Source organism: Microbulbifer maximicatervae (SeqCode) (assembly GCF_052467325.1).
The window spans coordinates 4,355,001-4,411,542 of the sequence record NZ_CP174310.1 but is presented as its reverse complement, the minus strand read 5'-3'; the positions used below and the strand labels follow the sequence as shown (position 1 = coordinate 4,411,542).

The 56,542-nt window shown below is 52.5% G+C and carries 61 protein-coding genes, 5 tRNA genes and 2 rRNA genes (2 of these 68 only partly in view); 8 read left to right on the top strand and 60 right to left on the bottom strand.

Translation table 11 applies throughout. The features are described from left to right. From ssb to ACJJIE_RS19745, 3 genes are all read right to left on the bottom strand, one after another. Positions 1–222 carry the 5' end (the start) of a single-stranded DNA-binding protein gene (gene ssb, locus ACJJIE_RS19755; protein ID WP_282934376.1) on the bottom strand. Its footprint begins 402 nt before the window's first position, so 222 of the gene's 624 nt are visible here — the first part of the coding sequence; its start codon is at positions 220–222; its stop codon lies beyond the left edge, outside the window. Positions 223–394: 172 nt separating this feature from the next. After that, a complete protein-coding gene (locus tag ACJJIE_RS19750) occupies positions 395–1,546 on the bottom strand; it encodes an MFS transporter (protein ID WP_444892723.1) in 1,152 nt (383 codons plus the stop codon). A 90-nt stretch (positions 1,547–1,636) separates the two neighbouring features. Further along, the gene (locus ACJJIE_RS19745; protein ID WP_282934378.1) at positions 1,637–3,043 is read right to left on the bottom strand and encodes a mannose-1-phosphate guanylyltransferase/mannose-6-phosphate isomerase; all 1,407 of its coding nucleotides are present in this window, start codon (positions 3,041–3,043) and stop codon (positions 1,637–1,639) included. Positions 3,044–3,202: 159 nt separating this feature from the next. On the opposite strand from ACJJIE_RS19745, the gene uvrA reads away from it, so the two are divergent. The 6 genes from uvrA to ACJJIE_RS19715 all read left to right on the top strand — a co-directional run bounded on the left by uvrA (position 3,203) and on the right by ACJJIE_RS19715 (position 11,060). Beyond that, on the top strand, positions 3,203–6,028 hold the full coding sequence (uvrA, locus tag ACJJIE_RS19740; protein WP_444892722.1) for an excinuclease ABC subunit UvrA: 2,826 nt from the start codon (positions 3,203–3,205) through the stop codon (positions 6,026–6,028). Between the two features lie 87 nt (positions 6,029–6,115). Beyond that, on the top strand, positions 6,116–6,715 hold the full coding sequence (locus tag ACJJIE_RS19735) for a hypothetical protein (protein WP_444892721.1): 600 nt from the start codon (positions 6,116–6,118) through the stop codon (positions 6,713–6,715). 65 nt (positions 6,716–6,780) lie between these two features. Continuing rightward, positions 6,781–7,530, top strand: coding sequence for a 5-oxoprolinase subunit PxpA (pxpA, locus tag ACJJIE_RS19730; RefSeq protein WP_444892720.1), 750 nt, complete (start codon positions 6,781–6,783; stop codon positions 7,528–7,530). Further along, the gene (gene pxpB, locus ACJJIE_RS19725) at positions 7,527–8,255 is read left to right on the top strand and encodes a 5-oxoprolinase subunit PxpB (protein ID WP_282934382.1); all 729 of its coding nucleotides are present in this window, start codon (positions 7,527–7,529) and stop codon (positions 8,253–8,255) included. Before pxpA ends, pxpB begins: the two co-directional genes overlap by 4 nt. Positions 8,256–8,267: 12 nt before the next feature. Beyond that, entirely contained in the window at positions 8,268–9,245 is a 978-nt protein-coding gene (locus ACJJIE_RS19720) for a 5-oxoprolinase subunit C family protein (protein WP_444892719.1), read from the top strand. A gap of 360 nt (positions 9,246–9,605) precedes the next feature. After that, positions 9,606–11,060: a pectin acetylesterase-family hydrolase gene (locus ACJJIE_RS19715; protein ID WP_413664286.1), complete on the top strand. Its 1,455-nt coding sequence runs from the start codon at positions 9,606–9,608 to the stop codon at positions 11,058–11,060. A 56-nt stretch (positions 11,061–11,116) separates the two neighbouring features. Here the strand turns inward: ACJJIE_RS19715 and ACJJIE_RS19710 are convergent, their stop codons facing one another. The 30 genes from ACJJIE_RS19710 to rpsJ form a co-directional block, all read right to left on the bottom strand. After that, positions 11,117–11,752 carry a hypothetical protein gene (locus ACJJIE_RS19710; protein WP_444892718.1) on the bottom strand — a complete coding sequence of 212 codons (636 nt, stop codon included), beginning with the start codon at positions 11,750–11,752 and terminating at the stop codon, positions 11,117–11,119. Between the two features lie 133 nt (positions 11,753–11,885). Further along, positions 11,886–12,143, bottom strand: coding sequence for a YeaC family protein (locus ACJJIE_RS19705; RefSeq protein ID WP_413664284.1), 258 nt, complete (start codon positions 12,141–12,143; stop codon positions 11,886–11,888). Positions 12,144–12,215: 72 nt separating this feature from the next. Further along, positions 12,216–12,602 carry a 50S ribosomal protein L17 gene (gene rplQ / locus ACJJIE_RS19700; RefSeq protein WP_108731671.1) on the bottom strand — a complete coding sequence of 129 codons (387 nt, stop codon included), beginning with the start codon at positions 12,600–12,602 and terminating at the stop codon, positions 12,216–12,218. 123 nt (positions 12,603–12,725) lie between these two features. Continuing rightward, a complete protein-coding gene (locus ACJJIE_RS19695; protein WP_282934387.1) occupies positions 12,726–13,730 on the bottom strand; it encodes a DNA-directed RNA polymerase subunit alpha in 1,005 nt (334 codons plus the stop codon). 44 nt (positions 13,731–13,774) lie between these two features. Continuing rightward, on the bottom strand, positions 13,775–14,395 hold the full coding sequence (gene rpsD, locus ACJJIE_RS19690) for a 30S ribosomal protein S4 (protein ID WP_108731669.1): 621 nt from the start codon (positions 14,393–14,395) through the stop codon (positions 13,775–13,777). A gap of 15 nt (positions 14,396–14,410) precedes the next feature. Continuing rightward, positions 14,411–14,800, bottom strand: a complete 390-nt coding sequence (gene rpsK / locus ACJJIE_RS19685) for a 30S ribosomal protein S11 (RefSeq protein WP_020411406.1) — start codon at positions 14,798–14,800, stop codon at positions 14,411–14,413. A gap of 89 nt (positions 14,801–14,889) precedes the next feature. After that, positions 14,890–15,246, bottom strand: coding sequence for a 30S ribosomal protein S13 (gene rpsM / locus ACJJIE_RS19680; RefSeq protein ID WP_282934388.1), 357 nt, complete (start codon positions 15,244–15,246; stop codon positions 14,890–14,892). Positions 15,247–15,590: 344 nt separating this feature from the next. Then, positions 15,591–15,707, bottom strand: a complete 117-nt coding sequence (gene rpmJ, locus ACJJIE_RS19675; protein WP_010133825.1) for a 50S ribosomal protein L36 — start codon at positions 15,705–15,707, stop codon at positions 15,591–15,593. A 41-nt stretch (positions 15,708–15,748) separates the two neighbouring features. Then, positions 15,749–17,095 (bottom strand): preprotein translocase subunit SecY, encoded by a 1,347-nt coding sequence (secY, locus tag ACJJIE_RS19670; protein WP_282934389.1) that lies wholly within the window; start codon positions 17,093–17,095, stop codon positions 15,749–15,751. 11 nt (positions 17,096–17,106) lie between these two features. Then, positions 17,107–17,541, bottom strand: coding sequence for a 50S ribosomal protein L15 (gene rplO / locus ACJJIE_RS19665; protein ID WP_282934390.1), 435 nt, complete (start codon positions 17,539–17,541; stop codon positions 17,107–17,109). Between the two features lies 1 nt (position 17,542). Next, positions 17,543–17,728: a 50S ribosomal protein L30 gene (gene rpmD / locus ACJJIE_RS19660; RefSeq protein ID WP_020411402.1), complete on the bottom strand. Its 186-nt coding sequence runs from the start codon at positions 17,726–17,728 to the stop codon at positions 17,543–17,545. A gap of 38 nt (positions 17,729–17,766) precedes the next feature. Further along, positions 17,767–18,273, bottom strand: coding sequence for a 30S ribosomal protein S5 (rpsE, locus tag ACJJIE_RS19655; protein WP_282934391.1), 507 nt, complete (start codon positions 18,271–18,273; stop codon positions 17,767–17,769). A gap of 10 nt (positions 18,274–18,283) precedes the next feature. Next, entirely contained in the window at positions 18,284–18,634 is a 351-nt protein-coding gene (rplR, locus tag ACJJIE_RS19650; protein WP_282934392.1) for a 50S ribosomal protein L18, read from the bottom strand. A 13-nt stretch (positions 18,635–18,647) separates the two neighbouring features. After that, on the bottom strand, positions 18,648–19,181 hold the full coding sequence (gene rplF, locus ACJJIE_RS19645; protein WP_282934393.1) for a 50S ribosomal protein L6: 534 nt from the start codon (positions 19,179–19,181) through the stop codon (positions 18,648–18,650). A 12-nt stretch (positions 19,182–19,193) separates the two neighbouring features. Next, entirely contained in the window at positions 19,194–19,586 is a 393-nt protein-coding gene (gene rpsH, locus ACJJIE_RS19640) for a 30S ribosomal protein S8 (RefSeq protein WP_282934394.1), read from the bottom strand. A 40-nt stretch (positions 19,587–19,626) separates the two neighbouring features. Beyond that, positions 19,627–19,932 (bottom strand): 30S ribosomal protein S14, encoded by a 306-nt coding sequence (gene rpsN / locus ACJJIE_RS19635; RefSeq protein WP_020411397.1) that lies wholly within the window; start codon positions 19,930–19,932, stop codon positions 19,627–19,629. A gap of 9 nt (positions 19,933–19,941) precedes the next feature. After that, complete coding sequence (gene rplE / locus ACJJIE_RS19630; RefSeq protein WP_020411396.1) at positions 19,942–20,481, bottom strand: 50S ribosomal protein L5; 540 nt, start codon at positions 20,479–20,481, stop codon at positions 19,942–19,944. A 31-nt stretch (positions 20,482–20,512) separates the two neighbouring features. Next, the gene (gene rplX / locus ACJJIE_RS19625; RefSeq protein WP_108731661.1) at positions 20,513–20,824 is read right to left on the bottom strand and encodes a 50S ribosomal protein L24; all 312 of its coding nucleotides are present in this window, start codon (positions 20,822–20,824) and stop codon (positions 20,513–20,515) included. A 20-nt stretch (positions 20,825–20,844) separates the two neighbouring features. Next, entirely contained in the window at positions 20,845–21,213 is a 369-nt protein-coding gene (rplN, locus tag ACJJIE_RS19620; protein WP_067151032.1) for a 50S ribosomal protein L14, read from the bottom strand. Positions 21,214–21,259: 46 nt separating this feature from the next. Then, positions 21,260–21,523: a 30S ribosomal protein S17 gene (gene rpsQ / locus ACJJIE_RS19615; RefSeq protein ID WP_108731660.1), complete on the bottom strand. Its 264-nt coding sequence runs from the start codon at positions 21,521–21,523 to the stop codon at positions 21,260–21,262. A 2-nt stretch (positions 21,524–21,525) separates the two neighbouring features. After that, on the bottom strand, positions 21,526–21,717 hold the full coding sequence (gene rpmC / locus ACJJIE_RS19610; RefSeq protein WP_020411392.1) for a 50S ribosomal protein L29: 192 nt from the start codon (positions 21,715–21,717) through the stop codon (positions 21,526–21,528). Beyond that, a complete protein-coding gene (gene rplP, locus ACJJIE_RS19605) occupies positions 21,717–22,130 on the bottom strand; it encodes a 50S ribosomal protein L16 (protein WP_282934395.1) in 414 nt (137 codons plus the stop codon). The genes rpmC and rplP overlap by 1 nt, the downstream gene beginning before the upstream one ends. 11 nt (positions 22,131–22,141) lie before the next feature. Further along, the gene (gene rpsC / locus ACJJIE_RS19600; protein WP_282934396.1) at positions 22,142–22,822 is read right to left on the bottom strand and encodes a 30S ribosomal protein S3; all 681 of its coding nucleotides are present in this window, start codon (positions 22,820–22,822) and stop codon (positions 22,142–22,144) included. 19 nt (positions 22,823–22,841) lie between these two features. Then, complete coding sequence (rplV, locus tag ACJJIE_RS19595) at positions 22,842–23,174, bottom strand: 50S ribosomal protein L22 (protein WP_282934397.1); 333 nt, start codon at positions 23,172–23,174, stop codon at positions 22,842–22,844. A gap of 15 nt (positions 23,175–23,189) precedes the next feature. Continuing rightward, on the bottom strand, positions 23,190–23,468 hold the full coding sequence (gene rpsS / locus ACJJIE_RS19590; RefSeq protein ID WP_069946924.1) for a 30S ribosomal protein S19: 279 nt from the start codon (positions 23,466–23,468) through the stop codon (positions 23,190–23,192). Between the two features lie 37 nt (positions 23,469–23,505). After that, positions 23,506–24,330: a 50S ribosomal protein L2 gene (gene rplB, locus ACJJIE_RS19585; protein ID WP_108731657.1), complete on the bottom strand. Its 825-nt coding sequence runs from the start codon at positions 24,328–24,330 to the stop codon at positions 23,506–23,508. A 14-nt stretch (positions 24,331–24,344) separates the two neighbouring features. Continuing rightward, the gene (gene rplW / locus ACJJIE_RS19580) at positions 24,345–24,641 is read right to left on the bottom strand and encodes a 50S ribosomal protein L23 (RefSeq protein ID WP_282934398.1); all 297 of its coding nucleotides are present in this window, start codon (positions 24,639–24,641) and stop codon (positions 24,345–24,347) included. Then, positions 24,638–25,252 (bottom strand): 50S ribosomal protein L4, encoded by a 615-nt coding sequence (gene rplD / locus ACJJIE_RS19575; RefSeq protein WP_020411385.1) that lies wholly within the window; start codon positions 25,250–25,252, stop codon positions 24,638–24,640. The genes rplW and rplD overlap by 4 nt, the downstream gene beginning before the upstream one ends. Positions 25,253–25,270: 18 nt before the next feature. Continuing rightward, positions 25,271–25,906, bottom strand: a complete 636-nt coding sequence (rplC, locus tag ACJJIE_RS19570) for a 50S ribosomal protein L3 (RefSeq protein WP_108731654.1) — start codon at positions 25,904–25,906, stop codon at positions 25,271–25,273. Positions 25,907–26,016: 110 nt separating this feature from the next. Next, positions 26,017–26,328, bottom strand: a complete 312-nt coding sequence (gene rpsJ / locus ACJJIE_RS19565; protein ID WP_010133849.1) for a 30S ribosomal protein S10 — start codon at positions 26,326–26,328, stop codon at positions 26,017–26,019. Between the two features lie 174 nt (positions 26,329–26,502). Between rpsJ and ACJJIE_RS19560 the strand changes: the two genes are divergently transcribed. Continuing rightward, a complete protein-coding gene (locus tag ACJJIE_RS19560; protein ID WP_282934399.1) occupies positions 26,503–26,979 on the top strand; it encodes an aminoacyl-tRNA deacylase in 477 nt (158 codons plus the stop codon). Positions 26,980–27,172: 193 nt separating this feature from the next. Here ACJJIE_RS19560 and tuf (ACJJIE_RS19555) read toward each other — a convergent pair whose 3' ends face one another. The 25 genes from tuf (ACJJIE_RS19555) to ACJJIE_RS19435 form a co-directional block, all read right to left on the bottom strand. Next, on the bottom strand, positions 27,173–28,366 hold the full coding sequence (tuf, locus tag ACJJIE_RS19555) for an elongation factor Tu (RefSeq protein ID WP_108731642.1): 1,194 nt from the start codon (positions 28,364–28,366) through the stop codon (positions 27,173–27,175). Between the two features lie 76 nt (positions 28,367–28,442). Then, positions 28,443–30,548 carry an elongation factor G gene (gene fusA, locus ACJJIE_RS19550; RefSeq protein WP_444892717.1) on the bottom strand — a complete coding sequence of 702 codons (2,106 nt, stop codon included), beginning with the start codon at positions 30,546–30,548 and terminating at the stop codon, positions 28,443–28,445. A gap of 90 nt (positions 30,549–30,638) precedes the next feature. Continuing rightward, positions 30,639–31,109, bottom strand: a complete 471-nt coding sequence (rpsG, locus tag ACJJIE_RS19545; protein ID WP_152451131.1) for a 30S ribosomal protein S7 — start codon at positions 31,107–31,109, stop codon at positions 30,639–30,641. Positions 31,110–31,219: 110 nt separating this feature from the next. Continuing rightward, the gene (rpsL, locus tag ACJJIE_RS19540) at positions 31,220–31,594 is read right to left on the bottom strand and encodes a 30S ribosomal protein S12 (RefSeq protein ID WP_108731651.1); all 375 of its coding nucleotides are present in this window, start codon (positions 31,592–31,594) and stop codon (positions 31,220–31,222) included. A gap of 250 nt (positions 31,595–31,844) precedes the next feature. After that, positions 31,845–36,074, bottom strand: coding sequence for a DNA-directed RNA polymerase subunit beta' (gene rpoC / locus ACJJIE_RS19535; protein ID WP_282934401.1), 4,230 nt, complete (start codon positions 36,072–36,074; stop codon positions 31,845–31,847). 135 nt (positions 36,075–36,209) lie between these two features. Beyond that, positions 36,210–40,283: a DNA-directed RNA polymerase subunit beta gene (gene rpoB, locus ACJJIE_RS19530; protein ID WP_444892716.1), complete on the bottom strand. Its 4,074-nt coding sequence runs from the start codon at positions 40,281–40,283 to the stop codon at positions 36,210–36,212. 298 nt (positions 40,284–40,581) lie between these two features. Then, positions 40,582–40,950 carry a 50S ribosomal protein L7/L12 gene (rplL, locus tag ACJJIE_RS19525; RefSeq protein WP_282934403.1) on the bottom strand — a complete coding sequence of 123 codons (369 nt, stop codon included), beginning with the start codon at positions 40,948–40,950 and terminating at the stop codon, positions 40,582–40,584. Between the two features lie 77 nt (positions 40,951–41,027). Continuing rightward, the gene (gene rplJ, locus ACJJIE_RS19520; RefSeq protein WP_282934404.1) at positions 41,028–41,522 is read right to left on the bottom strand and encodes a 50S ribosomal protein L10; all 495 of its coding nucleotides are present in this window, start codon (positions 41,520–41,522) and stop codon (positions 41,028–41,030) included. Between the two features lie 277 nt (positions 41,523–41,799). Continuing rightward, positions 41,800–42,495 carry a 50S ribosomal protein L1 gene (gene rplA / locus ACJJIE_RS19515; protein ID WP_108731646.1) on the bottom strand — a complete coding sequence of 232 codons (696 nt, stop codon included), beginning with the start codon at positions 42,493–42,495 and terminating at the stop codon, positions 41,800–41,802. Continuing rightward, positions 42,496–42,927 (bottom strand): 50S ribosomal protein L11, encoded by a 432-nt coding sequence (rplK, locus tag ACJJIE_RS19510; protein WP_108731645.1) that lies wholly within the window; start codon positions 42,925–42,927, stop codon positions 42,496–42,498. A 154-nt stretch (positions 42,928–43,081) separates the two neighbouring features. Continuing rightward, on the bottom strand, positions 43,082–43,615 hold the full coding sequence (gene nusG / locus ACJJIE_RS19505) for a transcription termination/antitermination protein NusG (RefSeq protein ID WP_108731644.1): 534 nt from the start codon (positions 43,613–43,615) through the stop codon (positions 43,082–43,084). Positions 43,616–43,625: 10 nt separating this feature from the next. Further along, positions 43,626–43,994 carry a preprotein translocase subunit SecE gene (gene secE / locus ACJJIE_RS19500; RefSeq protein ID WP_108731643.1) on the bottom strand — a complete coding sequence of 123 codons (369 nt, stop codon included), beginning with the start codon at positions 43,992–43,994 and terminating at the stop codon, positions 43,626–43,628. 116 nt (positions 43,995–44,110) lie between these two features. Continuing rightward, a tRNA-Trp gene (locus tag ACJJIE_RS19495) sits at positions 44,111–44,186 on the bottom strand. Positions 44,187–44,283: 97 nt separating this feature from the next. Further along, positions 44,284–45,477 carry an elongation factor Tu gene (tuf, locus tag ACJJIE_RS19490; RefSeq protein ID WP_108731642.1) on the bottom strand — a complete coding sequence of 398 codons (1,194 nt, stop codon included), beginning with the start codon at positions 45,475–45,477 and terminating at the stop codon, positions 44,284–44,286. 129 nt (positions 45,478–45,606) lie between these two features. Next, positions 45,607–45,681 (bottom strand) — tRNA-Thr (locus ACJJIE_RS19485). Positions 45,682–45,750: 69 nt separating this feature from the next. Further along, a tRNA-Gly gene (locus ACJJIE_RS19480) sits at positions 45,751–45,824 on the bottom strand. Between the two features lie 56 nt (positions 45,825–45,880). Further along, positions 45,881–45,964 (bottom strand) — tRNA-Tyr (locus ACJJIE_RS19475). 108 nt (positions 45,965–46,072) lie between these two features. Next, positions 46,073–46,148, bottom strand: a tRNA-Thr gene (locus tag ACJJIE_RS19470). A gap of 192 nt (positions 46,149–46,340) precedes the next feature. Next, positions 46,341–47,030 carry an SPOR domain-containing protein gene (locus ACJJIE_RS19465; RefSeq protein WP_444892715.1) on the bottom strand — a complete coding sequence of 230 codons (690 nt, stop codon included), beginning with the start codon at positions 47,028–47,030 and terminating at the stop codon, positions 46,341–46,343. Between the two features lie 14 nt (positions 47,031–47,044). Continuing rightward, positions 47,045–47,782 (bottom strand): type III pantothenate kinase, encoded by a 738-nt coding sequence (locus ACJJIE_RS19460; RefSeq protein ID WP_444892714.1) that lies wholly within the window; start codon positions 47,780–47,782, stop codon positions 47,045–47,047. Next, positions 47,779–48,780, bottom strand: coding sequence for a bifunctional biotin--[acetyl-CoA-carboxylase] ligase/biotin operon repressor BirA (gene birA, locus ACJJIE_RS19455; protein ID WP_444892713.1), 1,002 nt, complete (start codon positions 48,778–48,780; stop codon positions 47,779–47,781). Before birA ends, ACJJIE_RS19460 begins: the two co-directional genes overlap by 4 nt. 5 nt (positions 48,781–48,785) lie before the next feature. Next, positions 48,786–49,898: an alanine racemase gene (gene alr / locus ACJJIE_RS19450; protein WP_444892712.1), complete on the bottom strand. Its 1,113-nt coding sequence runs from the start codon at positions 49,896–49,898 to the stop codon at positions 48,786–48,788. Positions 49,899–49,925: 27 nt separating this feature from the next. Continuing rightward, positions 49,926–51,116 (bottom strand): ABC transporter permease, encoded by a 1,191-nt coding sequence (locus ACJJIE_RS19445; RefSeq protein WP_444892711.1) that lies wholly within the window; start codon positions 51,114–51,116, stop codon positions 49,926–49,928. Continuing rightward, complete coding sequence (locus tag ACJJIE_RS19440) at positions 51,113–51,850, bottom strand: ABC transporter ATP-binding protein (RefSeq protein ID WP_444892710.1); 738 nt, start codon at positions 51,848–51,850, stop codon at positions 51,113–51,115. The genes ACJJIE_RS19445 and ACJJIE_RS19440 overlap by 4 nt, the downstream gene beginning before the upstream one ends. Beyond that, positions 51,847–53,295 (bottom strand): alpha/beta fold hydrolase, encoded by a 1,449-nt coding sequence (locus tag ACJJIE_RS19435; RefSeq protein WP_413664276.1) that lies wholly within the window; start codon positions 53,293–53,295, stop codon positions 51,847–51,849. The genes ACJJIE_RS19440 and ACJJIE_RS19435 overlap by 4 nt, the downstream gene beginning before the upstream one ends. A 154-nt stretch (positions 53,296–53,449) precedes the next feature. On the opposite strand from ACJJIE_RS19435, the gene ACJJIE_RS19430 reads away from it, so the two are divergent. Beyond that, positions 53,450–54,409, top strand: a complete 960-nt coding sequence (locus ACJJIE_RS19430) for a hypothetical protein (protein WP_413664275.1) — start codon at positions 53,450–53,452, stop codon at positions 54,407–54,409. Positions 54,410–55,187: 778 nt separating this feature from the next. Here ACJJIE_RS19430 and rrf read toward each other — a convergent pair. Continuing rightward, positions 55,188–55,303, bottom strand: a 5S ribosomal RNA gene (gene rrf, locus ACJJIE_RS19425). A 207-nt stretch (positions 55,304–55,510) separates the two neighbouring features. Continuing rightward, positions 55,511–56,542: ribosomal RNA gene (locus ACJJIE_RS19420) — 23S ribosomal RNA — on the bottom strand; it runs 1,850 nt beyond the window's last position.

Genomic DNA, 56,542 nt, shown 5'->3' with positions numbered 1-56,542 from the left:
CCCCTTGCGCAGGTACTCACCGGCGATCTCAGCCAGGCGGTTAAAAAATACTACGCGATGCCACTCAGTGCGCTCCTGCTGCTGGCCAGTCTGCTTGTCTTTCCAGCTCTCACTGGTAGCCAGGCTGATGTTGGTAACAGCACCGCCACTCGGCATATATTTGGTTTCCGGGTCATTCCCCAGATTACCGATCAGAATTACTTTATTAATACCCCTGGCCATGGCCCTCTCCTCTCGTCAACCCGGGCTCCACCCGGGGCAATAAACTATTTAAACAATCAATTAATCTATCAAGTGTTATGAAATACCGTCAGTGCTACATTGCACCATCGGTAAATATTGTATTTTTATCCAGTAGGATACAATAGCGGCTCAGTGTTAGTAAGCGCTACCTTCACGCTCTCTCGCGCAAACCCCACCACAGCAACATCCATAGCAGCAGCACCGCCAAGCCCAGAGCAGCAACTGCGGAAGCGCCCCCCAGACCGAACAGCAGGCCACCCAGGCTACCGCCGACAAAGGTGCCAAAGAACTGTAAAGTCGCATAGAGCCCCGTAGCTGCACCTCTCGCTTCCGCCGGAGCCTTCCTGGTTAGCTGCGCTGGCAACAGGGCTTCAAGCAGGTTGAAACCGGTGAAGAACACTGCCAGCAAGACTACCAGCATCCAGGTGCTTACAGACAACAAGGCCGCACTGCCACCGATCAAAGCTAAACAAGCAAAATTAAGCGCAAAAGGCACCCGATCACTTTTCTCTGCCGCCCTCATCATTGGCAACATCAGCAGGAAGGTGCCGAGCATGAGTGGTCCATACAATTTCCAGTGCTCGCTCGCCGGCCAATCCAATCTATCGACTAGCACCAATGGCAGGGCGACGAACAATGCAGTGAGCAACAAGTGGGAGAAAAAGGCCCCAGAAACCAAGCGCCAAACAAGACCGCTTTTAACTACCGTACGAAAACCACTACCATAAACTGCCGGCCGCTTAGCCACCTCCGGAGTCGGCACCAAGCGCCAAACCAATAATCCACCCAGCAGTGCTAATCCAGCAGTGACCCAGAAAATTGCCGGCAAGCCGCCCACACCGGCCAGCGCCGGCCCCAGGATCACCGCCAGCATAAATGCAACGCCAATAGACGCTCCGATAATCGCCATCGCAATACCGCGCTTTTCATCGCGGGTTAAGTCGGCAACCAGCGCCATCACAGCAGCGGCAATAGCACCACAACCTTGCAGTACCCGCCCTACAATAAGGCCGTAAACCGAATCCGTCAGCGCAGCGATGACACTGCCCAGAGCAAACAGTGCAAGGCCGGTATAAATAACCGGCTTGCGCCCCCAGCGATCGGACAGGAGCCCCAGAGGAATTTGGAGTATCGCCTGACTCAGGCCATAGGCACCCATTGCCAGCCCCAGCAGCATGGGCGTGCTATCGCGATAGCCCTCGCCGTACACAGTGAGAACCGGCAAGACCATAAACAGGCCCAGCATACGAAAGACATACAGGGAAGCCAGCCCACCCAGGGCGCGGCGCTCAATGGAATTCATGCAAATCCCGGAACAGCATCAAATAGGGCGCGCATTGTACAGTGAGCCGCCTCCCGGCTGTAGGGGAAACAGCACAACTTTTATCCACAACTAGTTACGACCGTACTCATCATCGAGGCGGACAATGTCATCCTCTCCGAGATAACTGCCGGATTGCACCTCAATCAGCTCCAAGGGAATCGTACCGGGGTTCTCCAAACGGTGGACCACCCCCAGGGGGATATAAGTCGATTGGTTCTCGGTGATCAGGACCTCTTCTTCACCCCGGGTAACCTTCGCAGTTCCCTGCACCACAACCCAGTGTTCAGCGCGGTGGTGATGCATCTGCAGGGATAGCTGCTGGCCCGGCTTCACCACAATACGCTTCACCTGAAAGCGTGGACCCGCATCAATCGAGTCGTAGTAGCCCCAGGGCCTATATACCTTGCGGTGCCTTTGGGCCTCACTGCGGCCAGTGCTCTTGAGGTTACTGACCAGTTTTTTGACTTCCTGGACCCGTTGCCGGTCAGCGATCAGAAGCGCATCGTCAGTATCGACAACAACCAGGTCGGATACACCGAGAAGGCTGACCAAGCGGCTCTCACCACGCACCAGGCAGCGCTGGGAGTCTTCTAGCAACACATCACCCTGAAGCAAATTGTCATTGGCATCGCGTTTTGCTAACTCCCATAGCCCCTGCCAGGAGCCCACATCGCTCCAACCCGCATCCATAGGTACAACTGCCGCGGATTCCGTCGGCTCCATTACTGCATAATCCACAGACTCATCTGCGCAGGCTGCAAAAGCCTCTCTATCCACCCGGGTAAAATCCAGATCCCTCGCGGCACTCTTATAGGCACTGCGGCAGGCTGTGAGAATATCTGCACGGTACCGCTCCAACTCCTCCAGATAGCGGGAGGCGCGGAACAGGAACATGCCACTGTTCCAGGAGTAATCCCCGGAGGCCAGGTAAGCTTCAGCGGTTTCAGTGTCCGGCTTTTCGACGAACTCCGCCACTTTCCAAGCAGTTTCCGCCAATTTATCCCCGCGCCGAATGTAGCCGTAGCCGGTCTCCGCCCGGGTCGGCACAATACCAAAGGTGACCAGATGCCCCTGCTCAGCCAGGGCTCGGGCCGACTCTACAGACTCCTGAAAATTTGCCTCGTCGGAAACGGCGTGGTCTGCCGGTAATACCAGCAGTAAAGGGTCAGCTCCTGACTCCAGTGCTGCCAGGGCAGCCAGGGCAATAGCCGGTGCAGTATTGCGCGCGCAGGGCTCCAGTAAAATGGACTGGGCTCCGTGGCCGATTTCCTGCAATTGCTCGGCGGCGGCAAAACGATGCTCTTCGTTGCATACCAGGATCGGCGCCTGTAATGGCTCAATGCCCTCCAGGCGCCTTACGGTTGCCTGTAACATCGTTTCACCACCGATAAGGGGTAGGAACTGTTTAGGGTAGGCCTCGCGAGAGAGTGGCCACAGGCGCGAGCCGGTGCCACCACAGAGAATCACAGGAATCATCGAATGCTATCTGCCTGAATGTCGGGTATTGCGAAAGACAATTTTCGCACATCAGGTGGCGAGTTTATACTTGACTGTTTTTCCGGCACCGCAGTTGTGATCGCCCCGCGCGGAGCAAGTCCGAGGCCCGGCCCAGTATTAGCAGCATATAGGTAGAGCGTGGACACGATTTATGTAAGGGGTGCTCGCACCCACAACCTGAAGAATATCGATCTGGACATTCCCCGCGATAAACTGATCGTTATCACCGGCCTGTCCGGTTCCGGCAAATCTTCCCTGGCCTTTGACACCCTCTACGCAGAGGGGCAGCGCCGCTACGTGGAATCACTCTCCACCTACGCCCGTCAATTCCTGTCGATGATGGAAAAGCCGGATGTGGATACCGTCGAGGGGCTATCACCGGCTATTTCAATCGAGCAGAAGTCCACCTCTCACAACCCCCGCTCCACTGTGGGCACCATCACAGAGATCTATGACTACCTGCGGCTGCTGTTTGCCCGGGTTGGAGAACCCCGCTGCCCCGAGCACGACGAACCCCTGCAAGCCCAGACGATCAGCCAGATGGTGGATCAGGTACTGGCTTTACCGGAAGGCAGCAAGATTATGTTGCTGGCGCCGGTAGTTCGCGATCGAAAAGGTGAGCACCAGCACGTGTTTGAACAACTGCGCCGGGACGGGTTTGTGCGGGCACGGATCGACGGGGTTATCTGCGACCTGGACGACACCCCCAAGCTGGATAAGCGCCGCAAGCACACCATTGAGGTGGTGGTAGACCGCTTTAAGGTGCGTGAGGACCTGCAACTGCGTTTGGCGGAATCCTTCGAAACTGCCCTGAATCTCACCGACGGTATCGCCTCCATCAGTTTTATGGATGGAGACCAGGAAGATCGCCTCTTCTCCGCCCGCCACGCCTGCCCCGTCTGTGATTACTCTCTGGATGAGCTGGAACCGCGCCTGTTCTCCTTCAACAACCCCGCCGGTGCCTGCCCCAGCTGTGACGGCCTGGGCGTCAAACAGTTCTTCGATGAAGACAAGGTAATTATCGATTCGGAAAGCAGTATTTCCGAGGGCGCCATTCGCGGTTGGGACAGACGCAACATTTACTATTACCACATGCTCGACTCCCTCGCCGAGCACTACGGTTTCGATCTGGATAAGCCCTGGAAAAAATTACGCAAAGCCCACCGCAAGGTTATCCTGCAGGGCAGTGGCGACGAAGAGATAGACTTCAGCTACGTCAATGATCGCGGCGATGTCACCGTGCGCCAGCACACCTTCGAGGGCATTATCCCCAACTTCCAACGCCGCTATCGGGATACCGAGTCCCAATCGGTACGGGAGGAGTTAGCCAAGTATCTGAGTACACAAAAGTGCCCAGAGTGCCACGGTACCCGCCTGCGCCGCGAGGCCCGTCATGTCTTTGTGGATAACCGCACCCTGGCGCAAATTACTGAGCTGCCTGTAGGCGATGCGTTCGAGTATTTCGACCACGAGTTGGCTTTTAAAGGCGCCCAGAAAGAGATTGCCGATAAGATTCTCAAAGAGCTTCGCGATCGATTCCGCTTCCTCGTCGATGTCGGCCTGAATTACCTGACCCTAAACCGCAGTGCAGAAACCCTCTCCGGCGGCGAAGCGCAGCGCATTCGCCTCGCCAGCCAGATCGGCGCCGGCCTCGTGGGCGTAATGTATATTCTCGACGAGCCCTCTATCGGCCTACACCAGCGGGACAACGAGCGCCTGCTCAACACCCTTACCCACCTGCGCGATATCGGCAACACGGTTATTGTGGTGGAGCACGATGAGGATGCCATTCGCAGTGCCGACTTTATCGTCGATATTGGCCCCGGTGCCGGTGTCCATGGTGGAGAAGTCGTGGCAGCGGGTACCGCCGATAAAATTTCCAAATGCAAGAAATCCCTAACCGGTCAGTACCTCTCCGGCAAAAAGAAAATTGCCGTACCGGAAGAACGCTACGTACCCGACTCGGACTATTTGTTGCGCCTCGAAGGGGCCAGTGGAAATAATTTACAGGACGTCGATCTGGAGATCCCAGTAGGATTATTTACCTGTGTAACCGGTGTATCCGGCTCTGGTAAGTCCACCCTGATTAATACAACACTCTATCCTCTTGCCGCCACTGCACTTAACAAAGCAACAACTCTTAAGGCCTCTCCCTATAAAGAAGTACACGGTCTGGAGCACTTCGACAAATGCGTGGATATTGATCAGAGTCCTATCGGGCGCACTCCTCGCTCAAACCCGGCAACTTATACCGGTATTTTTACCCCAATTCGCGACTTGTTTGCTGGCACCCAGGAAGCCCGCTCACGGGGCTATAAACCTGGACGCTTCAGCTTTAACGTCAAGGGTGGGCGCTGTGAAGCCTGCCAGGGCGACGGGGTGATTAAGGTAGAAATGCACTTTTTGCCGGATGTCTATGTACCCTGTGATACCTGTCACGGCAAGCGCTACAACCGCGAGACCCTGGAGGTACACTACAAGGGCAAGAATATCCACGAAGTATTGGAAATGACCGTGGAAGATGCACGGGAATTCTTTGACCCTGTGCCCGCAATCGCGAAGAAGTTGCAAACCCTAATGGATGTCGGCCTCTCATATATCAAGCTGGGCCAGGCTGCCACCACTCTCTCAGGCGGTGAAGCCCAGCGGGTAAAACTCTCCCGCGAGCTATCCAAACGAGACACTGGGCAAACCCTGTACATCCTCGACGAACCGACTACCGGCCTGCACTTTGCCGATATCCAATTACTGCTGGATGTTCTGCATCGCCTGCGCGATCACGGCAATACCATCGTAGTGATCGAACACAATCTGGACGTGATCAAAACTGCAGACTGGATTGTAGACCTAGGCCCGGAGGGTGGCTCTGGTGGCGGACAAATTATTGCCACAGGGACACCTGAGGATGTTGCGGAAATGGACATTTCCCATACCGGACGTTTTCTAAAAACCATGCTGAACTGATTGAACAAGAAAGGATGCTGAACTATCAATCGGCATCCTTTCTTATCAACTCACTTGAAAATAACTATTAGATAGGTGCGACAAGATATGAAGTTATTCAATCGCGACCGCTTAAATTTAGTGATCGCGGTAAGTGCAATTATGATTTCTCTGGCATCCTTCTACGCCACCTACTTGCAAGCCAGAGCTGCCAATCAACAAGTCAAAATAATGACAATGCCGGTTATTCAGTTCAGCCATGAGAACTATGACGAGGAAAGTAATCGGAACCTAATTACCTTTAACTTCCACAATGCCGGGTCCGGACCTGCCATCCTAAAGTCCGTTAGCTTCAAATATAAAAATACAGATTACTCAAGTACCCATGCTTTTTTACAAGCCTGCTGTCAGAAAGAGTATGAAATGATGATGGGTAAATATAATAGGAACCTTAAAAATCATCACCCTCCCCTTGATGAGGGGTTTCAAATCTCATCAGAGATCAACGAAGTTATCATTCCCGCACAATCGGAGTATCCTTTCTACTCTTTAAGTCGTGGTGCTACGACTTCTGAACTGTGGAAAAAAGTTGATAAAGAGAGGTGGAACCTTTCTATTTCCGCCTGCTTCTGTTCTCCACTGGGAAATTGCTATGAATCAAATTCAAAAAAAATCTCTATGGAAGTAAACCAGTGCCCTGACAATTAACTGCCTTGCCAGGCAGGTTCTAAGCGCTTAAGTCATTTCAAAATTAAAACAGGCAGGATGCCACAGTGAACATTGATATCAACTGCGATCTGGGTGAAGGTGCTGACTTACACAGCTGTGACAGGGATGCCCAAATCATGCCGTTTATTTCCCGCTGCAATATAGCTTGCGGCGGCCACGCTGGCACTCCCGAGATCATGGGTAGATCAATCGAAAACGCCCTAAAAAATAGTTTAAAAATCGGCGCGCACCCCAGCTACCCCGACAGGGAAAATTTTGGCCGCAAATCTCTAGTTATTCCTCAAAATAAATTACTCGACTCTCTTTGCGCACAAGTAAACCAACTAGAAAATATCGCGCGCAGCCTAGGAGCAACTTTAGACCATATTAAACTACATGGCGCTCTTTACAATGATACAGAGTCAAACAGAGAACTCGCTAAAAGTATTATTACCCTACTCGACAAAGAATATCCTTCACTGAAAATTATTGGGTTAGCCAACGCTGCCATGCAGTTCGCTGCTGCCAAACAAAATAAAACATTTATTCGCGAAGGATTTATGGACAGGCAGTACCTCAGCAATAACCAACTAGCTCCACGCTCAATGGCGGGTGCTGTTATTGCTGAGACAGAACAGTGCTTAGAGCAGGCTATCTGCTTGGCAAAGGGCTTAGAATTTAACGATTATCATGGTGAAAAATTACAATTCTCTGTGGATACCATCTGCCTCCACGGCGATAATCCCCAAGCGCCCATTATCGCCAGACAACTTAATCAACACCTCAATGCAAACGGCGTGAGTATAGCTCGGTGACACACCCTGCCCCCCATATACCACTAGCTATTACCATTAACGGAGATTGTGCAGTAGATATCCGCTTTTCCGGCAAACCATGCAAAGCTCTTAGCCGGACAATTATCGGTTTGAGAGCGGCTCTATTAAATGAAGTGCATCCAGGTATCATTGATATCATTCCTGCATACCAGTGCTTAACTGTTATTTTCAATCCCTCCCTATGGGATCACAAAACCTTATACCAATTACTCACTAAAACTACCGAGGACTTTCTAAACAACCCTGCCCCCTTCACCAGTAGACCACGTATAGTGCGTATTCCCGTATGCTACGAAGAAGGCTTTTCTCCAGACCTTGAGGCATTATCAGAACATACCAAATTATCGTCACAGGAAATCATCAAACGACATACCGCTCAACGTTACTTAGTGCATATGTTGGGCTTTACTCCAGGCTTCTTATACCTTGGCGGACTTGACCCAAAGCTATATTGCCCTAGAAAAGAAACTCCCCGAACCAGAATTCCCGCAGGCGCTGTCGGGATAGGTGGAGAACAAACAGGCATCTACCCACAAGCTACACCGGGGGGATGGCAAATTATTGGCCAGACACCCCTTAGTCTTTTTCAACCTGCGGAACCCTCCCCATTTATCGCTGCACCTTTAGATGAAATTGAATTTTATGCAATAGATTCTCAGCAATTTCATATACTCTCGCAGAGTACTAAAAGTAGTTCACCCTAAAAAGGAGGGTCTATGGGTATTCACTTTCTTCGAGCAGGGCTACAGACAAGTATTCAGGACCTGGGTCGTCCAGGCATGATGCACTGTGGAATTCCATGGGGAGGTGCTGCCGACCCACTATCGATGAAAATAGCCAACCTGTTATTAGGAAACCCCTTAGGGCACCCAACCTTTGAGATCACCCTGCTCGGCCCTAGAATCGAATTCCTCTGCAATCTCACTATCGCTATAGCCGGAGGCCAATTCAGAGGCTCCTTAAATAACGAGTCAATTGATAATTTCCGAGCCTATAGGGTTAAGCCTGGTGATATTTTGGATATAGCTCAAGCTATTTCCGGTGCAAGAACCTACCTTGCGATTTCTGCCAAAATAGACGCACCCAATATCTTAGGTAGCTCTGCAACTCACATTATTAGTAAATTTGGCGCAAATAGTGGCAAACCGATCACATCTAACGAAGTCATCCACTTTAAAGAAGTCCACACCGCAAAAGAATCTGTACTAAATAAAAGGTTTCACCTTCACTACTCACATAATTCAAAGCTACGGCTAGTGGCTGGACCAGAGAGCACTTTATTTTCCAAGAAATTTATTGAACACTTTTACGGCTCAACCTATCTGGTTTCTACCCAAAGCAATCGTATGGGCATTCGTCTATCCACTAAAAACAATTCTACAATTCATAAAATTACAAATGGAAAGACACAACTATCATCAGCAGGACTCTATCCCGGCAGTATTCAAGTACCACCCGATGCTAATCCTATTATTTCCTTTATTGAGGGACAGACTATTGGCGGGTACCCCCGAATAGGCCATATTATAAAATCGGAACTTCATCGCCTGGGCCAGCTAGCCCCAAAAAACAAAATCACATTTCAAGAAATAAGCATTGAAGAATCGCGCGAAATTTTCAAAAAGAAACAAGACCTAATTAAAAAACTCCAACAGAGCCTGAATCTTAATCACAGGGAGGCACTATCCCTTTAATACAAGCTTAAACACTATCAGATACAGAACTACTTAGTACTCAAAAATAACACCACAAAGTAGAAAATAAAATTACGCCAAAATATACAAAATAATTTTATTAAAAGTTTAAATGGAATATTTTTGGACAAAAACAGAAGAAACATAACAGAAACCCTGTGACCGGCAAGTTTCCACTCATATCTTTCTAGACCAAAACATCATTATTAACTAACCTCATTGGGTTTTACCCAAACAGCGATTTGGACTAGCGTGCAAGTTGATTATCTATAGGGAGTAAATAAATCTCCAAACAATTATTTCAGGATCAACAAAGCACAATCCAAAGAGAAAACACACAATACCTTAAGGGGATTAATAATGATAAAAATTCTCCGCGGTTTTATTTCAATACTCTTAGCGAGTTCTCTACTTATCACAGCGCATGCAAATGCAGAACCGGGTGATTACAACTTCTGGACTACCCTAAAGCATTTGTTTGATCCACCCAATGCCGATGCGCCAGTCACCTCACAGCAAGCTGAGGGTATGTATCCATTAACTATGGATGATCCCAGTTTTAATGATGATTTTGATCCTGGCGACTACAACACCTGGCAAAAAATTGATGTACCTACCAGTACAGGTGCCATGTGTGGGAATGGATCACCCTATAAGTTCTTTGTTCACCGTGTTCCAGATACCAGTAACACCATTTTCTATTTCGAGGGTGGTGGGGCATGCTGGGACTATGAAAGCTGCTCAGGACAAGCTGGTATTCGCGGGGCTCGCAACCCCAATGGCATTCCCGATGATTACCTAAGCAATGTGCACTTGTTAGATTTTACAAATTTCGAAAATCTTACTACCGCTGGCGTATCCCCTTTGATTTATACACATCACCCCTACGACCAGTATAAAACTGGCGAGTGGAATATGGTTTATGTACCGTATTGCACAGGGGATATCTACGTAGGCGATAAAACTGAAATATACGAGGATACTACTGGCGAGAACCCAGACCTTATCTGGCACCACAATGGATTACGCAACGTTCAGGCAGTTACTTCCTGGGTGAAAAATAATTTGCAAAAACCGAAGCAGATGCTCGCTGCGGGTTGTAGTGCAGGCAGTATTGGTGCTCTGTTTAATTATTCAAAGTTGCGCGAGGATATGAATGTCGATTATGGCTATCTCCTCGATGATTCAGGCCCTCTCTATCAGGCACCTTTAGACGGGAGTGACAGCACCCAATATCCCTCATTACCGCTACATAAAGAAGTGCTGCGCTCTTGGACTACCTATACCGCCGATAGCGATGAAAGCTCGGAAAACCCCATCACTATGTTAAAAGCCATAACACCGGGATTCGAAGCCAATCAGCTAGCCTCACTTTATGCTGCGCTTTCCAATAAATTCCCCTCAGATCGATTGGGTATTACGCACTTTCTTGCTGACGGGAATTTTTCATCGTACTCCTACGAGAGATTTTATGAGGATATTTATAATGATCCCGATGCAGACTCCCGTTTAAATAAATTGCGACAGCGCTGGCAGAAAGATACCCATGAAAATTTGATTCCACTGCTGGATCAAACTAGTAACTGGGGCTATTACTTCCCGATGTTCCGCAACTTGAACGAGAGCCACTGCACAACCATTATCGATTTAAACTATGGTGAGATTGCCGAGCACGGGCTTGAATTAAAAGATTTCCTCGACAACATCGTCAATCATAACGGTGGAGGAATGATTCGGGCATACGAAACCGATGAGGTTTCAGATTATGAGGACAATAGTAACTGGTTCTATGATCTGATCGGCTTGTTTATGTAATTAAAATGCCCCCAGCGCTGCCGGTAACTCGCTGGCAGCGCTGAATGATAGAAAGCCTAACTGCCATATACCGCCTCACGGGCGTCCTGAAGGCGTTTACGTAAGTATTCATGTCTACTCATACCATCGGGAAAGGACGTCATCTGCTGAACTTCCTCAACGATCGAGCGCTCAAGATCCTTATAGGTGGAAAAGCCCGGAACCTCGACATGAGGGTCGTAATCCCTGATCACCGTTTGCGCTTTATCCCGATAAATATTAAATAGCTCTTCAGCTCTTTGGGTGAACTCTGCCTGGTTAAGGCTATTTTTTTCCAGCCAGGCCAACTTCATTGAAAGCGCTTCATAGCCTGTAATACGCGATTCCCGCTCTATTTTTTCAATTGCATCCCAGGCCTCTTCACCAGAGAGATTGCCCAGGTCTGCAAAGTAGTCCTTGAGCGCCTGCTTAACATTCTCACGGTCCAGATAAGCCTGAACCCGAGGATGATTTAATAACTCTTCGACTTCCCCATGTTCCAGCTGGGACCAGGGTATGCTGTCAGAAATATTCTTTACTAACTCACTATCATCTTTTAGCGGCTCTATCATCTGGCGCACCTTGGCCACACTTGAGCGCACATCAATATCGTAGTGATCAACCCCTACAACGGCGAGCGTTACTGCTCCGGCAAGCAAAATCAGCTTTTTCATAATTAGTTACCGAGCAAATTAGAAATTATGTATTTGTCTGTCGGTAACTATCTAAGCAGAGAATTGGGAGAGCATGAAAGAAAATAACGCCCTCACCAATGAATAAAGTGCCAATATCTTACAGACTGATTAGCTAGCCAACCCAGTTAACAGCTTGCTCATCGTCTTTTTTTCCTACACAGGGCTCATCCTTGGTCTTCGGCGCCACATAGCCTACCTGTTGCTCCCGCGGAAGGTTTGCGGACTCCCAATTGGAAACCGCTTCTGCGCAGAGGCTGCGCTGCTCAGGGGATAGCGCAACACCATTGGGCCATTTTCCAAGTTCAATGGCCCGCTTTAAGCTGCCCACAATCTCGGGATTTAAACTCTTTAACAGTTGCTCAAAAGACATACAAAAATCTCCTTATGGCAAAAAAAAGGCCGGTCAAAGACCGGCCTTCCGTAGCGCTATGGCTAATAACGCTTAAGCTTCAGCAGCTTCGTCTTCTACTTGAGGACGGTCTACCAGCTCAACGTATGCCATCGGCGCCTTATCACCAGCGCGGAAACCACACTTCATGATACGGATGTAACCACCAGGACGGGCTTCGTAACGAGGACCCAGCTCGTCGAACAGCTTGCGCACAGCATCCTTATCACGGATACGAGCGAAAGCCAGACGGCGGTTAGCAACACTGTCTTTCTTAGCCAGAGTGATCAGCGGCTCGGCAACGCGGCGCAGTTCTTTGGCTTTGGCCAGTGTGGTTTTGATCAGTTCGTGCTCCACCAGAGAGGCGCTCATGTTCTTGAACATGGCCTTGCGGTGAGCGCTCGTGCGGCTGAATTTACGGCCACTATAGCGATGACGCATGACTCAATTCCTTACGACCTAAGTTGCTGTCACAGCAGGTCGTTCTGGAGCGGTGTCGCGCTAAGCTGTAGCACCGCTCGGGTTCTTTCTACTAATCACGACACCGTCGCGACTACCAAATGCTTACAGGGGGCTTAACTTGCTGTCGCCTTTCAGGCTGGCCGGCGGCCAGTTTTCCAGGCGCATACCCAGGGACAAACCACGGGAAGCCAGTACGTCCTTGATTTCAGTCAGAGACTTCTTACCAAGATTCGGCGTCTTCAGCAGTTCTACTTCAGTGCGCTGAATCAGATCACCGATGTAGTAAATGTTCTCTGCCTTCAGACAGTTCGCCGAACGTACAGTCAACTCCAGGTCGTCTACCGGGCGCAGTAGTACCGGATCAACTTCAGGCTCTTCAGCCTTCGGCTGTGCATCCTTCTCGCCTTCCAGGTCCACAAATACTGCGAGCTGTTGCTGCAGAATAGTGGCGGCGCGACGAATAGCCTCTTCCGGGTCCAGGGTACCGTTGGTCTCCAGATCCAGAACCAGCTTATCCAGGTCAGTGCGCTGCTCTACACGCGCGCTTTCCACGCTGTAGGAAACACGACGCACTGGGCTGTATGAAGCATCCAGCTGCAGACGGCCAATTGCACGGCTTTCCTCTTCCTCGCCACGACGAGCATCGGCGGGCTGGTAGCCACGGCCGCGCGCTACAGTGAGACGCAGGTTGAGCTCGACATCACCAGTAATGTTGGCGATCACGTGCTCAGGATTAACGATCTCGATGTCGTGATCTACCTGGATGTCTCCGGCAGTCACCGCACCTGGGCCCTTTTTGCTCAGGCTCAATACCGCCTGATCCTTACCGTGCATAACAACGGCGATTTCTTTCAGGTTGAGCAGGATTTCAATTACATCTTCCTGCACACCTTCGATCGCGCTGTACTCGTGCTCGACACCTTCGATTTCCACCTCGGTGACGGCGCAGCCCGGCATGGAGGACAGCAGGATGCGACGCAGCGCATTGCCAAGAGTGTGGCCAAAGCCACGCTCCAGGGGCTCCAAAATCACTTTGGCGTGATTCGGATTGTACTCGGTGACGTCAATACGACGCGGTGTCAAAAACTCGTTGACAGCAGTCTGCATAGCCATACCTGTTTACAGTTGCATTCCTTAAAGTGGACTTATTGTTACTTGGAGTACAGTTCCACGATAAGGTTTTCGTTGATCTCTGCCGGCAGATCGACACGATCCGGAGTGCGCTTGAAAGTGCCTTCCAGTTTGCTCGCGTTTACGTCTACCCACTCGACATCGCCACGCTGGGCAGCGAGGGAAACGGAATTCTGGATACGCAGCTGCTTCTTGGCTTTCTCACGTACAGCGATAACGTCGCCTTCTTTAACCTGGAAAGAAGGGATGTTAACGGTAGTGCCGTTTACAAGAATCGCTTTGTGGGAAACCAGCTGACGCGCTTCAGAGCGAGTTGAGCCGAAGCCCATGCGGTAAACCACGTTGTCCAGACGCTGCTCGAGAAGTTGCAGCAGGTTTTCACCTGTAGCGCCCTTCAGACGTGCTGCTTCCTTATAGTAGTTACGGAACTGCTTTTCCAGTACGCCGTAGATACGACGAACTTTTTGCTTTTCACGCAGCTGAATACCGTAGTCGGACAGACGACCGCGACCAGCGCCGTGCTGACCGGGTTTGGATTCTGCGCGACACTTGGAGTCGTGCGGACGAACACCACTCTTCAGCTGCAGGTCAGTCCCTTCACGACGGGACAGTTTACATTTTGGTCCAATATAACGTGCCATTTTGTCAGCCCCCTCTTACACGCGACGCTTTTTAGGTGGACGACATCCGTTATGCGGGATAGGCGTCACGTCGGTGATGTTGGTGATCTTGTAGCCGCAGTTGTTCAGTGCACGAACGGCAGATTCGCGACCGGGGCCAGGGCCCTTAACTTCTACGTCGAGGTTTTTCAGGCCGTATTCCTGAGCTGCAGTACCTGCGCGCTCAGCGGCAACCTGGGCTGCAAACGGGGTGCTCTTACGCGAGCCACGGAAGCCAGATCCACCTGCGGTGGCCCAGCTGAGGGTATTACCCTGGCGATCAGTGATCGTCACGATCGTGTTGTTGAACGATGCGTGGATGTGGGCAATACCGTCGACAACGGTCTTTTTGACCTTTTTGCGAACAGTAGTTTTTGGCTTAGCCATACCAGTATCCTAAATCCTGTATCAAATCCCCTCGGCGATTAGCCGGACGGGGCATCTTGAACCGCGATTTCGCGCCTTTTAGTTAAGGCTTACTTGCGAATCGGCTTGCGCGGACCCTTACGGGTGCGAGCATTGGTCTTGGTGCGCTGACCACGCAGCGGCAAGCTGCGACGGTGACGCAGACCGCGATAACAACCCAGGTCCATCAAACGCTTGATGTTCATGGATATTTCACGGCGCAGGTCGCCTTCCACGGTCAGTTTTGCAACTTCACCACGGATGGTTTCGATCTGCTCTTCAGACAGTTCGCGGATTTTGGTGGATTCAGCGATACCAACCGCTGCCAAAATAGACTTAGCCGTAGTGCGACCAACCCCATAAATGTGGGTCAGGGAGATTACGGCGTGCTTGTGGTCTGGTACATTGACACCAGCAATACGTGCCATAGAGGCGTACTCCACGTATTGGAGTCACTGCTTTATATTAAGTATGTGACTCTACTTTGATTTCGGCGCTGACAGCGACTAAAAAACCGGCGGCGCCACCAAAAAGGCGCGCAAGAATAGCTTTTCAGACACTAATTTGCAATAGCCAACGTCCGCATCGGTCCCCCGAAGCGGATGAAGACGACAGTCAACGCCCCCAGTTGGAAGTTTGCTGTTGCTAACTTCCCACCCCAAAAAACTTCCCGGGGTGTTGCCATTCGATACGGGGCTGTATCGAGTAGCGAATTTTTCCAGCTTTTACAGAGGCGCCCTGAGGGCGCTCTCCGCAAGGGGCTGGCCCCTTCTTAGCCTTGACGCTGCTTGTGACGTGGCTCAGCGCTGCAGATTACCCGCAGAACACCCTTGCGACGCACGATTTTGCAGTTACGGCAGATCTTTTTTACAGAAGCGCGTACTTTCATGACCTTACCTCAATTCAATCAAACTGCGAGCAGGCGACGCCCTAGCGACGACCGTAGCTTTGCAGGTTAGATTTTTTCATCAAACCCTCGTACTGGTGCGACAGCAGATGCGATTGTACCTGTGCCATAAAGTCCATCACTACGACTACAACGATCAGCAGTGAGGTACCCCCCAGATAGAAGGGAACGTTAAACCCAACCACCAGGAACTGCGGCAGCAGGGATACCAGTGCGATGTATACAGCACCCACCAGAGTGAGGCGAGTCAGCACGCTATCGATATAGCGGGCCGTCTGCTCTCCAGGGCGAATACCTGGCACATAAGCACCGGACTTTTTCAGGTTATCCGCAACTTCATTCGGGTTGAACATCAACGCCGTGTAGAAGAAACAGAAGAAACCAATCAACAGTGCGAACAGAATAATGTTCAGCGGTTGCCCTGGCCCAAGCTGCAACGCCATCCACTGCAGGATCTCTGCACCGAGACCTTCCCCGCCCTGACCAAACCACTGTGCCAGTGTGGCCGGGAACAACAGGATACTGCTGGCAAAGATTACCGGAATTACACCGGCCATGTTTACCTTCAGCGGCAAGTGGCTCGCCTGTGCAGCTGGAGCTGCAGAGTAACGTCCCGCTTGACGCCTGGCGTGGTTGATCGTAATACGGCGCTGGCCGCGTTCCATAACAACCACAAAGAACACTACAGCAAGAGCGATGACGCCAATCATCAACAGCATGAGTATGTGCAGTTCACCCTGTCTCGCCTGTTCAAATGCCTGGCCGATGGCACCGGGTAAACCGGCGACGATACCGGCAAAAATCAGCATGGAAATGCCGTTGCCAACACCGCGCTCAGTGATCTGCTCACCGAGCCACATCATAAATACAGCACCAGTCACCAGTGACGTTACCGCCACAAAGTAAAAACCAAACGCGGGCTCAGATGAGTAAGCCAGGTTCTGCCCTGCCAGGCCGAAAGTCATACCGATCCCCTGAATCAGGGCCAGTATTACCGTCAGATAGCGGGTGTACTGGTTGATCTTACGTCTTCCGGCCTCCCCTTCCTTCTTCAACGCTTCCAGAGAGGGAGTCACCGCGCTCATCAACTGCATGATGATGGACGCGGAGATGTAGGGCATGATGCCCAGCGCCAGAATACTCATCCTTTCCAGGGCGCCGCCTGAAAACATGTTAAACAGGCCAAGGATGGTTCCCTGGTTCTGGTTAAACAGGTTTGACAGCTTTTCCGGATCAATGCCGGGCACCGGAATATGTGTCCCCAGTCGATAAACAAGAATCGCTAGAAACAGAAAACGAAGGCGAGCCCAAAGCTCGCCCAATCCCTTGCTGTTGCCCAGGGGATTTCCACCGGATCCTGGTCGTGCCATTGGCGCCTCGATTAGTCTTCTATTTTACCGCCAGCAGCTTCAATCGCTGCCTTTGCACCTTTGGTAACTCCCAGACCCTTAACGGTAACAGCTTTGGTCAGCTCACCTGAGAGGAACACTTTGGCGCGTTTAATATGGCTGCCGATAATATCGGCATTCTTAAGCGCTGCCAAATCGATTACGTCATTTTCTACCTTCGCCAGCTCAGCCAGACGTACTTCTGCGGTAAAGCGAGAAACACGAGCGGTGAAACCGTACTTAGGAAGACGCTTCTGCAAAGGCATCTGACCGCCTTCGAAGCCCGGACGAACACTGCCGCCGGAACGCGCTTTCTGACCTTTGTGGCCGCGGCCACCGGTCTTACCAATTCCGCTACCAATACCGCGACCAACGCGCTTGGCGCTGTGCTTGTGGCCTGGTGCTGGAGACAAGTCGTTCAAACGCATGTTATTCCCCCTCAACCTTAACCAGGTAGTTTACTTTGTTGATCATACCGCGCACGGAGGGAGTATCCTCCACTTCCACTGTGTGGCCGATGCGGCGCAGGCCCAGACCCGCAACGCACGCCTGATGACTTTTCAGGCGTCCGTTGATGCTTTTGGTCTGGGTCACTTTTATGGTCTTCTTAGCCATGGTCTTAACCCACCAATAACCTTAAATCCGAGCTGTAATTAGCCCAGAATCTCTTCGACAGATTTACCGCGCTTGGCAGCTACATCTTCCGGGCTCTGCATTTGCTCCAGAGCTTTGAAAGTTGCACGTACTACGTTCACCGGGTTGGTGGAGCCGTAACACTTAGCCAATACGTTGTGTACACCAGCCATTTCCAGAACGGAGCGCATAGCACCGCCGGCAATTACACCGGTACCCTGGGAAGCGGGCTGCATGTAAATCTTGGAACCGCCGTGGCGACCATTGGTAGCGTACTGGATGGTGTCACCATTCAGGTCTACCTGGATCATGTTGCGGCGTGCAGATTCCATCGCCTTTTGAATCGCTACAGGCACTTCACGTGCCTTGCCACGACCAAAGCCAACACGGCCATTGCCATCACCAACTACGGTCAGTGCGGTAAAGGCGAAGATACGACCACCTTTAACAGTCTTGGCAACGCGGTTGACCTGGACCAGCTTCTCCTGCAGGCCTTCGTCGTTGCTTTTGTCTTTCTCTCTAGCCATAACTCAACCCTTAGAATTTCAGACCGGCTTCGCGGGCAGCGTCAGCCAGAGCCTTAACACGGCCATGGTATCTGAAGCCGCTACGATCGAAGGCAACTTGTTCAACGCCAGCGGCTTTCGCGCGCTCAGCGATCAGTTTGCCAACTGCGGCAGCAGCGTCAGCGTTGCCAGTTTTACCAGAGCGCAGGTCCTTGTCCAGGGTAGAGGCGGAAGCCAATACCGCGCTGCCTTCGGCAGACAGGATCTGTGCGTAAATGTGGCGCGGGGTGCGGTTCACGGTGAGGCGAACGGCGCCCAGCTCACGGATCTTGGCGCGGGCACGACGTGCACGACGCAAGCGAGATGCTTTCTTAACGTTCATATCTATGCCCTACTTACTTCTTCTTGGCCTCTTTGCGATACACGCGCTCGTCGGCATAACGGACACCCTTACCTTTGTAGGGCTCCGGCGGACGGAACGAGCGGATCTCAGCGGCCACTTGGCCCAGCAGCTGTTTATTGCTGCTCTTCAGTACGATTTCAGTCTGGGATGGAGTTTCCGCAGTCACACCTTCCGGCAACTGATAATCGATCGGATGGGAGAAGCCCAGGGTCAGGTTAACCGCTTTACCGGCTGCTTTCGCACGATAACCAACACCCAGCAACTGCAGCTTCTTCTCGAAGCCCTTGCTTACGCCTATCACCATGTTATTGACCAAAGCACGGGTGGTACCCGCCAAGGCTCTGGCCTGCTTGGAGTTATTGCGCGCGGCAAAAGTCAGCTGGCTTTCAGCCTCGCTCACTTCTACATCACCGTGAATAACCATATCCAGGTTACCGCTACCGCCTTTAACAGCGATATTTTGACCTTTCAGGTCTACGGTTACACCTGCGGGGATAACTACCGGACTATTTGCTACTCGAGACATTGCAACCCCCGCTTAGAATACGGTGCAAAGCACTTCGCCACCGATACCAGCCTGACGTGCAGCGCGGTCAGTCATCACACCATTAGAGGTGGAAACGATCGCGACACCCAGGCCACCACGTACGGTAGGCAGAGCTTTTTTACCAGTGTAAGCGCGCAGGCCCGGACGGGAAACGCGATTGAGCTCGGCAATAACCGGCTTGCCCTGGAAGTATTTCAGAGCAATGGTCAGTTCCGGCTTAGCGCCTTCGCTTACGTTTAAATCAGTAACGTAACCTTCGTCTTTCAGGACTTTGGCCACTGCTACTTTCAGTTTGGATGATGGCAGGGTGACTTCCGCCTTTCCGCGCGCCAGGGCGTTGCGGATGCGAGTCAGCATATCTGCCAACGGATCTTGCATACTCATCTTATGAGACTCCTCAAATCTGCCTTAAACCAGCTGGTAATTACCAGCTGGACTTCACGAGGCCAGGAACATCACCACGCATCGCAGCTTCACGAAGCTTGTTACGGCACAGGCCGAACTTGCGGTATACAGCGTGGGGGCGACCAGTAATACGACAGCGGCGTTGCTGACGTACCGGGCTTGCATCGCGCGGCATTTTCTGCAGCTTGAGTTGAGCCTCCCACTGCTCCTCTTCGGAAGCAGTGGAACTGGCGATGATCGCCTTCAGCTCTTGACGCTTCTCGGCGTACTTAGCTGCGGTTCGAGCGCGCTTGTTTTCGCGCGCAATCATGGATTTCTTCGCCATGGAATCCTCTTAACCCTTGAAAGGGAAGTTGAACGCTTTCAGCAGCGCACGACCTTGATCGTCGTTTGCAGCTGTAGTGGTAATACAAATATCCAGACCGCGGAGCTTGTCTACTTTGTCGTAGTCAATTTCCGGGAAGATGATTTGCTCAGTCACGCCCATAGAGAAGTTACCGCGGCCGTCGAACTGCTTCGGGCTAATGCCACGGAAGTCGCGGATACGCGGAATCGCGATGTCAACCAAACGCTCCAGGAACTCATACATGCGCTCACCGCGCAGAGTTACCTTGCAGCCGATCGGCCAACCGTCACGAATCTTAAAGCCCGCAATAGACTTGCGCGCTTTAGTAACGATGGGCTTTTGACCAGTAATTGCTGTCATATCGTTGACAGCGTGCTCCAGCACCTTCTTATCACCAATCGCTTCACCAACACCCATGTTGATGGTGATCTTGGTGATGCGCGGCACTGCCATCACATTCTCGAGACCAAGCTCTTCTTTTAGCTTGGCCACGAGGTCCTTAGTGTAGAGCTCTTTAAGCTTTGCCATGATCTACCAACCTGCTTTTGCGTCAAGAGCCTTAGATGGCTTCGCCGCTGGATTTGAAGACGCGAATCTTAGTGCCGTCTTCCAGTACTTTAAAGCCCACCCGGTCAGCCTTCTGGGTGTTAGGGTTGAAGATGGCTACGTTGGAAGCTTGGATAGCAGCTTCTTTCTCAACGATGCCACCTGCAATACCCATCTGTGGGTTTGGCTTTTGGTGCTTTTTGATCATCTGTATGCCGGAGACAATCAGACGGCCGTCGTTCAGTACTTTACGTACTGAACCACGTTTGCCCTTGTCACGACCGGCGATAACGATCACTTCGTCGTCACGCTTGATCTTGCGCATAACTCTTCTCCGCTCGAGGCCTAGATAACTTCGGGAGCGAGGGAGATGATCTTCATGAACTTCTCACCGCGCAATTCGCGAGTTACCGGACCAAAAATACGGGTGCCAACCGGCGCCAGTTGCTGGTTCAGCAGCACCGCTGCGTTATCGTCAAATTTAATCAGGGAACCGTCCGCGCGACGCACACCTTTTTTGGTGCGAACCACAACGGCGTTCATTACCTGACCTTTCTTCACTTTACCGCGGGGGATGGCTTCCTTAACGGTTACCTTGATAATGTCGCCCACGCCGGCATAACGACGATGGGAGCCGCCCAGCACCTTGATGCACATGACGCGGCGAGCCCCACTGTTGTCAGCTACTTCTAAGTAGGATTCCGCTTGAATCATTGTCTCTCTCCGAAACCTTTCAATTCGGCAGTCAATGCGCTAGGGGTTATACCTTCGCCGCACGCTCTACAATTTTCTGCAAAGCCCAAGATTTGCTCTTGGACAGAGGACGAGATTCCTCAATGGTTACAACATCACCGATGCTGCAATCATTGTTCTCATCATGTGCCTTGAGCTTTGTGGACTTGTTTACAATTTTGCCGTAGATCGGGTGCTTAACACGGCGCTCGATCAAAACGGTGATGGTTTTATCCATCTTGTCACTCACAACCTTGCCGGTCAGAGTACGCTTCAGTTTTGCTTCAGCCATGATTAATTACCTGCCTTCTCGGTCAACACAGTCTTTATGCGAGCAATGTCGCGACGAGTCTGCTTCAGCAGATGAGTCTGAGCCAGTTGACCGGTGGATTTTTGCATACGAAGCTTAAATTGAGCTTCGAGCTGGTTCAGCAGTTCCTGGTTCAGCTCTTCAACTGACTTTTCGCGTAGATCTGCAGTCTTCATTACATCACCGAACGCTTAACGAAAGTTGTTTTTACAGGCAGCTTGGCCGCAGCTAGTGCGAAAGCCTCACGAGCCAGCTCCTCGGACACACCCTCCATCTCATAGAGGACCTTGCCCGGCTGGATCTGAGCTACCCAGTATTCAACGCCACCTTTACCTTTACCCATTCGAACTTCGAGGGGCTTATTGGTAATTGGCTTGTCTGGAAACACACGAATCCAGATTTTACCGCCACGTTTAATGTGACGAGTCATTGCGCGACGAGCCGCTTCGATCTGGCGCGCAGTAATGCGACCACGACCGGTAGCCTTAAGGCCAAACTCGCCAAAGCTCACTTTAGAGCCGCGCTGAGCAAGACCGCGGTTGCGACCCTTCTGTACCTTGCGGAATTTTGTACGCTTTGGTTGCAGCATTTGCGTACCCCTTATTTAGCAGCTTTTTTGCGGCTCTTTACCGGCTTCTCATCGGGCACTTCGTCACCGATTACCTCGCCTTTAAAGATCCACACCTTGATACCGATGATGCCGTAAGTAGTCTTCGCTTCAACATTGGCGTAGTCGATGTTGGCGCGCAGGGTGTGCAGGGGCACACGGCCTTCGCGATACCATTCGGTACGCGCGATTTCTGCACCGCCAAGACGGCCACTTACTTGAATCTTGATACCTTCGGCACCCTGACGCATAGCGTTCTGTACGGCACGCTTCATAGCGCGACGGAACATAACACGGCGTTCCAGCTGCTGGGCAACGTTCTGGCCAACCAGAGCCGCGTCCATATCAGGCTTGCGCACTTCTTCGATGTCGATGTGCACAGGTACGCCCATCTGCGCGCTTACTTCTTTGCGCAGACGTTCTACGTCTTCACCTTTTTTACCGATCACGATGCCCGGACGTGCAGTGTGAATCTTCACACGTGCAGTGTTTGCCGGACGTTCGATCTCGATACGGCTCACAGAAGCGTGGGCCAGTTTTTTGCGAATGTATTCGCGAACTTTCAGATCCGTGTACAGCTTGTCTGCGTACTCGTCGCTGCCGGCATACCAAACAGAGGTATGCTTTTTAACGATACCCAGACGAATGCCGGTAGGATGTACTTTTTGTCCCATGGTTTTCTCGCCTGCTCTCTTATTTCTCGGCCACTTTCACAGTGATGTGACAAGTACGCTTAAGAATGCGATCAGCACGACCTTTAGCACGCGGCTTAATGCGCTTCATGGTCATACCTTCGTCCACAAAAATTGTGGAAACCTTCAGCTCGTCAACGTCAGCACCTTCGTTGTGCTCAGCGTTGGCAATGGCCGACTCCAGTACTTTCTTAATGATCGCCGCACCCTTTTTAGTACTGAAAGCCAGTATATCCAGGGCCTCTTCAACGCCTTTGCCGCGAACCTGATCAGCTACCAGTCGCGCCTTTTGCGCCGATAGACGTGCGCCGCGTAATTTTGCTGCTACTTCCATCTTTATAACCTCGGCTTAGCGCTTCTTCGCTTTCTTGTCCGCAGCATGACCGCGGTAAGTGCGGGTAGCAGCGAACTCGCCCAGTTTATGGCCAACCATTTCTTCGTTAACCAAAACGGGCACGTGTTGACGACCGTTGTGCACGGCAATCGTCAGTCCAACCATTTCCGGCATAATCATGGAACGGCGGGACCAGGTTTTAATCGGCCGACGATCGTTTGCTGCAATCGCTGCCTCCACCTTCTTGATCAAATGCAGATCAATAAAGGGACCTTTCTTTAATGAGCGTGGCACTGTCGATTCCTCTCTAGCTGCTCAGACATCGCGCGGCTTACTTGCCGCGACGACGTACTATCATCTTATCGGTGCGCTTGTTCTTGCGCGTTTTCTTACCCTTGGTCGGAACGCCCCACGGAGTAACCGGATGACGACCACCAGAGGTACGGCCTTCACCACCACCGTGCGGGTGATCTACCGGGTTCATCGCCACACCGCGAACGGTAGGACGAACACCACGCCAGCGTGCAGCACCAGCTTTACCCAGCTTGCGCAGGCTGTGCTCGGAGTTGCTCACTTCACCCAGGGTTGCGCGGCACTCAGCGAGAACCTTGCGCATTTCGCCGGAACGCAGACGAATGGTCGCATACTGACCTTCACGAGCTACCAGCTGCACAGAGGCACCAGCAGAACGGGCCAGCTGAGCGCCTTTGCCTGGCTTCAGCTCGATCGCGTGGATTACAGAACCTACCGGAACGTTGCGCAGAGGCAGAGTGTTACCCACAACAATCGGTGCGGCATCGCCGGACTGAATGGTGGCACCTGCTTTCAGGCCTTTCGGTGCGATAATGTAACGACGCTCACCGTCGGCGTAACACACCAGAGCGATGTGTGCGCTGCGGTTGGGATCGTACTCCAGACGCTCAACTTTAGCCGGAATACCGTCTTTGTTGCGCTTGAAGTCGATTACACGGTAGTGCTGCTTGTGGCCACCACCGATGTGACGGGTAGTGATACGACCATTGTTGTTACGGCCACCACTTTTGCTCTTGCTCTCCAACAGAGGAGCGTAAGGAGCACCCTTGTGCAGGTCGGTGTTAACAACCTTAACCAGGTGACGACGGCCGGCGGAGGTCGGTTTTGTTTTTACAATTGCCATTGTAACGGTCCCCTTTACTCAGCAGCTTCAAAATTGATGTCGCTGCCCTCAGCCAGGCGAACGTAGGCTTTTTTCCAATCGCTGCGCTGGCCCATGCCATTGCGAGTGCGCTTGGTTTTGCCCTTTACGTTCACGGTGCGAACCTGCTCAACGGAAACGTTAAACAGCTTCTCAACCGCAGCCTTGATCTCAGCTTTTTCGGCGTCGGTGGTAACCTTGAAAACTACCTGGTTGGCACTATCGGCCAGTCCAGCAGCTTTTTCGGAAATTACCGGGCCCAGCAGTACTTTGTAGAGTCGCTCTTGGTTCATCCCAGCACCTCTTCAATTTTCTTGAGCGCAGAAACGGTAACCACGACCTTATCAAAGCGAATCAGGCTTACTGGATCGATCGCCTGTACATCGCGGACGTCGATCTTGTGCAAGTTGCGTGCGGCCAGGTAGAGGTTTTCGCTAACCTCTTCAGTCACGATCAGCGCATCGGACAGGTCAAACTGAGCCAGTTTGCTTACCAGCTGCTTGGTCTTGGGTGCGTCCACATCAAAGGACTCAACCACTACCAGGCGCTCCTGACGAGCCAGCTCAGACAGAATGCAACGCAGTGCAGCGCGGTACATTTTTTTGTTCAGCTTAACGCTGTGATCGCGTGGATCAGCAGCGAAAGTTACGCCACCGGAACGCCACAGCGGGCTGCGGATAGTACCGGCACGTGCGCGGCCAGTACCTTTTTGGCGCCATGGCTTCTTACCACCACCAGAAACATCGGAACGATTTTTCTGCGCCTTGGTACCCTGGCGAGCGCCGGCCATGTAGGCCACAACTGCCTGGTGTACCAGATCTTGGTTGAACTCACGTCCGAAAGTCACTTCAGAGACAGCTACTGTGCCTTTAGCGCCTTCGGGAGTAGCGATATTCAGTTCCATATCTATTTCCCCTCAGACTTAGGCTTTAACTGCCGGACGAACGATAACGTTGCCACCGGGTGCACCGGGTACAGCGCCTTTAACCAACAGCAGGTTGCGTTCGGCATCGACACGAACCACTTCCAGGTTTTGCACGGTTACGCGCTCAGCACCCATATGTCCGGCCATCTTCTTGCCTTTCCATACGCGGCCAGGAGTCTGACATTGACCGATAGAACCGGGTGCGCGGTGAGACAGGGAGTTACCGTGGGTTGCGTCCTGGGTGCGGAAATTCCAACGCTTAACGCCGCCCTGGAAGCCTTTACCTTTGGAAGTGCCGGTTACGTCGATCATCTGGCCAGCTTCGAAGCTGGAAACAGTAATTTCAGAACCGATTTCGAAAGTCTCTTCGGAACCGTCAGTGCGCAGTTCGAAAAGATTTGTGCCAGCCTCTACATTGGCTTTGGCGAAGTGGCCCGCTGCGGGCTTGGAGACACGGGAAGCTTTGCGGCTGCCTACTGCTACTTGAACAGCGCTGTAACCGTCAGTTTCCTGAGTTTTCACTTGGGTGACGCGATTCGGAGCAACCTCAACAACGGTTACCGGAATGGATACGCCATCTTCAGTGAAGATGCGAGTCATGCCGCTCTTGCGGCCGACAATACCTATAGTCATCTTTTTTAACCTCTCAGTGCACGGGGCTTTAACCCACTGCGGCCGCCCAATTTCAGAGCGTTACACTACCCGGACCGTTTTCGCCCGGGATTCGGTAGTTAGTAAAAGTGTTAGCCGAGACTAATTTGGACCTCAACACCGGCCGCCAGATCGAGCTTCATCAGCGCGTCGACGGTTTTCTCGGTAGGCTCAACGATGTCCAGCAAACGCTTGTGAGTACGGATCTCATACTGATCGCGAGCGTCTTTATTAACGTGCGGGGAAATCAGTACGGTGTACTTCTCTTTGCGAGTCGGCAGCGGGATAGGACCGCGAACTTGTGCGCCAGTGCGCTTAGCCGTCTCTACGATCTCCTGAGTGGACGCATCGATCAGCTTGTGATCGAAGGCCTTCAGGCGAATACGGATACGTTGACCCTGCATGGAATCAAACTCCAATTATTAACTAAAGAACGTCCTCTTACGCAGCCCCGAGGGCGGGCGAAAAGGAGCGCGAATTCTACGGGGAGCGCAGCAGGCTGTCAACTGTACAGGCTGATCAAATTTCAATCTGCTGAAACTACAATTGAGTACCCCAAGCGGAACGAGGTATCCACAATGACTATCGCCGCAACACTGAGTCAATATTTAAATGACCAATCGGTCGATTACCATCTGATTCAGCATCCACACACCCGCACCAGCCGGGAAAGCGCCCGCGCAGCCCACGTGCGTGAGGATCAGGTGGCAAAAGCGATTTTGCTTCAGGATATAGAGGGTTACGTAATGGCTGTGATCCCAGCCAGCAGCAGCCTCGACATGCGCTCTCTTCACAATGAGACCGGGCGAAACTCACTGCAAATGGTCTCGGAAACCGAGCTCGGCGCCATATTCCCAGACTGTGAACTGGGCGCCCTGCCCGCCCTAGGCCAGGCTTACGGAATTACCACCTTGCTAGACACCAGTCTTGGACACCGTGAAACCATTTACTTTGAGGCCGGTGACCACGAAGAGCTGGTCGAGATGAGCGGCCCTCAATTCACCAAGCTGTTTGCGGGCAGCAGAAGCTGTGATTTAAGCCGGGATTGGCCATAAGCTCGCTAGATTAAAAGCAAATATTAGCGGCCGCAGATATGCCGGAAAGGATTCAATATTGAGCCCCTAACAGAGAGGGGTGATGCTCGCAGCACCAAACAACACCAGCTGGTGCAAGCAGGCAATTCTCATCGGGCATAAAAAAAGCCGCAGCGCGTCCGCTGCGGCTTTTTATATAGATCAGGAGTAACTATTACTCGATGATCTTGGCAACAACGCCCGCACCTACGGTACGGCCACCTTCGCGGATAGCGAAGCGCAGGCCGTCTTCCATGGCGATCGGAGCGATCAGGGTAACAACCATTTGAATGTTGTCGCCCGGCATTACCATTTCAGTACCTTCCGGCAGCTCTACCGCACCAGTTACGTCGGTAGTACGGAAGTAGAACTGAGGACGGTAGCCTTTGAAGAACGGGGTGTGACGACCACCTTCGTCCTTGGACAGTACATACACTTCCGCTTCGAACTTGGTGTGCGGAGTGATGGAGCCCGGCTTAGCCAGTACCTGACCACGCTCTACTTCGTCACGCTTAGTGCCGCGCAGCAGTGCGCCGATGTTCTCACCAGCACGACCTTCGTCGAGCAGCTTGCGGAACATTTCAACACCAGTACAGGTAGTAGTGGTGGTTTCTTTGATACCAACGATTTCGATCTCGTCGCCAGTGTTGATCACACCGCGCTCTACACGACCAGTTACAACAGTACCACGGCCAGAGATAGAGAATACGTCTTCGATCGGCATCAGGAACGGCTGATCTACAGCGCGCTCTGGCTCAGGGATGTACTCGTCCAGAGTCTCTACCAGCTTCTTAACAGCGGTAGTACCCATTTCGTTGTCGTCTTCGCCGTTCAGGGCCATCAGAGCAGAACCAACGATGATCGGAGTGTCGTCACCTGGGAACTCGTACTGATCCAGAAGTTCGCGAACTTCCATTTCTACCAGCTCGAGCAGCTCTTCGTCGTCTACCATGTCCGCCTTGTTCAGGAATACAACGATGTAAGGTACACCTACCTGACGGGAAAGCAGGATGTGCTCACGAGTCTGCGGCATGGGGCCGTCAGCTGCGGAACATACCAGGATAGCGCCGTCCATCTGAGCAGCACCGGTGATCATGTTCTTAACGTAGTCGGCGTGTCCCGGGCAATCTACGTGAGCGTAGTGGCGAGTCGGGGACTCGTACTCAACGTGAGAAGTAGCGATGGTGATACCGCGCTCACGCTCTTCCGGTGCATTGTCGATACCGTCGAAAGCAACAGCGTCACCGCCCCAAACTTCCGCACATACGCGGGTCAGAGCAGCGGTCAGGGTGGTTTTACCGTGGTCAACGTGACCGATGGTGCCCACGTTCACGTGGGGCTTGGAACGTTCAAACTTTTCTTTTGCCATCTTTAGATGTCCTCTAGCTAAAAGTTTGCCAAAGGGACCCCAGCTGTTGGCCCGGCCCCCTTTAAGCAGAAGTTAATTAGGCCTTAGTCTTGGCGATGATCTCATCGGCAACATTTTTCGGCGCTTCGGCGTACTTCAGGAATTCCATGGTGTAGGTAGCACGGCCCTGAGTAGCAGAACGCAGGTCGGTTGCGTAACCGAACATTTCTGCCAGAGGTACTTCCGCATTGACAACCTTACCGGAGGGGTTGTCTTCCATACCCTGGATGAGGCCACGGCGACGGTTGAGGTCACCAACCACATCACCCATGTTCTCTTCCGGAGTTACCACTTCCACCTTCATCATCGGCTCGAGCAGTACCGCACCGCCCTGACTGGACAGCTTCTTGGTCGCCATAGAACCGGCGATCTTAAACGCCATTTCATTGGAGTCCACATCGTGGAAGGAACCGTCGTACAGAGTCGCCTTCAGGCCCAGCAGCGGGTAGCCAGCCAGAACACCGTTCTTCATCTGCTCTTCGATACCTTTCTGTACCGCAGGAATGTATTCCTTCGGTACTGCACCGCCCACGATTTCGTTAACGAATTCCAGACCTTCCTGAGACTCGTCTTCGGCGGGCTCAAACTTCACCCATACGTGACCGTACTGACCGCGACCACCGGACTGACGAACGAACTTGCCTTCGATCTCAGAGGTGTTGCGGATAGTTTCACGGTAGGCAACCTGAGGCTTACCGATGTTCGCTTCAACGTTGAACTCACGCTTCATGCGGTCAACGATGATATCCAGGTGCAATTCACCCATACCAGAGATAATGGTCTGACCGGTTTCCTCGTCAGTCTTCACGCGGAAGGACGGATCTTCCTGGGCCAGCTTGCCGAGGGCAATACCCATTTTTTCCTGGTCCGGCTTGGACTTGGGCTCAACCGCAACAGAAATTACCGGCTCGGGGAACTCCATACGCTCCAGAACAATCTTGTTGTCTTCGGCACACAGGGTGTCACCAGTGGTTACGTCTTTCAGACCAATCGCAGCAGCGATGTCACCAGCCAGTACTTCTTTAATTTCCTGACGATCGTTGGAGTGCATCTGCACCATACGACCGACACGCTCTTTCTTCATTTTTACGGAGTTGTATACCGCAGTACCGCTCTCCAGCTTACCGGAGTAAACACGGAAGAAAGTCAGGGTACCAACGAAGGGATCGGTAGCAATTTTGAACGCCAGTGCAGCGAACGGCGCGTTGTCGTCAGCTTCGCGGCTCTCAACAGTTTCGCCATCTTCCAGAGTACCTTCGATCGCCTTAACTTCAGTCGGCGCCGGCAGGTATTCGATAACTGCGTCCAGTACAGCCTGTACACCCTTGTTCTTGAACGCAGAACCGCCCAGAACCGGTACAATTTCGTTGGCCAGGGTACGCTGACGGATAGCTGCCTTGATTTCCTCTTCGGACAGCTCACCTTCTTCCAGGTATTTTTCCATCAACTCTTCGCTGGCTTCAGCGGCCGCTTCTACCAGGTACTCGCGCATTTCGTCGCACTCGTCCTGCAGCTCAGCGGGGATGTCAGCGTAGTCGAAAGTCATGCCCTGGTCGGCTTCATTCCACAGAATGGCCTTCATCTTCACCAGGTCAACAACACCCTTGAACTCGTCCTCAGAGCCGATGGTCATCTGCAGAGGTACAGCATTCGCGTTCAAGCGGTCTTTCAGCTGGCTCACAACGTTGCGGTAGTTCGCACCGGCGCGGTCCATTTTGTTTACGAATACCATGCGCGGTACTTCGTATTTGTTCGCCTGGCGCCATACGGTTTCAGTCTGAGGCTGAACACCAGAGGAGCCACACAGTACAACAACAGCACCGTCGAGTACGCGCAGGGAGCGCTCAACTTCAATAGTGAAGTCAACGTGTCCTGGGGTATCGATGATGTTTACGCGGTGCTGGTCGAACTGCTGCTGCATGCCAGACCAGAAACAGGTAGTTGCAGCAGAAGTAATGGTGATACCACGCTCCTGCTCCTGCTCCATCCAGTCCATGGTGGCAGCACCTTCGTGTACTTCACCAATTTTGTGGGATAGACCAGTGTAGAAAAGTACGCGCTCGGTAGTAGTGGTTTTACCGGCGTCTACGTGGGCACAGATACCGATGTTACGGTAACGTGCGATGGGCGTTTTACGTGCCACAGTTGTATCCTCGATATAACGGCAAAAGGCAGCCTGGAATTTTCCGTGCTGCCTTTCGGTATTAATTTCCGATGTTGGTATTCATCAGACTTAGAAGCGGTAGTGAGAGAATGCCTTGTTGGCTTCTGCCATGCGGTGTACATCTTCACGCTTCTTGACCGCGCCACCCTTGTTTTGGGCTGCATCGATCATTTCGTTGGCCAGACGCTGAGCCATAGATTTCTCACCGCGCTTACGGGAGAACTCCACCAACCAACGCATTGCCAGAGCCGTACGACGCGAGGGGCGCACTTCTACAGGCACCTGATACGTCGCACCACCAACACGGCGGGACTTTACTTCCACCATAGGCGCGATATTTTCCAAAGACTCCTCGAATACTTCGATCGGATCTTTGTTCAATTTTTCAGAAATAGTTTCAAGTGCACCGTATACGATACGCTCTGCAACTGACTTCTTGCCGCTGATCATGACGTGGTTCATGAACTTGGCCAGGGTGACGTTCCCGAACTTGGGGTCCGGTAGCACTTCGCGCTTGGCGACTACTCGTCTTCTCGGCATGGGTATTGCCTCTCTTCAGGGTTATTCTGAGACGCCGCCGTAAAACATTACAATCCGGCGAGCTCAGCCTTACTCCGGTTGGAAACCGAAACGCAAATCGTTAAAGGTGATTAACCTTTAGGACGCTTGGCGCCGTACTTAGAACGGCCCTGCTTGCGATCGTTTACGCCGGCACAGTCAAGTGCACCGCGTACAGTGTGGTAGCGCACACCCGGCAGGTCTTTTACACGACCGCCGCGAATCAGTACCACGCTGTGCTCTTGCAGGTTGTGGCCTTCACCACCGATGTACGAAGTTACTTCGTAACCGCTGGTCAGACGCACACGGCAAACCTTACGCAGTGCAGAGTTCGGCTTCTTCGGTGTAGTGGTGTACACACGAGTGCAAACTCCGCGACGCTGCGGGCTAGCCTGCAGAGCAGGAACGTCGCTTTTTTCAACTTTGCGTTTTCTCGGCTTACGAACCAACTGGTTGATCGTTGCCATTAAAAATCACTCCAAAAATAAAATGCCCCCACCTCCAACAGTGAGGGCCTATCGTCTGTGTGTATCGTCCGATCCCGGGATCAAACGGAACACCCCACATAAGCGGGGGCCGCATTCTATAAGCGACAACCCGCCTAGTCAATCGGCGACGGAAGTAAGTGCTTACATCACAGACAGTCGCCAATATCAGATCGGACACCTAAGTGCCCCAACCTACCCCACTCCACCAACAGATAGAGTGGGATACGCCTTATTCGCCTGAGGACTTCAGTGCCTCAGTCAGAGCCGCTTCAACCTCAGCTGCGGAAGGTCCTTCACCGAAGGCCTCTTCCAGCTGCAGGCTGCGCTTGCGCTTGCGCTCGCTGTGGTAAGCCAGACCGGTACCAGCCGGGATCAGGCGACCCACAACCACGTTCTCTTTCAAGCCACGCAGGTTGTCTTCCTTACCAGTTACCGCCGCTTCGGTCAGAACGCGAGTGGTTTCCTGGAACGAAGCCGCTGACAGGAAGGACTCAGTTGCCAGGGACGCTTTGGTAATACCCAGCAGCAGGCGCTCGAACTGAGCGGGCTGTTTGTTCTCGGCACGCAGCTGTTCGTTCTCTTCGATCACGCGCTGGTATTCAACCTGGTCGCCCTTAATCAAGCTGGAATCACCCATCTCGGTGACTTCAACTTTACGCAGCATCTGACGCACGATGGTTTCGATGTGCTTATCGTTAATGCCTACACCCTGGAGGCGGTAAACCTCCTGGATCTCGTTGGTGATGTAGCGAGCCAGCTCTTCAACACCTTTCAGGCGCAGAATATCGTGCGGGTTGGACGGGCCATCGGAGATAACCTCACCCTTCTCTACGGTTTCACCTTCGAACACGGTCAGCTGGCGGTGCTTTGGAATCAGAACTTCGTAGTGGTCCTTACCATTGGCCAGCGGCTTGCCGTCGCGCGGAGTAATCTGCAAGCGAACCTTGCCTTTGGTCTCTTTACCAAAGGAAACGGTACCGGAGATTTCCGCCAGAATGGACGGCTCTTTCGGCTTACGCGCTTCAAACAGGTCGGCAACTCGGGGCAGACCACCGGTGATATCCTTGGTACCGCCGGATTCTTGCGGAATACGTGCGATTACGTCACCCACGTTCACCTGCTTACCTTCAGCCAGGCTGAGGATTGCGCGCGGCGGCAAGGCGTAGTGCGCAGGCGCATTACTGTTCGCCAGAGTCAGCTCTTCACCATTCTCATCCAGCAGGGTTACCGCTGGGCGCAGGTCTTTACCCGCAGCCGGGCGCTCGGCTGGATCGATAATCTCGATAGAGGACAGGCCGGTGATATCGTCGGTCTGCTTCCGGATGGAAAGCCCTTCTTCCATACCGGACAGTTTCACCCAACCGGCAACCTCGGTGATGATCGGGTGGGTGTGCGGGTCCCACTTGGCCACGATCTGGCCACCGTCTACCTCGGCACCTTCGTAGACGCTGATCACAGCACCGTAAGGCAGCTTGTAGCGCTCGCGTTCGCGACCGGCGCTGTCGGCAATCGCCAGCTCACCGGAACGGGACACGGCCACCAGAGTGCCGACTTCGGTTTTAACCGTCTTAACATTGTGCAGACGTACGGTACCGCCCTGCTTCACCTGGATGCTGTCCGCAGCGGAGGCACGGCTTGCAGCACCACCGATGTGGAAGGTACGCATGGTCAGCTGGGTGCCCGGCTCACCGATGGACTGTGCGGCAACAACGCCCACAGACTCACCCGGGTTGGCGCGGTGGCCACGGGCCAGGTCACGGCCGTAACACTGGGCACAGATACCGTGTGCAGTCTCACAGGTGATCGGGGAGCGAACCAGAACCTCATCGATGCCCATGGCTTCGATGCGCTCTACCCACTTCTCGTCGATCATAGTGCCGGCAGAAACGGCGATTTCATCACTGCCTGGCTTCAGTACATCGCGGGCCACAACACGGCCGAGAATACGGTCACCGAGAGACTCGATAACGTCACCGCCCTCGATTACCGGCGCCATGGTCAGACCGTCGTCGGTGCCACAATCCAGCTCGGTAATTACCACGTCCTGGGCCACGTCAACCAGACGACGGGTCAGGTAACCGGAGTTAGCGGTTTTCAGTGCGGTATCCGCCAGACCTTTACGAGCACCGTGGGTCGAGATGAAGTACTGCTGTACAGTCAGACCTTCACGGAAGTTTGCCGTAATGGCGTTCTCGATAATGGAGCCATCCGGACGGGCCATCAGACCACGCATACCAGCGAGCTGACGGATCTGAGCTTCAGAACCACGAGCACCGGAGTCTGCGTACATATATACAGAGTTGAAGGAGTCCTGCTTGGTCTCGTTGCCCTCGCGATCGATCACCTTCTCTTTCTTGATACCGGCCATCATCGCCTGGGTTACCTTGTCGTTGGTGCGGGACCAAACATCGATAACCTTGTTGTACTTCTCACCCTGGGTTACCAGGCCGGAAGCAAACTGGCTTTCAATCTCTTTCACTTCCGCTTCAGCGGCATCGATCAGTTCAGCTTTCTCAGCCGGAATCTCAAAGTCGTTCACACCAATGGAGGAACCGGACTTGGTAGAGAAATCGAAACCGGTGTACATCAGCTGGTCGGCAAAAATAACCGTCGCCTTCAGGCCTACCTTACGGTAGCACTCGTTCAGGGCGCGGGAGATTGCCTTTTTCTTCATCGGCTGGTTGACGTGCGCAAACGGCAGGCCTTCCGGCACGATGTTCCACAGCAGCGCGCGGCCTACAGTGGTGTCCTGAATGGAGATAGTCTCGTGCTTCTCACCGTCTTCGCCGACGATATTTTCGCGGATACGTACTTTGATCTTCGCTTGCAGACCAACCTGCTTGGCGTAGAAAGCGCGGCTCACTTCTTTGATATCGGAGAAGAACATGCCTTCGCCTTTATCGTTAACGCGCTCACGGGTCATCCAATACAGACCCAGTACCACGTCCTGGGACGGTACGATAATCGGCTCACCGTTGGCAGGCGACAGGATGTTGTTGGTGGACATCATCAGCGCGCGGGATTCCAGCTGCGCTTCGATCGTCAACGGTACGTGTACCGCCATCTGGTCACCGTCGAAGTCGGCGTTATAGGCCGCACAAACCAGCGGGTGCAGCTGGATTGCCTTACCTTCAATCAGTACCGGTTCAAACGCCTGGATACCCAGACGGTGAAGGGTCGGTGCACGGTTAAGCAGTACCGGGTGCTCGCGGATCACTTCGTCGAGGATATCCCAAACGACAGCTTCCTCGCGCTCAACCATCTTCTTGGCAGCTTTGATCGTAGTGGCCAGGCCACGGGATTCCAGCTTGCCAAAGATAAACGGCTTAAACAGTTCCAGTGCCATCTTCTTGGGCAGACCACACTGGTGCAGACGCAGGGTCGGACCTACCACGATCACGGAACGACCGGAGTAGTCAACACGCTTACCCAGCAGGTTCTGACGGAAACGACCCTGCTTACCTTTAATCATGTCAGCCAGGGACTTCAGCGGGCGCTTGTTGGAGCCGGTGATGGCGCGACCGCGACGGCCGTTATCCAGCAGTGCGTCAACAGATTCCTGCAGCATGCGCTTTTCGTTGCGCACGATAATGTCTGGCGCGTTCAGCTCAAGCAGACGCTTCAGACGGTTGTTACGGTTGATCACACGACGGTAGAGGTCGTTCAGATCCGAGGTCGCGAAACGACCGCCATCCAGCGGTACCAGCGGGCGCAGATCCGGCGGCAGAACCGGCAGAGCCTTCATCACCATCCACTCCGGGTTATTACCGGACTTGTAGAAGGCTTCCAGCAGCTTCAGGCGCTTGGACAGTTTCTTGATCTTGGTTTCGGAGTTGGTCGCAGGGATCTCTTCACGCAGGCGCTGGATTTCCGCTGGCAGCTCGATGTCCGCCATCAGCTCCTGGATCGCCTCTGCACCCATCTTCGCTTCAAACTCGTCGGCGAACTCTTCCATCGCCTCAAAGTACTGCTCGTCATTCAGCAGCTGGCCGCGCTCCAGGGTGGTCATACCCGGCTCGGTAACCACGTAAGATTCGAAGTACAGCACGCGCTCGATATCGCGCAGGGTCATGTCCAGCAGCAGGCCGATACGGGACGGCAGGGACTTCAGGAACCAGATGTGTGCAACCGGGCTGGCCAGCTCGATGTGACCCATGCGCTCACGGCGAACCTTGGCCTTGGTCACTTCAACGCCACACTTCTCACAGATAATGCCGCGGTGCTTCATGCGCTTGTACTTACCGCACAGGCACTCGTAGTCTTTTACCGGGCCAAAGATCTTGGCACAGAACAAGCCTTCACGCTCAGGCTTGAAGGTACGGTAGTTGATGGTCTCCGGCTTTTTCACTTCGCCGTAGGACCAGGAGCGAATCATGTCCGGTGATGCCAGACCGATACGAATCGCATCAAACTCTTCCAGCTGCTCCTGGGACTTCACCAGATTTAATAAATCTTTCAAGGCCTTTCCTCCACTAGGGGGTAGTCAACCCGGCACTCGCACTAGCCGCCGGGCTAGCCAGCTGCCCCACTGCTTCGAGGGGCGCTGGCACTTGTCTCATTTCACCTGCCAACAGGCTTCGGTACGGGTTCGGATTTACTCGTGCTCAAGCTCGAAGTTCATACCGAGAGAGCGGATTTCCTTAACCAGTACGTTGAAGGATTCCGGCATGCCCGGCTCCATGCGGTGGTCGGAGTCCACGATGTTCTTGTACATCTTGGTACGGCCTTCCACGTCATCGGATTTAACCGTAAGCATTTCCTGCAGGGTATATGCTGCGCCGTAAGCTTCCAGCGCCCACACTTCCATCTCCCCGAAACGCTGACCACCGAACTGGGCTTTACCGCCCAGCGGCTGCTGGGTTACCAGGCTGTAGGAACCGGTAGAACGCGCGTGCATTTTGTCGTCTACCAAGTGGTTCAGCTTCAGCATGTACATGTAGCCCACAGTTACCGGACGCTCGAAAGCATCGCCGGTGCGGCCGTCGTGCAGGGTGATCTGACCGGAGTCCGGGATATCGGCAAGACGCAGCAGCTGCTTGATCTCACTTTCATCGGCACCGTCAAATACCGGGGTCGCCATAGGTACACCGCGACGCAGGTTTTGCGCCATGGTCATGACTTCCTCATCGGAGAACTCGTCGAGTTCTTCCTTGCGTCCGCCAGTGGAGTTGTAGACCTCTTCCAGGAATCCGCGCACCTTGGCGATTTCCTGCTGCTCCTTGATCATCTTGTCGACTTTAACGCCGAGGCCTTTAGCGGCCATGCCCAAGTGCATTTCCAGAACCTGACCAACGTTCATCCGCGAGGGAACGCCCAGCGGGTTCAGGACGATATCTACCGGCTCACCGTTTTGGTCATAAGGCATGTCCTCAACGGGCTTGATTACGGAGATAACACCTTTGTTACCGTGACGACCGGCCATCTTGTCGCCCGGCTGGATGCGGCGTTTGATCGCCAGGTAAACCTTAACGATTTTCAGCACGCCCGGAGCCAGATCATCGCCGGACTCCAGTTTCTTCTTCTTGTCTTCGAAGGCTTCGTCGAGCAGCTTGCGACGCTCTTTCAGCTGAGCTTCCGCTTTTTCCAGCTGATCGTTCAGGCTGTCGTCTTCCATACGCAGCTTGAACCAGTCTTCGCGCGGCAGAGCGGCGAGGACTTCAGCGGTCATCTCATCGCCCTTCTTAACGCCCTTACCACCGGCGGCCTTTTGGCCCAGCAGAGCCTGTTGCAGACGCTCGAAGGTCGCACCTTCTACAATGCGATATTCCTCGTTCAGATCCTTGCGGACCTCGTCCAGCTGTGACTTCTCGATATCGAGGGAGCGCTGGTCTTTCTGCAGGCCGTCGCGGGTAAATACCTGAACGTCGATCACGGTACCGCGAGTGCCACTGGGCGCACGCAGGGAAGTGTCCTTAACGTCGGAAGCTTTCTCCCCGAAGATTGCGCGCAGCAGTTTTTCTTCTGGAGTCAGCTGGGCTTCGCCCTTCGGAGTGACCTTACCTACCAGGATATCGCCAGCGCCTACTTCTGCACCGATGTATACGATGCCGGACTCGTCCAGCTTATTCAGGGCAGATTCGCCCACATTGGGGATATCCGCAGTAATTTCCTCACTGCCCAGCTTGGTATCGCGGGCAATACAGGTCAGCTCCTGAATGTGGATGGTGGTGAAGCGGTCTTCCTGTACAACGCGCTCACTGATGAGGATGGAGTCCTCAAAGTTGTAACCATTCCAGGGCATAAATGCGATGCGCATATTCTGGCCCAGAGCCAGCTCACCCAGGTCTACAGAGGGACCATCGGCGAGGATATCGCCACGGACTACACGATCACCGGTATTAACGATCGGGCGCTGGTTGATACAGGTATTCTGGTTGGAGCGGATGTATTTGGTCAGGTTGTAGATATCCACACCTGCATCACCAGCTTCCACCTCAGCGTCGGCCACGCGAACAACCACACGGCTGGAATCAACGCGCTCAATAATGCCGCCGCGCTTGGCAACCACACACACGCCGGAGTCGCGCGCTACAGTGCGCTCCATACCGGTGCCCACCAACGGCTTTTCAGCGCGCAGGGTCGGTACCGCCTGACGTTGCATGTTCGATCCCATCAATGCACGGTTGGCGTCATCGTGCTCGAGGAATGGAATCATCGCCGCAGCTACGGAAACCACCTGCTTGGCGGAAACATCCATATACTGGATTTCGCCCGGTGCTTTCAGGGTAAATTCGCCCTGGTGACGCACGCTGATCAGGTCATCAACAAAGTTGCCGTTGTCATCTACTTCCGCAGACGCCTGGGCAATAATGAAGTTGGCTTCATTGATCGCGGACAGGTACGCAATTTCATCAGTTACCTTGCCATCGACCACTTTGCGGTAGGCGCTCTCGAGGAAACCGTAATGGTTGGCGCGGGCGTAAGTGGCCAGGGAGTTAATCAGACCGATGTTCGGTCCTTCCGGCGTCTCAATCGGACATACGCGGCCGTAGTGAGTCGGGTGCACGTCGCGCACCTCAAAGCCAGCGCGCTCACGGGTCAAACCACCCGGGCCGAGGGCGGAAACACGACGCTTGTGAGTCACTTCCGACAGCGGGTTGTTCTGGTCCATAAACTGGGACAGCTGCGAGGAACCGAAGAATTCCTTCACGGCAGCGGCAACCGGCTTGGCATTGATCAGGTCCTGAGGCATCAGGCCTTCGGACTCCGCCATGGACAGACGCTCTTTAACAGCGCGCTCTACACGTACCAGGCCAACGCGGAACTGGTTTTCAGCCATTTCGCCTACGGAACGCACGCGACGGTTACCCAGGTGATCGATATCGTCGACCATGCCCTGACCGTTGCGGATATCGATCAGAGTCTTCAGAACTTCGACGATATCTTCTTTGCTCAGAGTGCCGGGGCCAGTTTCGTCTTCGCGACCCAGGCGTCGGTTGAACTTCATGCGGCCAACAGCGGACAGGTCGTAACGCTCGTCGGTAAAGAACAAGTTCTCGAACAGCGCTTCTGCGGACTCCTTGGTGGGCGGTTCGCCCGGGCGCATCATACGGTAGATCTCTACCAGCGCTTCCAACACAGTGCGAGAAGGCTCTGCACGCAGGGTGTCGGAGATAAACGGACCGCGATCCAGGTCGTTGGTGTACAGGGTTTGGAAACTCTTAACGTTCAGTACACGCAGCTTGGCGATTACTTCATCAGTAATCTCGGTGTTACAGTCGATCGCGATCTCACCGGTGGACTCATCGATGATGTCGTTCGCCAGTACACGGCCAAACAGGTACTCGAGCGGTGCTTCCAGCTTTTCTACGCCGGCCTTTTCCAACTGACGGATATGACGCGGGGTAATACGGCGACCCTCTTCGACAATCACCTTGCCCTGGCCGTCTTTGATGTCAAAAGAAGCAACATCACCGCGCAGGCGAGACGGAATCAGCTCCAGGCTGACACGGTCTTCCAACAGCTCAAAGGTGCTGGTCTCGAAGAACATTTCCAGCATTTCCTGGGAGGTGTAACCCAAGGCACGCAGCAGAATAGTCGCTGGCAATTTACGGCGACGATCGATACGCACAAACACCAGGTCTTTCGGATCGAACTCGAAGTCCAGCCATGAGCCACGGTAGGGGATGACACGCGCGGCGTACAACAGCTTACCGGAAGAGTGAGTCTTGCCTTTGTCGTGATCGAAGAATACACCCGGGGAACGGTGCAGCTGGGATACGATAACGCGCTCGGTACCATTGATTACGAAGGTACCGTTGTCGGTCATGAGCGGAATCTCGCCCATGTAAACTTCCTGCTCTTTAATGTCCTTAATGGACTTATTCGCAGATTCTTTATCGTAAATAATCAGACGCACGCGCACGCGCAGCGGACATGCATAGGTAACGCCGCGCAGGGTACATTCCTTAACGTCAAAAGCGGGCTTACCCAGCGTATAACTTACGTACTCCAGGGCGGCATTGCCGGAATAGCTGACAATCGGAAATACAGATTTAAACGCCGCTTGCAGGCCAACGTCCATACGGTCGTCGGGGCGCTTGTCGGCCTGTGTAAAGTTGCGATAAGAATCGAGCTGTATCGCAAGCAGAAAGGGCACATCCATGACCTTAGGCAGTTTGCCAAAATCCTTGCGGATACGTTTTTTCTCAGTATATGAGTAAGCCATTCAAATTCCCCAGCTTGATCAGTGACAAGACTTCGTGGGACTCCAGTCCAGAGCCCCTCCGGGCGAGAAGCCTCTGGTCAATGCAACTTGCCTGCACTGGCCAGAAACCTCTCCGCTTGCTTTTGGGTAGCGCTACTGCGCTATGGTTAAATGAGGTTTGCCACGGTTTTTAAATCCCGCCGGCACCGGTAAAAACCTCAGTACCGCAAACGGCAAAAAGGCCGGCGGACAAAAGTCCACCAGCCTTACCGCTACCCGCCGCTTTACGCGACAGCTAGCGGGAGACGCAAGAACCGAATTACTTCAGTTCTACAACTGCGCCAGCTTCTTCCAGCTCTTTCTTAGCTGCTTCAGCTTCGTCTTTGCTTACGCCTTCTTTCAGCGGGCTCGGAGCGCCGTCTACCAGACCTTTAGCTTCTTTCAAGCCCAGGCCAGTGATGCCGCGAACAACTTTGATCACGTTCACTTTCTTGTCGCCTGGGGAAGTCAGGATTACGTCGAAAGAGTCTTTCTCTTCAGCGGCAGCTTCGCCACCAGCTGGGCCAGCTACAACTGCTGCAGCAGCAGTTACGCCGAATTTCTCTTCCATTGCTTCGATCAGCTCAACAACATCCTTAACGGACATTTCGGCAACAGCATTGATGATATCTTCTTTAGTCAGAGACATGATTCAGTACCTGAATTGGTTTGAGCAGTAGCTGCTCGTATTTCGTTTTGAAACTGCGATTCGCTCTAGCGAAAAAATTACGCAGCTTCCTGCTCTTTTTGGTCGCGAACGGCCGCAATAGTGCGAACCAGCTTGCCAGCAGATGCTTCTTTCAACACGCTCATCAGCTTGGCGATCGCCTCGTCGTAAGTCGGCAGGCTTGCCAACAATGCGACGTCGGTGATCGCGCCTTCGAAGGCAGCACCTTTCAGTTCCAGCTTGTCATTGCCTTTAGCGAACTGGCTCAGGATGCGCGCGCCGGCACCTGGGTGTTCGTTAGAGAATGCAATGATGCTAGGACCTACGAATTTGTCAGTCAGACATTCGTATTCGGTACCTGCCAGAGCGCGACGCGCCAGAGTGTTGCGGACGACTTTCAACCAAACGCCGTTCTCGCGAGCCTCTTTGCGCAGAGTGGTCATGTCATTCACGGTTACGCCGCGGGAATCCGCAACAACCGCAGACAGAGCACCTTCAGCAGCTTGCTGGACATCTGCGACAATCGCTTTCTTGTCTTCGAGTCCAATAGCCATAGTGTCACTCCTGGATTTGAAAAAAACCGGACTTAAACGTCCGATCCGTTCCGGTGCATAAAGCTCAAATCCAGTAAAAATACTGGTTTGGGCGACACCGTCTGCGTAGGCTCGAACCTCGCAATGGCCAACCTGGCCGAAGTTCGGATTAAGCCAGGCACGTTAAACCTCAACGCACCTGACACCTACGGTCTTTGACGGCCCACCTTGTGCCGAAGCATTCAGGTGGACCCCAAAGTTCGATTTACTGAGAGGTGATCACACCCCGCAGTGATATTTAGATGTTCAGGGAAGACTGATCGATAACCAGACCCGGGCCCATAGTGGTGCTCAGGGTGATCTTCTTCAGATATACACCTTTTGCAGAAGCCGGCTTGGCTTTCTTCAGGTCGGCAACCAGAGCTTCCAGGTTCTCTTTCAGAGAGTTCGCATCGAAAGCAACTTTACCGATACCACCGTGGATAATGCCGCCCTTGTCAGCGCGGAAACGCACCTGACCCGCTTTGGCATTCTTAACCGCAGTAGCAACGTCTGGAGTTACGGTGCCAGTCTTCGGGTTCGGCATCAGGCCGCGCGGGCCGAGGATTTGACCCAGCTGACCTACAACGCGCATCGCATCGGGAGAAGCGATAACTACGTCGAAGTCCATTTTGCCTGCTTTAACGTCGGCAGCCAGCTCGTCCATACCGATCAGGTCAGCGCCCGCTTCTTTAGCGGCATCAGCGTTTGCACCCTGGGTGAAAACAGCTACGCGAACTTCTTTACCGGTACCGTGCGGCAGAGTAGTTGCACCGCGAACAGCCTGGTCGGATTTACGTGGGTCGATGCCCAGGTTTACAGAAGCGTCTACAGTTTCTGCAAACTTAACGTTGGACAGCTCTTTCAGCAGGGCTACGGCTTCTTCGATACCGTAAGCCTTACCAGCTTCAACCTTCTCAGCGATTACGCGCTGACGCTTGCTCAATTTAGCCACTTAGAGACCCTCCACTTCGATACCGGCGCTGCGAGCGGAACCGGCGATAGTGCGCACGGCCGCGTCCAAGTCGGATGCAGTCAGGTCTGCTTTCTTCATTTCTACGATCTCTTCCAGCTGAGCGCGGGTTACTTTACCCACTTTCTCAGTGTTCGGACGACCGGAACCGCTCTTGATCTTGGCAGCCTTGCGCAGCAGTACAGCGGCGGGCGGCGACTTCATAATGAAGGTGAAGGAGCGGTCGTTGTATACAGAGATTACAACTGGAACTGGCAGACCTGGCTCGAGGCTCTGGGTCTGGGCGTTGAACGCCTTACAGAATTCCATGATGTTCACACCGTGCTGACCCAGTGCGGGACCAACGGGCGGACTCGGGTTGGCCTGACCGGCCTTAACTTGCAGCTTGATATAAGCTTCTACTTTCTTAGCCATTACAGCTCTCCTCTAGTTGGGTATTAACGCCCGCCACTCAGCCATAAGGTTTAAGGGCAAGCTCCCCGAACCCCGAAATGAAAACTCATTTTTCGGGGACGCGAAAACCCCCTTCCACCTCGCGGCGAAAGGGGGCAAAAAATTTATACTGGAATCAGGTCTTCTCTACCTGACTGAACTCCAGTTCAACCGGGGTGGAACGTCCGAAGATCAACACAGCCACTCGCAAGCGACTCTTCTCGTAGTTAACCTCTTCAACCACACCGTTGAAATCATTAAACGGACCGTCGATAACTCGAACCATTTCACCGGGCTCAAACAGAGTCTTGGGCTTGGGCTTATCGGCGGAATCGTCGATGCGATTCAGGATAGCCTGCGCTTCGCGGTCAGTGATCGGGGCTGGCTTATCCGCCTTACCGCCGATAAAACCCAGTACTCGGGGAGTTTCTTTCACCAAGTGCCAGGTATCGTCATTCAATTCCATTTCTACCAGGACATAGCCCGGGAAAAACTTGCGCTCACTCTTACGCTTTTGCCCTGCGCGCATTTCAACCACTTCTTCCGTGGGAACCAGGACTTCACCAAACAGGTGGTCCATTTCGTTCAGCTCAATGCGCTCTTTCAGGGAGCTGGCGACACGCTTCTCATAGCCCGAGTAAGCCTGGACCACATACCAATTCTTTGACATGTATCAACCTTTAGCCGATAAATTTGGAAGCCGCCCAACCCAGAGCCGAATCAAGCGCCCACAAGATAAGCGCCATAATCAACACGAAAACAACCACAATCGCTGTGGTCTGGGTTGCTTCTTGGCGGGTCGGCCAAACCACACGCCTGACTTCAGTTTGCGCTTCGCGCAACAGTTGCCACAACGCATTGCCTTTGGCGGTATTTACAGCCACAACCAGAGCTACCAGACAGATGGCAGTTACTGCCAACACTCGGTAAAACAAAGGGAATTCGGCGTAATATGAATTGCCTGCAACAGCACCGCCCACCAGCAGCACTATTAACAACCACTTCAGACCGTCAAGACGAAAGGTTTTCGCTTCTGTTTTAGCATTCATATAAGAAGCCCTTAGCGCACTATAGATAATCTTTTAGCGCTCATAAACACAAAAGCCCCACTGACAAGTAGGGTTTTGCGACACCCCTAAGCTTATCTAAGCGGAGTGATTAAAAATGGCAGGCCAGGAGGGACTCGAACCCCCAACACCCGGTTTTGGAGACCGGTGCTCTACCAATTGAACTACTGGCCTGTACAGTGTGAGCACTTTCGCACTCAAAGATGAGAGAGCCACAGGAACTCTCCCACCTGGTGCACCACATAGGATATTGTGATGCAGAAATCAAAGATTACTCAATGATCTTAGCAACAACGCCCGCACCTACGGTACGACCACCTTCGCGGATAGCGAAGCGCAGGCCGTCTTCCATGGCGATCGGAGCGATCAGGGTAACAACCATTTGAATGTTGTCGCCCGGCATTACCATTTCAGTACCTTCCGGCAGCTCTACCGCACCAGTTACGTCGGTAGTACGGAAGTAGAACTGAGGACGGTAGCCTTTGAAGAACGGGGTGTGACGACCACCTTCGTCCTTGGACAGTACATACACTTCCGCTTCGAACTTGGTGTGCGGAGTGATGGAGCCCGGCTTAGCCAGTACCTGACCACGCTCTACTTCGTCACGCTTAGTGCCGCGCAGCAGTGCGCCGATGTTCTCACCAGCACGACCTTCGTCGAGCAGCTTGCGGAACATTTCAACACCAGTACAGGTAGTAGTGGTGGTTTCTTTGATACCAACGATTTCGATCTCGTCGCCAGTGTTGATCACACCGCGCTCTACACGACCAGTTACAACAGTACCACGGCCAGAGATAGAGAATACGTCTTCGATCGGCATCAGGAACGGCTGATCTACAGCGCGCTCTGGCTCAGGGATGTACTCGTCCAGAGTCTCTACCAGCTTCTTAACAGCGGTAGTACCCATTTCGTTGTCGTCTTCGCCGTTCAGGGCCATCAGAGCAGAACCAACGATGATCGGAGTGTCGTCACCTGGGAACTCGTACTGATCCAGAAGTTCGCGAACTTCCATTTCTACCAGCTCGAGCAGCTCTTCGTCGTCTACCATGTCCGCCTTGTTCAGGAATACAACGATGTAAGGTACACCTACCTGACGGGAAAGCAGGATGTGCTCACGAGTCTGCGGCATGGGGCCGTCAGCTGCGGAACATACCAGGATAGCGCCGTCCATCTGAGCAGCACCGGTGATCATGTTCTTAACGTAGTCGGCGTGTCCCGGGCAATCTACGTGAGCGTAGTGGCGAGTCGGGGACTCGTACTCAACGTGAGAAGTAGCGATGGTGATACCGCGCTCACGCTCTTCCGGTGCATTGTCGATACCGTCGAAAGCAACAGCGTCACCGCCCCAAACTTCCGCACATACGCGGGTCAGAGCAGCGGTCAGGGTGGTTTTACCGTGGTCAACGTGACCGATGGTGCCCACGTTCACGTGGGGCTTGGAACGTTCAAACTTTTCTTTTGCCATTGCAGCCTCCTATATATAGGCGAGCCGATAACGGCACCACCCACGTCCAGAACATGCACATCCGACCCGGAAAATCCGACCCCGGACACAAACAACCGCAAGAGCTTTCACTCTTGCGGTCATATAAAATGGAGCTCATGGGCGGATTTGAACCGCCGACCTCACCCTTACCAAGGGTGTGCTCTACCCCTGAGCTACATGAGCTAAAATCTTGCCGATAACGGCATCTTAAAATGTTGCACCCTGGAGAGCATTCCAACCAACCCCAAAACTTGGAGCGGGCAGCGGGGATCGAACCCGCATCATCAGCTTGGAAGGCTGAGGTTCTACCATTGAACTATGCCCGCTTTCGGGACCTCCATGCGAAACCCTTCGATTTCGCGCAACACCCTAAGGTGTAATATGGTGCAGGGGGGTGGATTCGAACCACCGAAGCTTTCGCGTCAGATTTACAGTCTGATCCCTTTGGCCACTCGGGAACCCCTGCTCAAAGCGGTGTGCATTGTCTACACATCTCGCTGCGCTGTCAACAATTTTTCTTTAAATTTCACATACTTAGCAGCGAAACCTAATTTTGACAGCAACGGGATGAAAATGGAGCTGGCGAGAGGAGTCGAACCCCCGACCGGCTGATTACAAGTCAGCTGCTCTACCAACTGAGCTACGCCAGCCCTATCCCGTTCATTGCCGAAGTTGTTAAGCCACCCTCGTCAATGGAGGCGGGATTCTATGGGAACTTATCTCGACACGCAACACCCTTTTTGCAGATAAATCATATTTTTTATGTCGCCTATTCCAACTTGTTGAAAAAAACAGCGATTCGAGACGCCACCTGATGATTTTCTGATAAATCTGCTTTTTTGTTAGCCAAGTACTTCAGAACAAAGATTTGGGCGCCGATCCAGATCCGGGTATTCACTTTGCAGTTGTCGCCAAAATTCTTCTGCAAGACTTTCTGTGCTGCCAGGGGGCATAACTATCCACCGCTCCATATAGGTTTGCGGCTCCTCCTTGAACTGCGCGGTAACCCCCCTCTCCTTCAAAACGGCGGTATGGGACTCAGCTCGAGTACGCTCACTGAAAATCCCAAATGAAATGCCATTTTCCAATGCGCCCTTAGGAATGACATAGCTGTCGATCCCCTGAGACTGTAGTTCACGCAAGCGGTTGTAGGCCTCCCGCCTCGAACTCAGTGGCGGCAGATATACCCAGTAGCGCATCTGCCCCTGCATTTCTATATCACGCAGTTCGGCCTTAACCTGAAGGGACCGGATTCGCTGCAAGAGATCCTCGCCCTGGTACTCCTCCGCGAAAGGCCCCAACAGCGTACAAAGCTGCTCAACCTCAAAGGACTCCTTACTCAATGCGCCGGTCTTCTCTGGAGCAGGCAGCTCTTCAGGGGATATTTCGCTAACGAGGGTAATTTTCTTTCCCTCCGACTCGTGAGGGATCGGGCTCTTGCCGCTACTTAACTGCGGAGACGGCGCCACCAACATATACCAAGTAAAAAGCACAGTGTTCAGGGCGACTAAAGAAAGGGCTATCCAGCGCATAACAGAGTAAATTTTTATGGATTACTAAGGGCCAACCCATCCATCACCAGATCGGGAACCAGGCGATGTTCGTGCTGGTAAACTGCGGAGAGCAACTGCGCATCCCCACCGGTTAACCACAATAAAGGGGGGGAACCGGAGTGGACCTGCAATTCTTCCATTGCTCGATCAACCGCACCCAACACCATCAGCAAGAGGCCACGGTTTATCGCCTCATTGGTATTGCGTCCCGCGCCCAATGTTTTTGTCAGGGCCAGTGCCTCACGACTCTTTGCTGCATGAGTATCGACACTGAGAACGCGATTCATCAATCCGAAGCCGGGAACGATATATCCCCCAATGTGGCGCCCGCTATTGTCCAGCAAATCTAAGGTGACCGCACTGCCGCAATCCACAATTAATGATGCTCGGCGAGATTGCTGGTAGGCCGCCAACATTGCCAGCCACCGATCCACCCCCAGGGCGGAGTGGTCTTCATACCCGCAGATAACGCCGGCACATTGGGGCGCTACTGCCGAGAATTCAGCCTCCAGTGTGAACAGGTCTCGGGCCACCTGACTCAAGAATTCAGCAACAACGGGACCGGCAACATTCACTACCCGAAAACGGTAGGGGGTTAAGTCTGCCCAACCCTCAGGCAAAATCTGCTGGCGCAACTGCCCAGTTTCGATATCACCACGGGCAATTACCTCGCCTTCGACCAGGTAGCGCCACTTACCCCGTGTATTGCCGACATCCAGCTCTAGAATCACACCTGCCCCCGCAACGAGATTTCCCCCCCATGAAATGACTTTTGCCCTTTATCAGTGTCGAGTAACAAGGCTCCTTTTTCATCGACACCGGCCGCAACACCTTCCCAGCTCAAATTACCTGACCGCAATTGAACCGGCTGCCCGGCAAACTGGTCTAGGGTTGACCACGATTCCCGGTAAGCGGCGAAGCCCCCTTCCGGGTAAGTTTCCAACATCGGTAACAGCTCGCTGAGAATCGCCGCAGTTAATTCACTGCGGCCAATACCCGGACGGACTTGCTGGAGATCTGCCCATGGTTGATCAATCTCCTCAGCTGTCTTTGCATTGAGACCATTATTCAACCCGATACCGATAACCACGGAACAGCGGTCGGTTAAATCCCCTTTTAGCTCAAGTAATACACCGGCCAATTTACGGCCCTGGCACCACACATCATTTGGCCACTTCAGGCGCACACCCGGTACAGAAAAGCGCTCGAGCGCTTTTGCCACAGCAACACCGACGGCGAGACTCAACCCCTCCAGGCTTTGTACACCGCCATTAAACTCCCAGCCCACTGAGAGGCTGATACTTGTGGCATATGGGCTGACCCAATTGCGACCACGGCGACCCCGACCGGCACTTTGCCGCTCGGCGAGAATCGCTACAGCATGCCCCTTACCTTCTTCAAAACGCTCCAATAACAGCGAGTTCGTTGAGCTCAACTCATCAAAAACCCGCAACTCGCGCAGTAGCGCTCGGACTGAACCATCCAGCTGAGCGGTAACAGTCTGCGCAGATAGCAAGTCGAGACCTCCCGGCAAGCGATAACCTCGCCCCTTAGCAGACTCAAGCGTCAGACCGTAGCTCTCGAGCTTTTGTAGTTGTTTCCAAACAGCGGCTCGGCTGACACCAAGCGCATTCCCGAGGGATTCTCCCGAGTGTATTTCCCCATCCGCCAGCAGCTCCAGCACCGGGCGAAGCTGTTCTAATGGTGTTTTTGCGGCGACGTCCTGCAATTTGTTCAACCTTTTACATAATGGCGGCCATAGCGATGCCCGAGGCTCGTCAGGACTTCATAACCGATAGTCCCGGCATACCCAGCGACCTCATCCACCGTAAGCTGGTCATTGAGAATCTCGATTGACCGAAGGGAGCCCCGCTCCTCTTCACTGAGCCCCGAAATATCGAAAGTGGTAGAGTCCATTGATATACGCCCGACAATTGGTAGAGGGCGGCCGTGCCCCCATCCGCGCCCCCGCCCTCCTTGGGCTCGTATAATGCCATCGGCATATCCACCCCGAGCTACCGCAAGCCAACTATCTCCGGGAACTTCCTGGGTCGCACCATACCCCACAGACCGGGACTGACTGACATAGCGCTTTTGGACAATTGGCAAGCCCAAAGTCACCGTTGGACGCATCGGGTTTTCAGCCTCAGGGACAGGGTTAAGGCCGTATAGTGCGGAGCCCGGTCGGGCAATATCAAAGTGATAATCCTCACCCAAAAAGATGCCGGATGAGTTCGCAAGGCTGAGCTGAATATCCGGGCACAGTTCCCGCATGCGATCGCCCGCGGTCTTAAACTCGCTCAACTGAAGCTTATTATGCGGATGCTGGGGCTGATCTGCACAGGCAAGGTGACTGAAGAACATCCGAACATCGGCGGACTCCAAGAGAGGGCGGTCCTTGAGCAGCAATTCGAACTCATCCGGGGTCAATCCCAGCCGAGTCATGCCGGTATCAATTTTTACGGCGCAAGGGGCCTCCAACTGAGCTTTCTCGCAGATTTCAACCCAGCTCTTCAATTGATCCAGAGTAAACAATGTGGGGATCAAACCCGCGCGAGCGCACTCTAGTTCAGCGCCGGGCCTGACACCGGTAAAAATGACTATATTCACATCGTTGCCGAGGTCACTGCGCAAGCGCTCCCCCTCGACTTGGGTGGCCACAAAGAAATCGCGGCATCCCTGAGCGTATAGCGCTGGTGCAACATGAGCCATTCCCAAGCCGTAAGCATCCGCTTTAACCACAGCACCGCACCGGGTGCCGGCTTTCAAGCGATTAGCCAGATCCTGATAGTTATCTGCTATAGACCTCAGGTTGATACTTAATAACCCTTCACGAAAGTCACTCATACCGGTACAACTCTCTAAATCAGTAAGCTAGGTAGCTCCGAGCAGACTCTCTCGCTGCAGCGCTCGGGCACCGCCTAATATACACCCAACAACCAATAAAAGGCTGACTAGTGAGCCAGCAATCATCAGTGATATGGAGACCGTATCCCCAACCAGTAGAGCCTTAAACCACTGCTGTTGCGCGACCAGCGGGACCAACTGCCAGGCAGGCTCCTCTAGCTCTATGGATGACATATCCAATATTAACAACATAGTGACAGGTAAAATCTGCAATATACTCAATTGAGTTTGGGCATCTTTGAATGACTGGGAACGCAGCGCTAACAATATTTGCAGTACGGCAACCAATAGAGCCAGTGGGAGCAGGGCTAGCGCCATAGCAACCGTGCCACTCAGCGTAGTTGCATGTTGTATCCCCATTTCAGCCAAAGGCAAAAATGGAAAAACAGCCATTAGCGAAACTAACGCAAGAATTGAAGATAACCAACTGATACTGGCTACAGCGAGCACCTTGGCCAGGACCACCTGCCAGGCCGCCAGAGGTTGCTGCAATAATACTTCAAAACTCATTCTCTCCCGCTCACCGGCAGAGGCATCAATGGACGAGGACAAGCAACCTATAAACAGCGTCATTATCAAGAGTGTCGGTATTGAACCAACAATCCAGGCACTGCGGGTAGACGGGGTACTGACATCCCTGACCTGGACTTGCCAGGGTGCCATTGTTTTTAGTGGGACTCCCCTAGCGACCATTCTTTGTTGAACAATGAGCTGTTGTAGCTCACCCAGCTTTTGTTGAACATGACTCGCGCCTTGCCCGCTGAAACGATCGGAGCTATCAACATACAAATAAATCTTGGGGCTGCGGAAATTGCGATAATCGGTAGAAAAACCTTCGTCAATTTTCACAACTGCATCGTAACCTTCATCAAGTAAAGCTATCGGGCTCCCTTCTGACAGGCTATCCAGTTCCACCCGCCCTTTGCTCAGCTGCTGCTCCAATACTGGTAAATCCTGACCGCCTAACAATGCTAGCTGAAAAGTCCTCTCCCCTTGGGACTTAAACATAAACAGAGTCATCGATGCGATCATTCCGGGAAATGAAATGGCAAACAGCAAAGATAAATACAGTGCTCGCCGGTCACGCCAAACCTCTAATAACTCCTTCTTCAGAAGAGCAGACATGGCGGGAGTAAATAAAAGGTTTAAAAATTTCATGCCATCACCTCCCCTTTAACCCCGTAAGCCAGAGTGACGAAACTATCTTCCAGGTTTTTACAGCCTGTGCGTTCTACAAGCTCATCCGGGGTACCACTATCGACAATAGCACCGTTAGCCATCACCAATACCCTATCTGACAACTCAGTAACTTCAGCCATAATATGGCTGGAAAATAAAATGGCTACGCCCTCAGAGCGCAACCGCAGAAGTGTTTTCCGCAGCAGTCTCGCTGCAAGGACATCAAGCCCGCGCGTCGGTTCATCAAGTATCAAATGCGTAGGCCGGTGGACTAGTGCCCGCGCCAGCGACACTTTCATTCTCTCCCCCTGGGAAAAGCCTTTTGTCCGACGTTGCCACAAATCTTCTAATTCCAGCTCTTCTCGAACAGAATTCAATGCGCGCTTAAGCTCTGCCCCAAATAATCCCTGCGCACTGGCGAAAAATGATAAGTACTCCGCTACAGTAAGTCGTTCATACAAGCCTTCACGATCGCCGACAACGCCCAATTGCCGCTTTATTTCTAATGGATTTTCGGCCACATTAAGCCCACTAACAAATACTGTACCTTCATCCGGTTTTACCAACCCCGTTATAATTCTCAGGCAAGTAGTTTTACCGGCTCCATTGGCCCCCAGCAAAGCGGTTATTTGGCCATCAGGTATATTGAAATTCAGGTCTTTGAGTACTTTCTTTCCAGAGAATTGCTTGTGAATAGATTTAACAGCAATCATTTGTTATCCCCTTGGCTCGATAGCAACTCACTCGATACCGCTTTATCAATTTCAGGTCCAAAAGCACCCGCCATAAAAGGTGGTCTTTGAATATCCGCAATACAGTCACTATCTAAAGAAGCAAGTGGAGATTTTAGAAAATCATCTATTAGCTTTGGTATACAACCGCGCATACTATTGATATGTCCACCACCTGGAACCACTACCTGTTTTAATTCTGAAAGATACCCCAAGCTTTGTTCCGCATAATAATGTGGGGTAATAGGGTCAGCCTCCCCGGAAATAATTAACACAGGATGATTTCTTTCTTCCGGGACTTCGTAAGTGATAGGAGATACGGGCCACACCTTGCAACCCTCAGCAAAAATCTCAAAAAAAGCATCACCTAAAAAGCTATCGCGAATATCTGCAGCCAGCTCTTCCTCTGTAGTGCGATTTAATTCTTCAGCGCAAGCAACTGATAAGGTGAGCCCCATAGACATACTTCCATCATCAGATAAAAGTCCAACCAACCCCGATAGCGGTAAATAATTACCCTCCTCAGCCTGGCTAATAGCGTATGGTAACTGCGCTGCCATTTCAGGTGCGTAGAGCGCGGTCCTTATCAGGTTTTGTATGAAGCTACGGGGAACACTTGTTTCCATTGTGCGACCAGAGTGGGGGTCCGGGAAGTTCGATGCTCTTCCATCCCAGTCCCTAAGCAAGCTATCCAGGTCAGATCTCCAATCGCCAAATTCGGAGCACACCGGATCCTGACTGCAGTCTTTCTCCAATTTTAGCAGCGCCTTTTCAGCAGCTTGCGCAGTAAGAAAAACTTTTGAATCAATCGGGGCTACGGCATCCAGGATCAGGACACTTAAACTTTCGGGATACCATTGCTGGTAAAGAAGCGCGGTGCGAGTTCCCCAAGAACCTCCCCACAAAGCAATTTTTTTATGTCTCAACTGAAGGCGCACTTCCTCCAGATCATCAACCGCTTGACGGCTATGCAGTGTTTTAGCAAAGGAGGAGTTTTCAAGGTAGCAAGTTGAGAATTGATCGGTGACCGCCTCCAGATCCATATGGACTTCTCCGTCGATCCCACAGTCAAATGCAGCCGAGTAACCCGAACCGCGCCTATCGACAAGTACGATCGCCCTACTCTGATTGACTTTATATAAGGCATTTAGAATCGGGGTCAGATAACTCGCTGCCTGACCGGGGCCACCGGCCAGTAAATAAAGTGGCTCCAGTCCAATGTCATTAACTGCTGGGGCTATCATTACCGCTAGATCTACTGCCGCTTCTCCTTCACCAACCGGTATCTTTGTACAGTGCAGAGCATGGCTCCAGCCGTCCAGGTAGCAGGACTCGAAGTTATTTTCTTCTCTGTCTTCTGCAACTGCTGGAGATAGCCATATAAACAAGCTAACCGCGAAGATCGCAAACCTCTGTATCCAAACCACTGCCAACCCCCTATCCAACAAATTTATCCCAACCAGTGTATCGAACTGCTCCTAAGGTGTCGTCATCCAGCAAAAGGCAGATAATTGCATTTGCATTAGCGCCCACCCCTGCACAGTGGTATGGTTTCGTATTTAGTTGCCCATGATTGCACCCATGAGCTTTTCAGACCGAGAAAAACACCTAATCCGAGCCGCCTTTGCCTGGGGCCAAATCACACAACAGGAAGGCTATACACTTTCTGATCTTGAAATTGAAAAATCGGTTCTCTTCCGACGATTACTTGGCGGCCGGCCGCCATTGGCATTCCCGCCACCATTGCGTCACGGATTTCCCTGGTATGACGTTATTGAAGGGCGTAGCGAACACTTAGTGAGTGCATCCGAAGCCTCACCTGAATGCAGCATCATTGCACCGGGCTGTAAGCTCGGGGATACCTGCATTCTTATTGACGGTGCCTTTTGGCGCGTAGTCGAAACTGTTCGCGAGCACGAAGAATATATCGTTGAATGGGGCCAATACCCAATGCAGTGGCGCTTGAAAAAGCATTGGGAAGTAAACTATGAAATGACACAACAGCTTCATAGTTTTCGTAAAGATAACCCCAATGCCGAAGTGAGCTTTGACAACTATTTAAGCCAAAGGGAGTACCGGGAATTTCGCATTGACGATGATCAGACGGTATGGCTCTGTGAATGGCAATTAAGCCGCACCAGCCTCTCTGGATGGGTTTGGGTTGGGACAATACTACCTGTTCCCGATTATCAGCTCGTTCCAGTGTTCGACGATGATCACGGCCCGGTTATTCTCGGCAAGGATAGTAATTCCAATGGGCAGGCCTGGCTGCGTATTGAAGAGGCCACAGATGAATACCGCTTCGTTAAACTACTGGGAACCTACGACTACCAGTCGCTAATTACTGCGAGTACCACTGAGCTGAAGACCTTTTTACAAGATCTACAGCAAGAAGAGTCAGCAGACATTGAAGTATTGGATTGGCACCAGAACAATGCCACACGACGCTTTGCTCTCCCTGCCGAGCTGGTTCCACTGGAAGACCTCAGTTTGAATGATATGAACTTTGATCTCGTTCCAGATAACGCCTTTGCCTATTAGCTCGCCCAAGCCCCACCTGGTGGGGCTTTTTTTATCCCCAAACTTTTCTTCTCTCGCATACTGGCGTACCAATCAGCCGCAGTAATCCACAGATTTATCGCTCATAACACTGTTAATAACTGATGTCCGTTTTATGGCGTCTTTGTTACCAACAGAAACCATGGATAGAGTTGTGTATAACTCCGGGATATCCCCTGCCAGCCCCGTGGTTGCTTGGCTCTATTGAAGACGGGTAAAAAAGCAGCACTTTTTGCGTGGATTTCCACAGCCAGCGGTTACTAACAGAAAGTCTGGATAGAGTTGTGCATAACTTTAATAAACGGGCTACAGGCCCCGTGGTTACAGGGGGTTACTGCAGAGACTAAAAAATCACCGATATTTTTACCGGCTAAATTTAATTTTTGGCGGGAGTGGCATGGGTACTTTTCTGGTTTTTACGCGAGTTATTTTTGTTGGATTATTTTTTGAGTGAACGCAAAGGCGTTTGCTACGGAGGTCGGTAAAGACCTATTTTTATAGGCTTTTTAGGAGAGCGTCTGTTTAAGGTGCTCAGGTAGTTTTAGGTTTTTCTTTTTTTTAATTACTGACTGATTTTTTAAATAGAAAGTTGAGCATTAAAGTTTTTCAGAATTACTTTTATTTTTTCTATTTAATTTTTGCCAAGTACTTTCTGCTCTCTCTTCCCTTTCTTAGTTTTTTTATTTTTGTTTTTTTAAAATATTTTTTCAGCCATAAAAAAAAAGGGCCACCCTGTTGGGTGGCCCTTTTCGGATTAGAAGCCTGACGATGACCTACTCTCACATGGGGAAGCCCCACACTACCATCGGCGATGTTGCGTTTCACTTCTGAGTTCGGCAAGGGATCAGGTGGTTCCACAACTCTATTGTCGTCAGGCAAACTGGCTTGGGTTGGCGTTGGTCTTATAAGCAAAGTGCTTGGCCTGCCGCGTTATCGCTGTTTGCCTCGGTCATATTATTGACCGGCGATAACCCCAAATAAGTCGGTAAAATAATCTGTAGTAATACACCGCAAGCGATCATTGTGTGTCTTTCATTCCACAATCCGCTAGCTTAGCTAGTCGTTAGTAACCATCTCTGTTGTATGGTCAAGCCGCACGGGCAATTAGTACTGGTTAGCTCAACGCCTCACAACGCTTCCACACCCAGCCTATCAACGTGGTAGTCTTCCACGGCCCTTCAGGAGGCTCAAGGCCTCAGGGAGATCTTATCTTGAAGGAGGCTTCCCGCTTAGATGCTTTCAGCGGTTATCCCGTCCGAACATAGCTACCCGGCAATGCCACTGGCGTGACAACCGGAACACCAGAGGTTCGTTCACTCCGGTCCTCTCGTACTAGGAGCAACTCTTCTCAAATCTCCAACGCCCACGGCAGATAGGGACCGAACTGTCTCACGACGTTCTAAACCCAGCTCGCGTACCACTTTAAATGGCGAACAGCCATACCCTTGGGACCGGCTTCAGCCCCAGGATGTGATGAGCCGACATCGAGGTGCCAAACACCGCCGTCGATGTGAACTCTTGGGCGGTATCAGCCTGTTATCCCCGGAGTACCTTTTATCCGTTGAGCGATGGCCCTTCCATACAGAACCACCGGATCACTATGACCTACTTTCGTACCTGCTCGACATGTCTGTCTCGCAGTCAAGCGCACTTATACCATTATGCTCATTGCATGATTTCCGACCATGCTGAGTGCACCTTCGTACTCCTCCGTTACTCTTTGGGAGGAGACCGCCCCAGTCAAACTACCCACCATACACTGTCCTCGATCCGGATAACGGACCAGAGTTAGAACCTCAAACATACCAGGGTGGTATTTCAAGGACGGCTCCACAACAACTAGCGTCATTGCTTCAAAGCCTCCCACCTATCCTACACAAATAGGCTCAAAGTTCAGTGCAAAGCTGTAGTAAAGGTTCACGGGGTCTTTCCGTCTAGCCGCGGGTACACTGCATCTTAACAGCGATTTCAATTTCACTGAGTCTCTGGTGGAGACAGCGTGGCCATCGTTACGCCATTCGTGCAGGTCGGAACTTACCCGACAAGGAATTTCGCTACCTTAGGACCGTTATAGTTACGGCCGCCGTTTACCGGGGCTTCGATCAAGAGCTTCGC

What these genes read in the sequence shown, in the direction of transcription:
- ACJJIE_RS19750 (WP_444892723.1), bottom strand. Translation starts at nt 1,546, where the DNA reads ATGAATTCCATTGAGCGCCGCGCCCTGGGTGGGCTGGCTTCCCTGTAT.
- ACJJIE_RS19745 (WP_282934378.1), bottom strand. Translation starts at nt 3,043, where the DNA reads ATGATTCCTGTGATTCTCTGTGGTGGCACCGGCTCGCGCCTGTGGCCA.
- ACJJIE_RS19735 (WP_444892721.1), top strand. Translation starts at nt 6,116, where the DNA reads ATGAAGTTATTCAATCGCGACCGCTTAAATTTAGTGATCGCGGTAAGT.
- ACJJIE_RS19720 (WP_444892719.1), top strand. Translation starts at nt 8,268, where the DNA reads ATGGGTATTCACTTTCTTCGAGCAGGGCTACAGACAAGTATTCAGGAC.
- ACJJIE_RS19715 (WP_413664286.1), top strand. Translation starts at nt 9,606, where the DNA reads ATGATAAAAATTCTCCGCGGTTTTATTTCAATACTCTTAGCGAGTTCT.
- ACJJIE_RS19710 (WP_444892718.1), bottom strand. Translation starts at nt 11,752, where the DNA reads ATGAAAAAGCTGATTTTGCTTGCCGGAGCAGTAACGCTCGCCGTTGTA.
- ACJJIE_RS19705 (WP_413664284.1), bottom strand. Translation starts at nt 12,143, where the DNA reads ATGTCTTTTGAGCAACTGTTAAAGAGTTTAAATCCCGAGATTGTGGGC.
- rplQ (WP_108731671.1), bottom strand. Translation starts at nt 12,602, where the DNA reads ATGCGTCATCGCTATAGTGGCCGTAAATTCAGCCGCACGAGCGCTCAC.
- ACJJIE_RS19695 (WP_282934387.1), bottom strand. Translation starts at nt 13,730, where the DNA reads ATGCAGACTGCTGTCAACGAGTTTTTGACACCGCGTCGTATTGACGTC.
- rpsD (WP_108731669.1), bottom strand. Translation starts at nt 14,395, where the DNA reads ATGGCACGTTATATTGGACCAAAATGTAAACTGTCCCGTCGTGAAGGG.
- rpsK (WP_020411406.1), bottom strand. Translation starts at nt 14,800, where the DNA reads ATGGCTAAGCCAAAAACTACTGTTCGCAAAAAGGTCAAAAAGACCGTT.
- rpsM (WP_282934388.1), bottom strand. Translation starts at nt 15,246, where the DNA reads ATGGCACGTATTGCTGGTGTCAATGTACCAGACCACAAGCACGCCGTA.
- rpmJ (WP_010133825.1), bottom strand. Translation starts at nt 15,707, where the DNA reads ATGAAAGTACGCGCTTCTGTAAAAAAGATCTGCCGTAACTGCAAAATC.
- secY (WP_282934389.1), bottom strand. Translation starts at nt 17,095, where the DNA reads ATGGCACGACCAGGATCCGGTGGAAATCCCCTGGGCAACAGCAAGGGA.
- rplO (WP_282934390.1), bottom strand. Translation starts at nt 17,541, where the DNA reads ATGCGTTTGAACGACTTGTCTCCAGCACCAGGCCACAAGCACAGCGCC.
- rpmD (WP_020411402.1), bottom strand. Translation starts at nt 17,728, where the DNA reads ATGGCTAAGAAGACCATAAAAGTGACCCAGACCAAAAGCATCAACGGA.
- rpsE (WP_282934391.1), bottom strand. Translation starts at nt 18,273, where the DNA reads ATGGCTAGAGAGAAAGACAAAAGCAACGACGAAGGCCTGCAGGAGAAG.
- rplR (WP_282934392.1), bottom strand. Translation starts at nt 18,634, where the DNA reads ATGAACGTTAAGAAAGCATCTCGCTTGCGTCGTGCACGTCGTGCCCGC.
- rplF (WP_282934393.1), bottom strand. Translation starts at nt 19,181, where the DNA reads ATGTCTCGAGTAGCAAATAGTCCGGTAGTTATCCCCGCAGGTGTAACC.
- rpsH (WP_282934394.1), bottom strand. Translation starts at nt 19,586, where the DNA reads ATGAGTATGCAAGATCCGTTGGCAGATATGCTGACTCGCATCCGCAAC.
- rpsN (WP_020411397.1), bottom strand. Translation starts at nt 19,932, where the DNA reads ATGGCGAAGAAATCCATGATTGCGCGCGAAAACAAGCGCGCTCGAACC.
- rplE (WP_020411396.1), bottom strand. Translation starts at nt 20,481, where the DNA reads ATGGCAAAGCTTAAAGAGCTCTACACTAAGGACCTCGTGGCCAAGCTA.
- rplX (WP_108731661.1), bottom strand. Translation starts at nt 20,824, where the DNA reads ATGCGCAAGATCAAGCGTGACGACGAAGTGATCGTTATCGCCGGTCGT.
- rplN (WP_067151032.1), bottom strand. Translation starts at nt 21,213, where the DNA reads ATGATTCAAGCGGAATCCTACTTAGAAGTAGCTGACAACAGTGGGGCT.
- rpsQ (WP_108731660.1), bottom strand. Translation starts at nt 21,523, where the DNA reads ATGGCTGAAGCAAAACTGAAGCGTACTCTGACCGGCAAGGTTGTGAGT.
- rpmC (WP_020411392.1), bottom strand. Translation starts at nt 21,717, where the DNA reads ATGAAGACTGCAGATCTACGCGAAAAGTCAGTTGAAGAGCTGAACCAG.
- rplP (WP_282934395.1), bottom strand. Translation starts at nt 22,130, where the DNA reads ATGCTGCAACCAAAGCGTACAAAATTCCGCAAGGTACAGAAGGGTCGC.
- rpsC (WP_282934396.1), bottom strand. Translation starts at nt 22,822, where the DNA reads ATGGGACAAAAAGTACATCCTACCGGCATTCGTCTGGGTATCGTTAAA.
- rplV (WP_282934397.1), bottom strand. Translation starts at nt 23,174, where the DNA reads ATGGAAGTAGCAGCAAAATTACGCGGCGCACGTCTATCGGCGCAAAAG.
- rplB (WP_108731657.1), bottom strand. Translation starts at nt 24,330, where the DNA reads ATGGCAATTGTAAAAACAAAACCGACCTCCGCCGGCCGTCGTCACCTG.
- rplW (WP_282934398.1), bottom strand. Translation starts at nt 24,641, where the DNA reads ATGAACCAAGAGCGACTCTACAAAGTACTGCTGGGCCCGGTAATTTCC.
- rplD (WP_020411385.1), bottom strand. Translation starts at nt 25,252, where the DNA reads ATGGAACTGAATATCGCTACTCCCGAAGGCGCTAAAGGCACAGTAGCT.
- rplC (WP_108731654.1), bottom strand. Translation starts at nt 25,906, where the DNA reads ATGACTATAGGTATTGTCGGCCGCAAGAGCGGCATGACTCGCATCTTC.
- rpsJ (WP_010133849.1), bottom strand. Translation starts at nt 26,328, where the DNA reads ATGCAGGGTCAACGTATCCGTATTCGCCTGAAGGCCTTCGATCACAAG.
- ACJJIE_RS19560 (WP_282934399.1), top strand. Translation starts at nt 26,503, where the DNA reads ATGACTATCGCCGCAACACTGAGTCAATATTTAAATGACCAATCGGTC.
- tuf (WP_108731642.1), bottom strand. Translation starts at nt 28,366, where the DNA reads ATGGCAAAAGAAAAGTTTGAACGTTCCAAGCCCCACGTGAACGTGGGC.
- rpsG (WP_152451131.1), bottom strand. Translation starts at nt 31,109, where the DNA reads ATGCCGAGAAGACGAGTAGTCGCCAAGCGCGAAGTGCTACCGGACCCC.
- rpsL (WP_108731651.1), bottom strand. Translation starts at nt 31,594, where the DNA reads ATGGCAACGATCAACCAGTTGGTTCGTAAGCCGAGAAAACGCAAAGTT.
- rpoB (WP_444892716.1), bottom strand. Translation starts at nt 40,283, where the DNA reads ATGGCTTACTCATATACTGAGAAAAAACGTATCCGCAAGGATTTTGGC.
- rplL (WP_282934403.1), bottom strand. Translation starts at nt 40,950, where the DNA reads ATGTCTCTGACTAAAGAAGATATCATCAATGCTGTTGCCGAAATGTCC.
- rplJ (WP_282934404.1), bottom strand. Translation starts at nt 41,522, where the DNA reads ATGGCTATTGGACTCGAAGACAAGAAAGCGATTGTCGCAGATGTCCAG.
- rplK (WP_108731645.1), bottom strand. Translation starts at nt 42,927, where the DNA reads ATGGCTAAGAAAGTAGAAGCTTATATCAAGCTGCAAGTTAAGGCCGGT.
- nusG (WP_108731644.1), bottom strand. Translation starts at nt 43,615, where the DNA reads ATGTCAAAGAATTGGTATGTGGTCCAGGCTTACTCGGGCTATGAGAAG.
- secE (WP_108731643.1), bottom strand. Translation starts at nt 43,994, where the DNA reads ATGAATGCTAAAACAGAAGCGAAAACCTTTCGTCTTGACGGTCTGAAG.
- tuf (WP_108731642.1), bottom strand. Translation starts at nt 45,477, where the DNA reads ATGGCAAAAGAAAAGTTTGAACGTTCCAAGCCCCACGTGAACGTGGGC.
- ACJJIE_RS19465 (WP_444892715.1), bottom strand. Translation starts at nt 47,030, where the DNA reads ATGCGCTGGATAGCCCTTTCTTTAGTCGCCCTGAACACTGTGCTTTTT.
- alr (WP_444892712.1), bottom strand. Translation starts at nt 49,898, where the DNA reads ATGAGTGACTTTCGTGAAGGGTTATTAAGTATCAACCTGAGGTCTATA.
- ACJJIE_RS19445 (WP_444892711.1), bottom strand. Translation starts at nt 51,116, where the DNA reads ATGAAATTTTTAAACCTTTTATTTACTCCCGCCATGTCTGCTCTTCTG.
- ACJJIE_RS19440 (WP_444892710.1), bottom strand. Translation starts at nt 51,850, where the DNA reads ATGATTGCTGTTAAATCTATTCACAAGCAATTCTCTGGAAAGAAAGTA.
- ACJJIE_RS19430 (WP_413664275.1), top strand. Translation starts at nt 53,450, where the DNA reads ATGAGCTTTTCAGACCGAGAAAAACACCTAATCCGAGCCGCCTTTGCC.